This window comes from Bradyrhizobium sp. 160 (assembly GCF_023073735.1).
Lineage (GTDB): Bacteria > Pseudomonadota > Alphaproteobacteria > Rhizobiales > Xanthobacteraceae > Bradyrhizobium.
The window spans coordinates 1-55,836 of the sequence record NZ_JADPKD010000068.1 but is presented as its reverse complement, the minus strand read 5'-3'; the positions used below and the strand labels follow the sequence as shown (position 1 = coordinate 55,836).

Annotated in this window: 54 protein-coding genes and 12 pseudogenes (1 of these 66 only partly in view); 41 read left to right on the top strand and 25 right to left on the bottom strand. The window is 59.2% G+C overall.

Annotation, left to right across the window (positions count from 1 at the left end; all coding sequences use genetic code 11):
• Positions 1-256: pseudogene (locus tag IVA98_RS30710) on the bottom strand (IS256 family transposase); it reaches 932 nt to the left of the window's first position.
• 85 nt (positions 257-341) lie between these two features.
• Between IVA98_RS30710 and IVA98_RS30705 the strand changes: the two are divergent.
• A pseudogene (locus tag IVA98_RS30705) lies at positions 342-644 on the top strand (phosphoenolpyruvate phosphomutase); the annotation flags it as partial.
• Positions 645-923: 279 nt separating this feature from the next.
• Positions 924-1,061 carry a hypothetical protein gene (locus tag IVA98_RS30700; protein ID WP_247356138.1) on the top strand — a complete coding sequence of 46 codons (138 nt, stop codon included), beginning with the start codon at positions 924-926 and terminating at the stop codon, positions 1,059-1,061.
• Positions 1,062-1,201: 140 nt separating this feature from the next.
• On the opposite strand, the gene IVA98_RS30695 is transcribed toward IVA98_RS30700, so the two are convergent.
• The 10 genes and pseudogenes from IVA98_RS30695 to IVA98_RS30650 form a co-directional block, all read right to left on the bottom strand.
• Positions 1,202-3,319 carry a coiled-coil domain-containing protein gene (locus IVA98_RS30695; RefSeq protein ID WP_247356137.1) on the bottom strand — a complete coding sequence of 706 codons (2,118 nt, stop codon included), beginning with the start codon at positions 3,317-3,319 and terminating at the stop codon, positions 1,202-1,204.
• 608 nt (positions 3,320-3,927) lie between these two features.
• A complete protein-coding gene (locus IVA98_RS30690; RefSeq protein ID WP_247356136.1) occupies positions 3,928-4,986 on the bottom strand; it encodes an EscU/YscU/HrcU family type III secretion system export apparatus switch protein in 1,059 nt (352 codons plus the stop codon).
• 5 nt (positions 4,987-4,991) lie between these two features.
• The gene (sctT, locus tag IVA98_RS30685; protein WP_247356135.1) at positions 4,992-5,780 is read right to left on the bottom strand and encodes a type III secretion system export apparatus subunit SctT; all 789 of its coding nucleotides are present in this window, start codon (positions 5,778-5,780) and stop codon (positions 4,992-4,994) included.
• Positions 5,781-5,886: 106 nt separating this feature from the next.
• A complete protein-coding gene (gene sctS, locus IVA98_RS30680; protein WP_247356134.1) occupies positions 5,887-6,147 on the bottom strand; it encodes a type III secretion system export apparatus subunit SctS in 261 nt (86 codons plus the stop codon).
• Complete coding sequence (sctR, locus tag IVA98_RS30675; protein WP_247356133.1) at positions 6,144-6,806, bottom strand: type III secretion system export apparatus subunit SctR; 663 nt, start codon at positions 6,804-6,806, stop codon at positions 6,144-6,146. The genes sctS and sctR overlap by 4 nt, the downstream gene beginning before the upstream one ends.
• Positions 6,803-7,789 (bottom strand): FliM/FliN family flagellar motor switch protein, encoded by a 987-nt coding sequence (locus tag IVA98_RS37360; protein WP_247356132.1) that lies wholly within the window; start codon positions 7,787-7,789, stop codon positions 6,803-6,805. The genes sctR and IVA98_RS37360 overlap by 4 nt, the downstream gene beginning before the upstream one ends.
• A gap of 20 nt (positions 7,790-7,809) precedes the next feature.
• Positions 7,810-8,331: a hypothetical protein gene (locus IVA98_RS30665; RefSeq protein ID WP_247356131.1), complete on the bottom strand. Its 522-nt coding sequence runs from the start codon at positions 8,329-8,331 to the stop codon at positions 7,810-7,812.
• 850 nt (positions 8,332-9,181) lie between these two features.
• Positions 9,182-9,333: pseudogene (locus tag IVA98_RS30660) on the bottom strand (IS66 family transposase); the annotation flags it as partial.
• Positions 9,328-9,555 (bottom strand): annotated as a pseudogene (locus IVA98_RS30655) (transposase); the annotation flags it as partial. The pseudogenes IVA98_RS30660 and IVA98_RS30655, both read right to left, overlap by 6 nt.
• A gap of 221 nt (positions 9,556-9,776) precedes the next feature.
• Positions 9,777-10,619 (bottom strand): phosphatase domain-containing protein, encoded by an 843-nt coding sequence (locus IVA98_RS30650; protein WP_247356130.1) that lies wholly within the window; start codon positions 10,617-10,619, stop codon positions 9,777-9,779.
• A 589-nt stretch (positions 10,620-11,208) separates the two neighbouring features.
• Between IVA98_RS30650 and IVA98_RS30645 the strand changes: the two are divergent.
• A pseudogene (locus IVA98_RS30645) lies at positions 11,209-12,544 on the top strand (IS701 family transposase).
• A gap of 58 nt (positions 12,545-12,602) precedes the next feature.
• On the opposite strand, the pseudogene IVA98_RS30640 reads toward IVA98_RS30645, so the two are convergent.
• Positions 12,603-13,363, bottom strand: a pseudogene (locus IVA98_RS30640) (IS5 family transposase).
• A 225-nt stretch (positions 13,364-13,588) separates the two neighbouring features.
• Here IVA98_RS30640 and IVA98_RS30635 point away from each other — a divergent pair.
• The 7 genes and pseudogenes from IVA98_RS30635 to IVA98_RS37835 all read left to right on the top strand — a co-directional run.
• Positions 13,589-13,986: pseudogene (locus IVA98_RS30635) on the top strand (IS66 family transposase); the annotation flags it as partial.
• A gap of 70 nt (positions 13,987-14,056) precedes the next feature.
• Positions 14,057-14,518: an IS66-like element accessory protein TnpA gene (gene tnpA, locus IVA98_RS37840; RefSeq protein ID WP_524536437.1), complete on the top strand. Its 462-nt coding sequence runs from the start codon at positions 14,057-14,059 to the stop codon at positions 14,516-14,518.
• The gene (tnpB, locus tag IVA98_RS30625) at positions 14,515-14,868 is read left to right on the top strand and encodes an IS66 family insertion sequence element accessory protein TnpB (protein ID WP_247356129.1); all 354 of its coding nucleotides are present in this window, start codon (positions 14,515-14,517) and stop codon (positions 14,866-14,868) included. The genes tnpA and tnpB overlap by 4 nt, the downstream gene beginning before the upstream one ends.
• A 50-nt stretch (positions 14,869-14,918) precedes the next feature.
• Complete coding sequence (gene tnpC / locus IVA98_RS30620; protein ID WP_247356144.1) at positions 14,919-16,478, top strand: IS66 family transposase; 1,560 nt, start codon at positions 14,919-14,921, stop codon at positions 16,476-16,478.
• Between the two features lie 29 nt (positions 16,479-16,507).
• Positions 16,508-17,098, top strand: coding sequence for a UPF0149 family protein (locus tag IVA98_RS30615; RefSeq protein ID WP_247356128.1), 591 nt, complete (start codon positions 16,508-16,510; stop codon positions 17,096-17,098).
• A gap of 34 nt (positions 17,099-17,132) precedes the next feature.
• Positions 17,133-17,348 (top strand): annotated as a pseudogene (locus tag IVA98_RS30610) (IS66 family transposase); the annotation flags it as partial.
• Between the two features lie 315 nt (positions 17,349-17,663).
• Positions 17,664-17,871: pseudogene (locus IVA98_RS37835) on the top strand (transposase domain-containing protein); the annotation flags it as partial.
• On the opposite strand, the gene IVA98_RS30605 reads toward IVA98_RS37835, so the two are convergent.
• The 6 genes from IVA98_RS30605 to IVA98_RS30580 all read right to left on the bottom strand — a co-directional run bounded on the left by IVA98_RS30605 (position 17,838) and on the right by IVA98_RS30580 (position 23,573).
• Complete coding sequence (locus tag IVA98_RS30605; RefSeq protein WP_247356127.1) at positions 17,838-19,922, bottom strand: secretin GspD/PilQ domain-containing protein; 2,085 nt, start codon at positions 19,920-19,922, stop codon at positions 17,838-17,840. The pseudogene IVA98_RS37835 and the gene IVA98_RS30605 sit on opposite strands and share 34 nt — an antisense overlap.
• Positions 19,923-20,051: 129 nt before the next feature.
• The gene (locus tag IVA98_RS30600) at positions 20,052-20,594 is read right to left on the bottom strand and encodes a hypothetical protein (protein WP_247356126.1); all 543 of its coding nucleotides are present in this window, start codon (positions 20,592-20,594) and stop codon (positions 20,052-20,054) included.
• Between the two features lie 46 nt (positions 20,595-20,640).
• Positions 20,641-21,744, bottom strand: a complete 1,104-nt coding sequence (locus tag IVA98_RS30595) for a hypothetical protein (protein WP_247356125.1) — start codon at positions 21,742-21,744, stop codon at positions 20,641-20,643.
• Between the two features lie 42 nt (positions 21,745-21,786).
• A complete protein-coding gene (locus tag IVA98_RS30590) occupies positions 21,787-22,785 on the bottom strand; it encodes a hypothetical protein (protein ID WP_247356124.1) in 999 nt (332 codons plus the stop codon).
• Positions 22,778-23,299, bottom strand: coding sequence for a SycD/LcrH family type III secretion system chaperone (locus IVA98_RS30585; RefSeq protein ID WP_247356123.1), 522 nt, complete (start codon positions 23,297-23,299; stop codon positions 22,778-22,780). Before IVA98_RS30585 ends, IVA98_RS30590 begins: the two co-directional genes overlap by 8 nt.
• 1 nt (position 23,300) lies before the next feature.
• The gene (locus tag IVA98_RS30580; protein ID WP_247356122.1) at positions 23,301-23,573 is read right to left on the bottom strand and encodes a hypothetical protein; all 273 of its coding nucleotides are present in this window, start codon (positions 23,571-23,573) and stop codon (positions 23,301-23,303) included.
• Positions 23,574-24,347: 774 nt separating this feature from the next.
• Here IVA98_RS30580 and IVA98_RS30575 point away from each other — a divergent pair.
• The 15 genes and pseudogenes from IVA98_RS30575 (at position 24,348) to IVA98_RS30510 (ending at position 37,525) form a co-directional block, all read left to right on the top strand.
• The gene (locus IVA98_RS30575; protein ID WP_247356121.1) at positions 24,348-24,809 is read left to right on the top strand and encodes a hypothetical protein; all 462 of its coding nucleotides are present in this window, start codon (positions 24,348-24,350) and stop codon (positions 24,807-24,809) included.
• Positions 24,810-24,865: 56 nt separating this feature from the next.
• Positions 24,866-25,243 carry an EscF/YscF/HrpA family type III secretion system needle major subunit gene (locus tag IVA98_RS30570; RefSeq protein ID WP_247356120.1) on the top strand — a complete coding sequence of 126 codons (378 nt, stop codon included), beginning with the start codon at positions 24,866-24,868 and terminating at the stop codon, positions 25,241-25,243.
• A 17-nt stretch (positions 25,244-25,260) separates the two neighbouring features.
• Positions 25,261-26,022, top strand: a complete 762-nt coding sequence (sctJ, locus tag IVA98_RS30565; RefSeq protein ID WP_247356119.1) for a type III secretion system inner membrane ring lipoprotein SctJ — start codon at positions 25,261-25,263, stop codon at positions 26,020-26,022.
• On the top strand, positions 26,022-26,747 hold the full coding sequence (locus tag IVA98_RS30560) for a hypothetical protein (protein ID WP_247356118.1): 726 nt from the start codon (positions 26,022-26,024) through the stop codon (positions 26,745-26,747). The genes sctJ and IVA98_RS30560 overlap by 1 nt, the downstream gene beginning before the upstream one ends.
• Positions 26,726-27,352 carry a FliH/SctL family protein gene (locus IVA98_RS30555; protein ID WP_247356117.1) on the top strand — a complete coding sequence of 209 codons (627 nt, stop codon included), beginning with the start codon at positions 26,726-26,728 and terminating at the stop codon, positions 27,350-27,352. Before IVA98_RS30560 ends, IVA98_RS30555 begins: the two co-directional genes overlap by 22 nt.
• Entirely contained in the window at positions 27,349-28,728 is a 1,380-nt protein-coding gene (gene sctN, locus IVA98_RS30550; RefSeq protein ID WP_346657749.1) for a type III secretion system ATPase SctN, read from the top strand. The genes IVA98_RS30555 and sctN overlap by 4 nt, the downstream gene beginning before the upstream one ends.
• Positions 28,725-29,153, top strand: a complete 429-nt coding sequence (sctO, locus tag IVA98_RS30545) for a type III secretion system stalk subunit SctO (RefSeq protein WP_247356116.1) — start codon at positions 28,725-28,727, stop codon at positions 29,151-29,153. The genes sctN and sctO overlap by 4 nt, the downstream gene beginning before the upstream one ends.
• 1,166 nt (positions 29,154-30,319) lie before the next feature.
• Positions 30,320-32,410 carry a type III secretion system export apparatus subunit SctV gene (gene sctV, locus IVA98_RS30540; RefSeq protein ID WP_247356142.1) on the top strand — a complete coding sequence of 697 codons (2,091 nt, stop codon included), beginning with the start codon at positions 30,320-30,322 and terminating at the stop codon, positions 32,408-32,410.
• A pseudogene (locus IVA98_RS37830) lies at positions 32,407-32,727 on the top strand (FHA domain-containing protein); the annotation flags it as partial. The gene sctV and the pseudogene IVA98_RS37830, both read left to right, overlap by 4 nt.
• 210 nt (positions 32,728-32,937) lie before the next feature.
• A complete protein-coding gene (locus tag IVA98_RS30535; protein WP_247356115.1) occupies positions 32,938-33,789 on the top strand; it encodes an EscD/YscD/HrpQ family type III secretion system periplasmic domain-containing protein in 852 nt (283 codons plus the stop codon).
• Positions 33,786-34,040, top strand: a complete 255-nt coding sequence (locus tag IVA98_RS30530) for an EscE/YscE/SsaE family type III secretion system needle protein co-chaperone (RefSeq protein WP_247356114.1) — start codon at positions 33,786-33,788, stop codon at positions 34,038-34,040. Before IVA98_RS30535 ends, IVA98_RS30530 begins: the two co-directional genes overlap by 4 nt.
• Entirely contained in the window at positions 33,979-34,260 is a 282-nt protein-coding gene (locus IVA98_RS30525) for an EscF/YscF/HrpA family type III secretion system needle major subunit (RefSeq protein ID WP_247356113.1), read from the top strand. Before IVA98_RS30530 ends, IVA98_RS30525 begins: the two co-directional genes overlap by 62 nt.
• Before the next feature lie 23 nt (positions 34,261-34,283).
• Positions 34,284-35,255 carry a LysR substrate-binding domain-containing protein gene (locus tag IVA98_RS30520; RefSeq protein WP_247356112.1) on the top strand — a complete coding sequence of 324 codons (972 nt, stop codon included), beginning with the start codon at positions 34,284-34,286 and terminating at the stop codon, positions 35,253-35,255.
• 463 nt (positions 35,256-35,718) lie between these two features.
• Positions 35,719-36,261 (top strand): annotated as a pseudogene (locus tag IVA98_RS30515) (toprim domain-containing protein); the annotation flags it as partial.
• A 323-nt stretch (positions 36,262-36,584) separates the two neighbouring features.
• Positions 36,585-37,525: pseudogene (locus tag IVA98_RS30510) on the top strand (SLOG family protein).
• A 391-nt stretch (positions 37,526-37,916) separates the two neighbouring features.
• On the opposite strand, the gene IVA98_RS30505 reads toward IVA98_RS30510, so the two are convergent.
• Positions 37,917-39,653 carry an ABC transporter ATP-binding protein gene (locus tag IVA98_RS30505; protein WP_247356111.1) on the bottom strand — a complete coding sequence of 579 codons (1,737 nt, stop codon included), beginning with the start codon at positions 39,651-39,653 and terminating at the stop codon, positions 37,917-37,919.
• A 477-nt stretch (positions 39,654-40,130) separates the two neighbouring features.
• Between IVA98_RS30505 and IVA98_RS30500 the strand changes: the two genes are divergently transcribed.
• From IVA98_RS30500 to IVA98_RS30480, 5 genes are all read left to right on the top strand, one after another.
• Entirely contained in the window at positions 40,131-41,717 is a 1,587-nt protein-coding gene (locus tag IVA98_RS30500) for a hypothetical protein (protein WP_247356110.1), read from the top strand.
• A gap of 92 nt (positions 41,718-41,809) precedes the next feature.
• Positions 41,810-42,301 (top strand): GNAT family N-acetyltransferase, encoded by a 492-nt coding sequence (locus IVA98_RS30495; protein WP_247356109.1) that lies wholly within the window; start codon positions 41,810-41,812, stop codon positions 42,299-42,301.
• Positions 42,302-42,704: 403 nt separating this feature from the next.
• Positions 42,705-43,670, top strand: coding sequence for a phosphotransferase (locus IVA98_RS30490; protein WP_247356108.1), 966 nt, complete (start codon positions 42,705-42,707; stop codon positions 43,668-43,670).
• Positions 43,671-43,928: 258 nt separating this feature from the next.
• Positions 43,929-44,639 carry an MFS transporter gene (locus IVA98_RS30485; protein ID WP_247356107.1) on the top strand — a complete coding sequence of 237 codons (711 nt, stop codon included), beginning with the start codon at positions 43,929-43,931 and terminating at the stop codon, positions 44,637-44,639.
• A complete protein-coding gene (locus IVA98_RS30480; RefSeq protein WP_247356106.1) occupies positions 44,636-44,986 on the top strand; it encodes a hypothetical protein in 351 nt (116 codons plus the stop codon). Before IVA98_RS30485 ends, IVA98_RS30480 begins: the two co-directional genes overlap by 4 nt.
• A 129-nt stretch (positions 44,987-45,115) precedes the next feature.
• Here IVA98_RS30480 and IVA98_RS30475 read toward each other — a convergent pair whose 3' ends face one another.
• Together IVA98_RS30475 and IVA98_RS30470 are read right to left on the bottom strand one after the other, a co-directional pair.
• Positions 45,116-45,406 carry a hypothetical protein gene (locus tag IVA98_RS30475; RefSeq protein ID WP_247356105.1) on the bottom strand — a complete coding sequence of 97 codons (291 nt, stop codon included), beginning with the start codon at positions 45,404-45,406 and terminating at the stop codon, positions 45,116-45,118.
• Positions 45,406-46,065, bottom strand: coding sequence for an RNA polymerase sigma factor (locus tag IVA98_RS30470; protein WP_247356104.1), 660 nt, complete (start codon positions 46,063-46,065; stop codon positions 45,406-45,408). The genes IVA98_RS30475 and IVA98_RS30470 overlap by 1 nt, the downstream gene beginning before the upstream one ends.
• A 44-nt stretch (positions 46,066-46,109) precedes the next feature.
• Here IVA98_RS30470 and IVA98_RS30465 point away from each other — a divergent pair, with 44 nt between their 5' ends.
• Positions 46,110-46,985: a protein-L-isoaspartate O-methyltransferase family protein gene (locus IVA98_RS30465; RefSeq protein ID WP_247356103.1), complete on the top strand. Its 876-nt coding sequence runs from the start codon at positions 46,110-46,112 to the stop codon at positions 46,983-46,985.
• Between the two features lie 423 nt (positions 46,986-47,408).
• On the opposite strand, the gene IVA98_RS30460 is transcribed toward IVA98_RS30465, so the two are convergent.
• Positions 47,409-47,693 (bottom strand): DNA -binding domain-containing protein, encoded by a 285-nt coding sequence (locus IVA98_RS30460; protein WP_247356141.1) that lies wholly within the window; start codon positions 47,691-47,693, stop codon positions 47,409-47,411.
• 210 nt (positions 47,694-47,903) lie between these two features.
• Complete coding sequence (locus tag IVA98_RS30455; RefSeq protein ID WP_247356140.1) at positions 47,904-48,200, bottom strand: chorismate mutase; 297 nt, start codon at positions 48,198-48,200, stop codon at positions 47,904-47,906.
• A gap of 355 nt (positions 48,201-48,555) precedes the next feature.
• On the opposite strand from IVA98_RS30455, the gene IVA98_RS30450 reads away from it, so the two are divergent.
• Positions 48,556-48,891 (top strand): integration host factor subunit beta, encoded by a 336-nt coding sequence (locus tag IVA98_RS30450; protein WP_247356102.1) that lies wholly within the window; start codon positions 48,556-48,558, stop codon positions 48,889-48,891.
• Positions 48,892-49,113: 222 nt separating this feature from the next.
• Complete coding sequence (locus IVA98_RS30445) at positions 49,114-49,305, top strand: hypothetical protein (protein WP_247355708.1); 192 nt, start codon at positions 49,114-49,116, stop codon at positions 49,303-49,305.
• A gap of 161 nt (positions 49,306-49,466) precedes the next feature.
• Here IVA98_RS30445 and IVA98_RS30440 read toward each other — a convergent pair whose 3' ends face one another.
• On the bottom strand, positions 49,467-49,886 hold the full coding sequence (locus IVA98_RS30440; RefSeq protein WP_247356101.1) for a hypothetical protein: 420 nt from the start codon (positions 49,884-49,886) through the stop codon (positions 49,467-49,469).
• A gap of 415 nt (positions 49,887-50,301) precedes the next feature.
• Between IVA98_RS30440 and IVA98_RS30435 the strand changes: the two genes are divergently transcribed.
• Together IVA98_RS30435 and IVA98_RS30430 are read left to right on the top strand one after the other, a co-directional pair.
• The gene (locus IVA98_RS30435; protein ID WP_018457240.1) at positions 50,302-50,721 is read left to right on the top strand and encodes a hypothetical protein; all 420 of its coding nucleotides are present in this window, start codon (positions 50,302-50,304) and stop codon (positions 50,719-50,721) included.
• Positions 50,722-51,316: 595 nt separating this feature from the next.
• A complete protein-coding gene (locus IVA98_RS30430; RefSeq protein WP_247356100.1) occupies positions 51,317-51,643 on the top strand; it encodes a DUF736 domain-containing protein in 327 nt (108 codons plus the stop codon).
• A gap of 204 nt (positions 51,644-51,847) precedes the next feature.
• Here IVA98_RS30430 and relB read toward each other — a convergent pair whose 3' ends face one another.
• Entirely contained in the window at positions 51,848-52,090 is a 243-nt protein-coding gene (relB, locus tag IVA98_RS30425) for a type II toxin-antitoxin system RelB family anti-toxin (RefSeq protein ID WP_247356099.1), read from the bottom strand.
• 408 nt (positions 52,091-52,498) lie between these two features.
• Here relB and IVA98_RS30420 point away from each other — a divergent pair, with 408 nt between their 5' ends.
• From IVA98_RS30420 to parA, 6 genes are all read left to right on the top strand, one after another.
• Positions 52,499-52,762: a DUF2285 domain-containing protein gene (locus IVA98_RS30420; protein WP_026233330.1), complete on the top strand. Its 264-nt coding sequence runs from the start codon at positions 52,499-52,501 to the stop codon at positions 52,760-52,762.
• 130 nt (positions 52,763-52,892) lie between these two features.
• Positions 52,893-53,102, top strand: a complete 210-nt coding sequence (locus IVA98_RS30415; protein ID WP_247356098.1) for a transcriptional regulator domain-containing protein — start codon at positions 52,893-52,895, stop codon at positions 53,100-53,102.
• Positions 53,011-53,679, top strand: coding sequence for a DNA -binding domain-containing protein (locus IVA98_RS37825; RefSeq protein ID WP_524536436.1), 669 nt, complete (start codon positions 53,011-53,013; stop codon positions 53,677-53,679). The genes IVA98_RS30415 and IVA98_RS37825 overlap by 92 nt, the downstream gene beginning before the upstream one ends.
• Before the next feature lie 211 nt (positions 53,680-53,890).
• On the top strand, positions 53,891-54,142 hold the full coding sequence (locus tag IVA98_RS30405; protein ID WP_247356096.1) for a helix-turn-helix transcriptional regulator: 252 nt from the start codon (positions 53,891-53,893) through the stop codon (positions 54,140-54,142).
• Positions 54,143-54,157: 15 nt separating this feature from the next.
• On the top strand, positions 54,158-55,273 hold the full coding sequence (locus tag IVA98_RS30400) for a replication initiator protein A (protein WP_018457234.1): 1,116 nt from the start codon (positions 54,158-54,160) through the stop codon (positions 55,271-55,273).
• A partial coding sequence (gene parA / locus IVA98_RS30395; RefSeq protein WP_247356095.1) for a ParA family partition ATPase occupies positions 55,270-55,836 on the top strand: 567 nt, incomplete at its 3' end. The genes IVA98_RS30400 and parA, both read left to right, overlap by 4 nt.

Genomic DNA, 55,836 nt, shown 5'->3' with positions numbered 1-55,836 from the left:
CGCCGTCTCGAAGGTTTGCCGCCGTAGCTTCGGGACCTTCAGATTGACGTCGCCCGAACTTGGTGTGCAGCGTTCGCTCGTAGCTGCCTGCCCGCGTGTCCTGCCGGGCCGGGCTGCGCTCATACCGCCCAGCCCCGCACAGCTGATCCGCTTCGGCCTCCAGCATGGCGTTCAGGGTCTCTTCCACCGTCCCGCGGACCATCTCACCCAAGTGATCTCGAATCCGGGCCTCATCAATTTGGATCACCTGACCCATGGCATTCCCATCGTTCATTCAAAGCTCCTTCATTCTAGAAGAAGCCGTCAATCCTGAAAGTGCGAAAGACTCTGTACGTTATCCCGCGGACGAGATCTTTGCGTTCGTGCGCACCTGGCAGAACAGGTTGCCCGTCGTGATCGTTCCAACGAAATACTATCGAACGCCGGTCTCGGCGTATCGCGAGGCCCGTGTCTCTACGGTGATCTGGGCCAACCATGCTATGCGAGCTGCAATAGCGGCGATGCGGCAAGTCTGCCATCGTATCCTCACTGATGAGAGCACTGCGAGCATTGAGCCGAATATTGCAACGCTTGACGAGCTCTTCGAACTCTTGAGGTACGACGAACTCGCCCGTGCTGAAGCGCGCTATCTTCACCCCTCCTGACTGAGGGCAATAACGTCTCAGTCATGCTGCAACACAATCATTCTCGAAGGCAACTATTTACGGAGCCGATCTTGGCCGCAGCCATCGTGAACCAGCCTAGCTTTCTTTTCAGCCACGAGGCAAACGCTGGCATAGCCGCTGTCCGTCGATTGCACTGATGGCAAGATGGGTTGTTTTGCGAAAATCTGTCGGCTTAACGGCTCCGATTCGCGAACACCGCCATGGTAACCGGAAGTCCTGAGGTGGAAGCGGGGTCAGCTGGCAGGAGAGAAGTATGCCATGATCGAAATCTTCGATGGACACAATGACACCGTCCACCGTCTGCTGGAATATCGCCCGGACGGCATCGACTTCTTGACGTGCTCAAGCGAAATTTGGACGCCGGTGGACAAAACGGAAAAGCGCAGCGCGTCCTGAAGGCCTTGAGGCTTGCCATGGAAGAGGATAGGTAAGTCTGCCCTTCGTTCACGCCTTGCTCCGCGCCCGATGAAATCAATGCGTTGGCGTTCTGTTGCGACATCCAAGTTTGCGGAATACGCATCGGGTCGTCTCGCCTCCTACGGCCACAGTGCTGTCAGGGCTTGAGCCCTGTAGCTAGGCTGAGCAACGCCTTCGGCAAGGGCAGCTAGGCGCCGCTGGAGGTCGCGCGAGAGTCCTCCTACGCCTGCGCCGAGACCTTGCAGGGCCGAGACGCGATGCTCAGGATCGTTAAATCCCTCCGCCAGGGCAACAAGGCGCTCCTGAACTGCGGGCGCAACCCGTGCCAGGCTCCCCCCGAGGCTGCGCAAAGCTGAAACACGATGCGCAGGGTCGTCAAGCGCCTCGGCCAGGGCGACGAGGCGCTTCTGGAGCTCGGGCGCAAACTCCGCCAGGCGCTCTCCGAGGCCTTGCAAGGCCGCGACACGATGCCCAGGGCTAAACACCTCGGCAAGGCCAACGAGGCGCTCCTGGAGCGGGACGGCTAGCCGGCCTACACGCGCCCTTAGGGCCCATAGCGCCGAGATGCGATCCATGGGCTGAGTCAGCCGCTCAGCGAGGGCAACGAGGCGCAGCTGGAAGTCGGGCGGAAGCCCTCCTACATGCATTCCAAGGGCCCACAGGGCCGAGACGCGATGCTCGGGCTCGTTAAGCCGCTCGGCGAGGGTGAGCAGGCGCCCCTGGAGCTCGGGCGCAAGCCCTTCCACACCCACTCCGAGGCTTCGCAGGGCCGAGACACGATGCTCGGGCTCGTTAAGCTGCTCGGCGAGGGTAACGAGCCGCTCTTGCAGCGGAGGTGCAATCCCTCCTACGCGCACGCCAAGGCTCTCCAAGGCTTGAGCACGATGCTCGGACTCGTTCAGCCCTTCGGCGAGAGTGACGAGGCGCCTTTGGAGTGCAGGCGCAAGGTCTGCCACGCGCAGTCCGAGGCCCTCCACGGCAGAGGCCCGATGCGCGGAGTCGTGAAGTCCTTCGGCGAGAGTGATGAGGCGTTCCTGGAGCGCGGGCGTCAGCTCTCCGACGCCCGTGAGGCTCTCCAGGGCTTGGGCGCGATGCTCGGGGTCGTCAAGCCCCTCGGTGAGGACGACGAGGCGCTCCTGGAACCCGGGCGCAAACTCTCCCACATGCGCTCCGATACCCTCCATAGCTAGAGCGCGATCCTCGGGGTCGTTAAGCTGCTCGGTGAGGACGACGAGGCGCTCTTGGAGGGCGGACGAAAGCCTTGCCGCGCCTGATCCGAGGCTCCACACGGCCGAGACGCGATGCTCCGGATCGTTAAGTCCCTCGGCGAGGACAACGAGGCGCTCTTGCAGCGTGGACGAAAAGTCTCCGATGTATTCCCCGAGGCCCTCGATGACGGAGGCGCGATCCTCGGGGTCGTCAAGCCCCTCGGCGAGGATAACAAGGCGCTCCAGTTGCGCGTGCGTAAGCTGTCCTGCGCGCGCTCCGAGGCCCGCGATGACGGAGACGCGATGCTCCGGTTCCTCCAGCCCCTCGGCGAGGATGAAGAGGCGCGCTTGGAGCGCGGGCGAAAGCCTTGCCACGTGCGCTCCGAGGCCCAACAAGGCCGAGACGCGATGCTCGGGAGCGTTAAGCTGCTCGGCGAGGGCAACGAGGCGCCCTTGGAGCGTGGGCGCAAGCTCTCCCAAGAGTGCCCCGAGGTCCTCTATGACGGAGACGCGCTGCTCGGGGTCGTTAAGCCCTTCGGCGAGTGCGACGAGGTGTTCCTGCTGCTCCCTGGTCAGGCAATTGACGTTGGGCGCGAGCGTTCGGATCGCACCGGAATTTATCAGCGCACCAAAGCGATCCGTGATGCCCGGGGGAGGCGCCATCACCTTGTCCCAGACGGACTGAACCCGGATAGCTCTCTGGCGCGTTTCGTGAAGCTCCGGAGATAGCTGGGCGGCATCACGCAGTTGGCGACCTGCCCGCCACGTCATCAACAGATCGATCGGGCTGAGCTGCTCAGCAATCACACCGAGTACGTCCAGCGTCAGATGAGGGCCGCGTCCCTCAACAAGCAGTCCACCAGCACTTGATCCGTGAGGGTCAGAACGTGTCTGCTCCACGACAGAACGGGATGGGCCGGCTCCTTCGAGGTCAATCGCTGGCCAAGTGGGGGAATCGTCCGCGCTGTCAACTTCGTCAATGTCGTATGCCACGATCGGCGCCTTGCCGCGTTCGTCAATACCCTTCATGATCCACCTCCTGCAAAGCGACAAACTGGGTGAGTCCTTTGTATTGCCGCACGACGATCATCATCCGGCCTGCCGCCGACGACAAAGGCGCGCGAGCCGTTCTTCCCAACGATCGCCTTTCGGTCGCTGAAGCACCCAGTCGACAAACATCTCTCCGCGCGGCGTCACCTCGTCGATTGCTGTCTAGGCAAACTGAAGTAGTTTCGTCGCGTGACAACCCGCAACGCCAGGCTTCCGCAAGCATCTCGCTACCGTCACTGTCACAGCTACGCTGCTATGGCCAATAAATGTCCAAGTGACCGCGAAGAGCATCAATTATTCCGGCTTAAGTTGATATGTATGAGTCTAGGGGCTCTCCAACAGAGCCCACTCGCGTCGACGTGCATCTTGGCTGCAAGACGTCGAGGCCGATAGGACCGTCGCATTGGGCGGCGCCCATTTCCTCTCCGACGTACGTGAAGATAGACGCTCGCTATCTCCAGAACAAATAAATGTTCGTTATGAAGCAATATCTCATGCCTATGGCTGCTGGGAGAACCGCTGGTCCGTCAGACCGGCGGCATGTTTCCGGCCGTTGAAAACTGCGATCAACGATCAATATACTGACGTCAGGACCGGTAAGCGGTCTCAGTCGCCAGTTTTCCGAGCGCCCGCAGAACCGTCGCGAGAGGTACAATCAGGTGCGATGGAATATACTCATCGACCAGGCCATCCTCCAGGAGCGCGCGCGCCAGCGGAATGTTTCGCATCACCGGCACTCCCGCAGCGGCCGCGGCATCAATCATTTGCTGCGCCAAGAGATCGGTACCTATGGCATCGATCATGGGCAGGGCGGTGTGCAGCCGATCGTAGTAAATCGCCACTGCAATCTGTGTGGGATTGGTGATCAACACGGTCGCTCTACGCGACTGCTCAATCGCGTCCTTGGCTAACAATTGCGAATGGAGGCTCCTGCGTCGGTCCTTGATCAGAGGGTCACCCTCATTTTCTTTAGCTTCCCGTTTCACTTCGTCCAGCGACATCAAATTCTTGTTCGTGAACTGCCATCGCTGGAACGCAAAGTCCGCAATTGCCACCACAAGATAGCTCGCCCCCACATAAATGGCGATCCCCAGCAGCAGGTTACCCGTCACCGCACTTAGGCACGATATGCCACAGCTCGGCGTCCACACAAGCGCATGTACACCTTGGCGCAGTACGAGCATCATGACGAGGCCAAGTATCAGCACCTTCACGATCGCCTTACCCAGATCGACGAGATTCTGCAGCGAGACTATCCTTCTGACGTTCTCGCCGGGGTTCAGCTTCTTGAGCGACGGCGAGAGAGCCTGGGGCGAGAAAATCGCCCCATTCTGCAGCAGGTTGGCGCCCACGCCGATGACCAGGACCACGCCAAGGAAAGGTACGACCATACTTTGTACTTCACCGATATAAAACTCGAGGAGCTCTCGGCTGACAATCAGGAAGTCCTCTTCAAGAAATGATACGGGCAACAGGAGCGTTGCCTTAAGCCGGTCTATCAGGCCAGGCAGAGTGGCGAAGAACAGCGCGAAGAATCCAAGGGTCACCGCCGCCGACACGACTTCCTTACTGTGCGGGACCCATCCCTTTTTGCGCAAGTCCCGCAGCCTCGTGGGGGTCGGTTTTTCGGTCTTTCTACCGGTCACGGCGGTCACCTGGCGATGCGATTGAGAATCAGAACAGACGAGGGCATATGCTTGTCGGCGTTGGCCACAATGATCGTGAGCGAGAGAAGCAGCAGCAAAAGGCCGACTGCGCTCTTGACCGACATGGCGAGAAAGAAGACCTCCAGTTGCGGCGCGAACCGGCTGATCAGCGCCAAGCCCAATTCGCTGAGAAACATCGCAACGATGGCTGGACCAGCGAGAAGCAACGTCAGCAGCATCACGAGGTCTGCCAGATCTAACACACTGGTGACGAAGATCGGACCGAATGCAGGATGAAAACTCCATAGCGGCCAGACGTCATGAGAGCGATAGAGCGCTTCTAATAGTTTGGAAAAGCCGCCGCTGACGAACAGCCATGTAGCGTAAAGGTGAGCCAGGAAGGTCCCAAGCGGCGAGTCCAGATTGACGCTTGCCGGGCTCAAGAGGCTTGTCATCGTAGCCCCCCTCTGGTGGTCAATGAACGTGCCCGCGGTTTCCACACCCCACATGGTTGCGGCAACTGGCATGCCCAGGAGGCACCCGAGCAAGAGTTCCTTGAGCCCCAGGCCCAGGACTGGCACCAGACGTGTGATGTCGGGATCCGCAGGCCTCGTTGCCCAAGCAAACCCCATGACCGGGAGCGCCAATGCCATGATCACGCCGTTGCGCGCCGGTGCCGTAACCATACCGCGTCCCAGAAAGGGCATGACCAGTACCATCCCTGTCAGGCGTGCCATCGCAAGCGCAAGGACAACAAGGAAAGTATGCAGGTGATCTCGATCAAGTGGTGACATGGAATGGATTACTCTAGCGCTTCGACAGCCCGCAGGCGGCGGTCGCTCTTGTTGCGTGCCGCCCGGCGAAGAAAGACAAATTAAGCAGGTCCCCGGGGCACCAAACTTATATCCTGGCGATCTGCTCGAAGATGTTAACCGTATACCGGCTAAGTTCACCAAACCAATTCGCGGTGGCGACCAGTACCAGGCTCACGCATATCAGCTTCACGGCGAAAGAGAGTGTCTGCTCCTGAACTTGGGTTAGAGCTTGCATAAGACTGACGATCAGTCCGACGCCCGTGGCGACGATGACTGTGGGCATCGACAGGACAAGTGTCAGTTTGAGCGCGCCAATGGCAATGTCGGTGAGTGCGGCGGTATTCATGGTGCTGCTCCCCCATAGGAGAAGATGAGACCATGAATTAGGCGCTGCCACCCGTTCACGGCAACGAACAAGAAGAGCTTGAATGGCAGGGATATGGTCATTGGCGAAACCATCATCATGCCCATTGCCAGCAGGATGTTCGAAACGACGAGATCGATGACGATAAAAGGCAGAAACAGCAAGAAGCCGATCTTGAACGCGTCTTCCAGTTCGGATGTGATGAAAGCCGGAATCAAAATCATCAATTCGCTGCCAGTTATTGCCGCGGCGTCCTCCTTGCTCCACAATCCCCGAGCTGCATTGACGAAGAATTGCCGTTCCCGTTGCGACGTGTTCTTCAGGAGAAAGTTGCGAACTGGCTCAGCAACTAGCGTAATCGTTGCCTCTAATTCGCGGACATCTTGGGATGCGATTGGTTTGTCGCGCATGGCCTCGTACCCACCTTTTGCCACTGGCTGCATGATGTAGACCGACAGCAGGATGGCGATCGCATTCAGCGCCATGTTCGGCGGAATGTTCTGAACGCCGAGAGCATTGCGAATGAGCCCGAAGACGACGACGAGCTTCACGTAAGAGGTGACGGTAATCGCAACGAAGGGGGCGATCGCGACGCAGGCGATCAGGACGATCAGTGTCGCGGGATCAGGCAGCGCCGTCATCGTTCTGATCGTGCTAATCGCAAGTCGAGCACACGCACACCTGTTCGCTCGGCGATGCGCACCAGTTCACCGGTTGCGACGACCTGGCCATTGACGCGCAAGCTGATATTGGTCGTGGCATCAAAACCAAGATCGAGCACTTGGCCGATAGCCAATTCGCGAAGCTGCCTGAGCGGCATGGTCAGGCGTCCAGCATCCACATCAACAGGAACATCAATGCTGTCGAAGGTTTCCGGCGGGAGCGGATCCGGTCTATCTATCATACAGTCCACAGCTGAAAGGATGGCAAGGCGGCCATTGAAGATCGATGCGCGAAAGCGAGGACCGCCAGAGAGGCATAGAAGAACACTCATGGCGCCGTCATGACCGACGGGGGCGGTATCCAGCAGGACGACATCACCTGAAGCGAGTTGACGCAGATCCGTCAGGATAAGACTCAAGCGTGCGACCAGCAGATCCAGAGAAAGGGGCAGATCATCGAGGACGGCGCACACGACGGGAAGCGTAGAGCAGCAGTCGGCGATCCATTGCAGTCCACCGCCATCGAATTCGACCAGCCCGAGGCTGTCGCCGGGACGCTCCAAGCGAAGAATCTCAAATCCGTACGGAAACGCTTCGGCGCTCTCGGCTGAAGACCAGATCGGCCGATGCCCAGACCATTGTTCCACCTGGATCGCGAGATCCCGGAAGACAATGTCGAACAGGATTTCTCGCAAGCCGTCACCCGGAGGCAATGCGGTAATTTCTGGCCAACGTTGCACAGCCACCGCCGGAAGGAGCGTCGAGTCAACTGCGACGCGAATCCTGTGGCCGCGTGGGCGCATCACGGCCCGGCAGTAATCCGCCGGAAGGCGCGGAGGTGTCGAGCCTGGCATGACGGCTTCCACGTCGATGCCAGCGATGTTGAAGGGGACTGGCAGACGTTTAGCAAGACGCGAAACGGCGGCAGCCTCACGTCGGTCATAGCAGGGTAGATCGATCACGCGCCCTTCTCAATTCTGTATTAGAGTAGCGTCTCAAATCCGCGAGATCGCCGGCTGCTGCCTTGTTCGTCCAACATTGAGCTGCAGGCGAAGACGACCACCACCGTGCGCATTTCAAGCCGATCGGACAAATCGCGCGCGAATGCATGGCCATGTACCTGCAGGATAGGCCAAAGCCGCTCAGACGCTATGCAAACCCTCAGGGTATCAAGCTGGAAACTGACGATCACAAGCGCATTGCCGAACAATTCGCGGTTCAGCATGACGCGCAACTCGGTATTGCCGGCATAATCCCGGCTGACCCAAGTGTGTTCGGTAATCCTCCTGGTCAACTCGACGAGTTCAACCGATCGTGACTGCTCTTCGGGCGAGCGCCGACGCGGTATAGGGCCAGGCATGGCACCAATGATCGAACCGGCAATCAGCGGAGAAAACGTGGCGCTTTCGCTTTCCGCCAGATCATACGGATCATTGTCGGAATCCTTGCAATCGGGTGCACGATCGGATCCCTCGCAGGCGTCTAGATTCGCCTCCTCGATCATTTGCGAGAACCGAGCGATATCCCTGGTGCGCGCGCGCCTCGCCACCGGGGTCGCCACCGCAATTGAACGGTCAAGTGGCGTGATCCACGACCTTGGAGCGCTTCTCGCTAGTTGCATCTAACTCCCTCCGCTGAGGCTGACCGCTGTGGGAATCGGTTACCTGCTAAGCCGCTGAAGCGCCCGGCAGGACACTCCATTCACCGTCACGGCGACTTACCGATCCACAACGGTAGTGTTCACTGCGCCTACGTCTCCAGGACATTGTATTTGTCGTATTTGTCGGAACCTACATCCCGGCGGAAGAGCAGGCAGTCGCTCAACGGAGTAGGATCCACCTCTCCATCTACTCACGGTCGACCAAAAGCCAATACAATTTCGATATGGGGTCAGCTGATGACGTTATGCCTTTCAGGAACAACATGCTCAGCGGATGGCCGATTTGAATGAGCAGAGACCAGTGCGATTTTCGGAGGTCACTCACACATTCGGCTGATCGGCATGACGTCCCGTGACTGGCGAGGGTCTTCGCGGCGTGCTTGTCAGGTTGGAGACGCAGGCCATGTTATGTTTGGAGTGCTGGCCGACTAAGATGGACTCGATCTTCGAGTCAGAGGCTTGACTGGAAACAGTCGCGCCGTTTGACAGATGGGCCGGTTAGTGTCCCGGCGTCTCGTGTACGTGGAAAGCAATGATGCTTGCAAGCGAAGCGGATACCGGGTGGCTATGATCAGTTCACGATGGGATTGCAGTGCAACCGCTCGTGCGGAGTATCCGCGATCCCGGATGAGGCGTGGTCCTTCTTTTTGGTGGCTAGGCTTAATTGAAGAGAAGTGTCCGATCCGTACGGAGTCGAAAGGCGCGCTTCCGTCGGAATGCCTCCTTCAATGATATGGGCCGACGCCGGCGCCTGATGACGCCGTCCGCGTTCCTGAAGGCGTACTTCGGACGGCGCGTGACGATCATACTGAACTTCGCCGGCACCACATCCAGACGCTCCGCCAGACGACGCGCACCGCCTTCGATGAACTCCTTGGACCAGCCATAGTACATTGAGGCGGTAATGCCCTCGCGCCAGCACAGCTCGGGGATATTCTCCTCGCCCCGCAGCCCTTCCAACCCGATACGGACCTTCTCTTCAGCTGAATACCGCCCGCGCGTCTGGCGCCGAATGTCCTTTACCACTTGTTCTGCCGGCGCTTTGCGCGGTCCGGATTTCTGCTTCATCTTCGCTCTTGTCGGCTGCGATGAACCATAAGTCCTACCCCTCCGCAAAACCGTTCAATTCGTCTCACAGGCCCTGACGGCGAACACATCGCCGCTGCGATGCTCTGGATTAGAGCCGTCAACGCGACCTAGCTTTCCCAAGGTGAATGGCTTTCAACATAGAGCGGTCAGCTTCCAACTAAGAAAGCCGGTTCAAGCGGTCCCGCCACGCGGGGTCCATTTCACGGCATCCTATTGCCGGGAGGCGCGGTCGGCGGCATACCGGAACTGGATGTATCGAACATCTGATGCTCATGATGTGCTTTTAAAGCGAGCCATTCCGTCCAGGAAATGGCATCCGCTTTTTCAAGAGGTTGTTCTTTTGCATATTGAAAAAATGTGTCCATTAGCTCGCTTTTTTCGCTCCGCAACACCTTCTTTACCGCCTTGCTTGTTGTAGATTCGTCGTGCCTTCTTAATCTTATCTGGCGTTCTATGATATGTGCACATTGCACTTTGTCGGAATTGTGCAACATGTCTGCCAGGGTCATCAGCAGCGTTGTACGCCCCATGCCGCCCCGGCAATGAAAATGCAAATGAACATCACCCGTATGAGCGACGTTTCGCAACTCCGATACAAGTTTATCTATTTCAGCATCGGTAGGGCGCGCATGATCTGGTGTCGGAATGCGCAGATACGCCGCACCCTTTCTTTTAACTAATTCCTCTTCCGTTTCTATTTTCACTTCACCGAAGTCGAGAGCCTTTGGAGGCGCCGAAGAAGCCTTTCCCTTTACGACATTCCCGGATTCTATGGTCAGACCAAAAGGAAATTTAGTCGGTAGTTTTGCGAGCTTCTTTGTCTCCTTCGCGGGAATAATGTCAGCAGGCTTTTCCACGTTACCCCAATTGTAATTATCTGCAGCAAACCAGGATATTGGTTCTCCATTTGCGAAGCCGTGGAACTCTTGCCTAGTATCTATAATGAGGAGCCGTTTTGGATGTGTCAGTGTAATTAGTTCTTCTAGCTGCCGCTCAGAAAATTGTTCACTTCCAGACAAGCTTAAACCGTGAAGCCCGGTCAAGTCGCATCTCTCCAACCCAGATGTATCGGATGTGGCGCGAAATCTAGAGGGTTCAATCTTGTCATATACAAGTGTTGGCGGATTTTGGTCGGGTATTTTCTTCGGTATTGTTGTCGGTGGAATTCTAAATGGCTTGCGTGACTCAACGCTCGATGAGGCTGGAGCACGAGCGCCGAGGTCGGCATCTGGTGGCGGCATCTGATATGAAAGACCGACAGGCTTGCTGGGACCACACCGCATAAGTCTCTCCTTTGAACAGCAAAAAGATAGTCCCATCAAAATTACGCAGGCTAGGTACGATAGGTCGCCGCGCACTACACAGCTCCAGCACTGAACGGAGCGTGCACTCCGAGGCGCGGCAAAGCAGCGCTAGCGAGGGCGCTGCGTTCCGCATCCTGACACGGCAATACAAATCCTTCTCCTACCGGCTTGCGTAGGGAGCGGTGGCGCTGTTTAACGCTTCGCCACTACTCGGGCCGCCTCCATGCGCGCGGAAGCCATCCTGCGCGGGCTGATCCACAGCTACTAGCACTACTTTGGCAAATTATTAGCGGCGGCGAGTTTTTGGGATTCCCAAGAGAGGATTTGCGTGATTCATGAGAGGTCGGCTTATGGAGGGCCGATCTATGGACGTGGACTGGCGAGCCGATCTCGATCGCTGGCTTGCGCCGTTTGTCGCGGCGCTACGGCACAAGACGCGGGCCCGGATGTGCCCTCTCTATGTCGCGGGTTTGATTGGTCCAGGAGACCGCAAGAGCGTTCAACCGATGGCGGCACGCGCCAGCGGGGTCGGTTACGATCAGCTCCATCATTTTGTCGCTGCCGGAGTTTGGGATAGTGCTCCACTCGAGGCTGCCCTGCTGAAGGAGGCAGATAGATTGGTTGGCGATGATGCCGGTTTTCTTGTCATCGATGATACGGCGTTGCCCAAGAAGGGACGTCACTCGATCGGCGTCGCGCCACAATATGCCTCGTCGCTCGGAAAGACTGCCAACTGTCAGTCGCTAGTCTCGCTAACGTTGGCGTCGCGGGAGGTGCCGGTGATGGTGGGCCTGCGGCTGTTCCTGCCCGAGAGCTGGACAGATGATCCTGAGCGCATGGCGCGGGCCGGTGTGCCGAAGGATAGACAGACTGCTCTGACAAAGCCGGAGATTGCGATCGAGGAGATCGACCGCGTCATCGCCTCCGGTGCGCGTTTCGGCTGTGTGCTTGCCGATTCAGGGTATGGCTCCAGCGGGCCTTTCCGTCAGGCTTTGAGCGAGCGCGGTCTGCTGTGGGCGGTGGGTCTGTCGCGGCGCCAGAACGTCTATCCCGCCGACATTGCCCTGATCTTCCCCATCGCGAAGACCGGAAAGCCCCGCAAATACCACATCCCTGACCAGCCACCGGTCTCTGCTGAAGCGTTATTGGCCGAAGGCAAATGGCAAAGGGTCAGCTGGCGGCGGGGCACCAAAGGTCGGCTGACATGTCTCTTCACGGCCCGCCGTGTCCGCGTTGCGGATGGCCATAAGCACCGGATGCTCAATAACCGTATGCAGTGCATGCCTGGCGACGAGGTCTGGCTCGTCGGCGAGCGGCGGTCGACCGGGGAGCAAAAATACTATGTGTCGAACCTGCCGGCCGATGCCACCATCAAGACGCTCGCTGCCACGATCAAGGCCAGGTGGGTCTGTGAACAGGCCCACCAGCAGCTCAAAGAGGAGCTTGGGCTCGACCATTTCGAAGGTAGATCCTGGACGGGATTACATCGACACGCGTTGATGACGATGATCGCCTACGCCTTCCTCCAATCCCGCCGCCTCAAAGCAGCGGGACGGAAAAAAAAGAATCTCAGGACCGCCGCCACAACCAAGCATGCCGGCCATCAGGCAAGCGATCCTCGACCTCTTCGCACGACCTCCACCCCGACGATGTCCTCACTGTGACATGCTCCTTGCAGATATCGCGAAGCCTAGAGTACCAAAGTAGTACTAGGGTTCAGACTCAATTGATCCAATAAGCGACGAGAGCGGCGAGGTGGACGGCGGCCAAGAAGTTTCTGGCAAGTTTGTCGTAGCGAGTAGCAACACGCCTGAAATCCTTGAGCCGGCAGAAACAGCGCTCGATAACATTGCGCCCTTTATAGAGGCGCTTGCTGAAGCTGTGGAGGGTTACCCGGTTGGATTTGTTTGGAATGACGGGTTTCGCGCCGCGATTGACGATTTCGGCGCGAAAGCCGTCGCCATCGTAGCCTTTGTCCCCAATGAGGGAAGACATGGGCGACGCGAGCTTCAAAAGGGCCGGCCCTGCGGCAATGTCTGCGGCTTGTCCCGGAGTGAGATGAAATGCGCAAGGTTTGCAATCAGGGTCGCTCAGCGCGTGGATTTTCGTGGTCCGCCCACCGCGCGAGCGGCCGATCGCCTGTTCACACTCCCCCCTTTTCCGCCGCTCGCCGAGCGATGCGCTTTGATCGAGGTGGAGTCGATCGACAAAGCCACTCGGTCCTTGCCGCAGCGGGCGAGCGCTTCAAAGATCGCCTGCCAATGTCCGCGCTTAGCCCAGCGATTGAACCGATTGTAGATCGTCGTGTAAGGGCCATAGTCGGACGGGCAATCGCGCCAGCGTGCGCCGCACTGGAGCATGTGAATGATACCGCTGATAATGCGTCGATCGTCTTCGCGCGCCGGGCCGGTCTGGTTTGTTGGCAGATGCGGCTCTATCTGAGCCCACTGCTTGTCGTTGAGCCAGAACAGTCCTTTCCGCATCGAAGTCCCCCGTGCCGAATCAACTTGGCACCAGGGAATCAGAACTCGCTAATTAGGTACAGACCCTAGCTCGCCAAAATGATTCTGACTCTTTGGGTATGCCTGGATAGGCGCGCCAGTTTGGTGCGAGCTTTGTCCGGTGTGAACATCCAGTTGATACGGGTGCGAGTTTCGTTTCGCTGCCGCTCCCATGCTGCGATCTCCGAGCGTCCGCTGGTCTGCTTCGATGGCACGCCGCTCTACCGCCTGGCGCAGGCCTTCGAACGTGCAGATGTTCCTGTCAGCCGCGGCGCTCTGGGCCACTGGGTGATCGGCTCGAGCGAAAAACATCTCTCCCGCATCTATGACGCGCTGAAGCTGCGGCTCAGATCGCAGCCCCTCATTCATGGTGACGAGACCACGGTCCAGGTGCTGAAGGAAATGGACAGAGAGGCCGCCAGCACGTCATATATGTGGCAGTGACGAGCCGATCGTGCTGCTCGATTATCAGCCGGGCCGCGGCCAGATACACCCGCAGGCCTTGCTCGGCGATTACCGCGGGATATTGATGAGCGATGGCTACACCGCCTGGCGCACGCTGGCGAGGGGCAACCCATCTTGGATGCATCGTAACCGGCATGAGGCCCCCACCTCGCCATCGCGAGGTTCACCTGCGATACAGCTTGGCATGAGCTGATCTGTGGAGGTGGCGCGATGGCAAATGCCATGCTTGATGCCAGGCAGGAAGGTGACTCTTATCGCCGCGTCGAGGTGATCACCGGGGAGCGCCGACGGCGACGGTGGACGGGCGAGGAGAAGGCCCGGATCGTGGCGGAGAGCTTTGAGGAGGGTGCGAACATCTCCGAGGTGGCGCGGCGCAATGGCGTTTCCCGCGGGCTGCTCACGGTGTGGCGACGCCAAGTTGCGGCGGCGGTAGCGGGCAAGGCGCCAAACTTCGTGCCGATCCAAATTGGTGCCGAGAGCGGTGGCGGGACAGCAGGCGAGTCCGAGCGTATTTCGCCGGGACAAACGAAGCCTTTGGAGATCAGCGCACCGCGGGCCAAGGCCTGCGGGGTGATCGAGATCGAGGTGAGCGGGGCGCGCATCCGGGTCGAGCCGGGCGTGGAGCTGGCGACGCTGTCGACCGTGCTGGCAGCGCTTCGGGGCATCCGGTGATTGCGCTACGGTCCGACCTCAAGGTGGTGCTGGCGACACAGCCGGTCGATTTCCGCAAGTCGGTGCACACGCTGTCGGCGCTGGTGAGCGAAGCGCTGCGCGCGAATCCGTATTGCGGCGACGTCTTCGTGTTCCGCAGCAAGCGTATGGACAGAGTGAAGCTTCTGGCGTGGGACGGCAGCGGCATGGTGCTGGTGACGAAGTGGCTGCACCAAGGACGCTTTACCTGGCCGCCCGTCCGCGACGGCGTGGTGCATCTAAGTGCGACGCAGCTCGCGATGCTGCTCGACGGGCTTGAGTGGACGCGTGTCTCACCCAAGCCAGTGAAGCAACCGGCTCTCGTCGGGTGAGACGTGAGGATTTCACTGGAGCATGGGATGAGCACATGTATCGTTGGGTCATGGCGATTCGCCCCGACGCTCTCCCGACCGACACGGCTGCTCTGACCGAGATAGTGCTCGCGCTCGACGCCGAGAACGAGAAGCTGCGCGTGGCGATGCAGACGCTCAAGGAGATGATCTTCGGGAAGCGCTCGGAGCGGCTTGCCGTGCTCGTGGACGAGCAGCTTGCGCTTGAGCTGGGCGATCTTGAGACCGACGCCACGTTGCCTGTGCCCGCCAACGACGATGCGCCTGCGGCGAAGCCAGTCGGCAAGGCGCGCAAGAAGGCGCGCCGCAACATCGGCGCGCTCCCAAAGCACCTGCCGCGCTGTGAGCAAGTGCTGGCGCCGGAGGCGACCGCGTGCCCGTGCTGCCAGGGTCAGCTGCATAAGATCGGCGAGGACGTCAGCGAGGTGCTGGACGTGATCCCGGCGATCCTGCGGGTGCTGCGCACGATCCGGCCCAAATATGGCTGCCGCGGCTGCACCGATGGTGTGATCCAGGCGAAGGCGCTGCCGCGCCTGATTGAGAGCGGCATGGCCTCGACCGCACTCGTGAGCCACGTGGTGGTCTCGAAGTTCGCCTGGTATCTGCCGCTGTACCGACAGGTGCAAATTCTGGCCGGCCAGGGCGTCCATCTCGACCGGGCGACGCTCGCCGGCTGGGTCAAGCGTGCCGCCTGGTGGCTCAAGAGCCTCTATGAGCTCCAGCTGCGGACGATCCAGGCCTCGCCGCGCGTGTTCTGCGATGAGACGCCGATGCCGGTGCTCGATCCCGGACGACATCGCCCCCGCATTTGCCAGTTCTGGGCGCATGCCATGGATGACCGGCCATGGGGCGGGCCCTCGCCGCCGGCGGTTGCCTACGTGTTCGCCGACGGCCGCGGCACCGAGGAGATCGCCGGACAATTGACGGGCTTTTCCGGCATTCTGCAGGTGGATGGTTATGCTGCCTACAAGGCGCTCGCCCGCGATCATGGCGGCGCAATCCAGCTCGCTTTTTGTCTTGCCCATGCCCGACGCAAATTCGTCGAGGTGTACAAGACGACCCAGTCGCCGTTCGCGCGCGAGGTGATCGAACGCCTGCAGGCGGTCTATGCGATTGAGGCGGAGATCCGCGGCAGCAGTGCCGAGCAGCGGCTCGCCGCCCGCCGCAGCAGGACCGCTCCGTTGATGGAGGCGCTCAGGACGCGGCTGATGGCAACGGTCGGTCAGCTCTTCTCCCAGTCGAAGCTGACGGAGGCCATCAACTACGCGCTCAATCACTGGGACGGGTTGACGCTGTTTCTCCGCGACGGCCGCGTCGAGGTTGATTCCAATACGGTCGAGCGTTCCATGCGCCCGATTGCCATGGGAAGACGCAACTCGTTGTTCAGCGGCAGCGAAGGCGGCGCCGAGAGCTGGGCGATCCTGGCGTCGGTCGTGAACACAGCAAAGCTCCATGAGCTTGATCCGCAGGCCTATCTGACTGACGTGCTGGAGCGCATCGTCTCCGGGCGAACCAGGAGCCATCAGCTGCACGAGCTGCTCGCCTGGAACTGGAAGGCGGCCCGCGAGCGCACCGCACAGGCCGCCGCGTGAGCCCACGTCGCCATAAAGCATCGTCGTCGATGACCGCCGCCGCGATGCCGCTTGAGGAGCTCGAGCGATGGCTGCAGTCCCGCGCTGACCGGCACCCTATCGCCACCAGCATTCCCACGTTTGACGGCTACGTCGCCGCGATCGTGGCCGGACCGGTGTCGATGAGCCCGCTCGACTGGATCTGCCCGCTGCTCGCCATCGATGCCGATGCTTTCAACTACGGCGACACCCCTGAGTTCGCAGCGATCTCCGCCGTCGCGCTGCGCCATAACGAGATCAGCCAGACCCTTTCGACCGCGCCCGACCAGTTCGAGCCGATGCACCGGCGCAAATCCAATGGCGACATCGATCCGCGTCCCTGGTGTCAAGGTTTCTATGCCGCGATGCGCCTCAGGCTATCGGTGTGGGCGCCGTTGCTCGACGCCAGCAACGTCAATCACGGACTGCTTCTGCCCATTCTGCTGCACTGTCCCGACGACCAGGACCGTCCGCTGCTCGGACCGCCACGAAGCGGCCGCGAGACCGAGGACCCTCTGCGCAACGCCTACCTCGATATCTCAGTGGCCGTCGAGGCCTTGCGCCAATACTGGATGCCGATCCGCTACGCACGCGGCCGCTGATCACCGCAGACGTGGGAGCTCATACCGGTTACGATGCATCGCCCATTCCAGGCGGCGCTTCGTCGATGCACTCAAAGCGAGAAAGAAGGGTGGCGGGCCGCCGGAACAGGCGCTCCGGTTCTTCGAACAGCTCTACCGGGTTGAAAGGCAGGCGCGGGACGGAATACCGGAGAGGGGTGAAACACAGGCCGACTGCATTCGCCGCTTCCGCCAGCAACATAGTGTCCCCATCCTCACCGGGATCCACGCCCCTGTCGTGACCGCGCCGATGCCGACGCAACCGTTGCCGGGCAGCGTTGCCACGCCCTCGACGCTGGCGTTCGCGCTGGTTCACAAATATGTCGAAACCCGCCGGCGTGCGAAGAAAATCGCGCTTACATCGAGGCCAACAAGGGCTTCTGACGATTGAAGGCGCATAAGCAATTTGTCGGCTCTGCGTGAGGCCCCCAAGCTCACCACGATCGCATGACAATCAAGCCAGTTGCCCACGTGACGAGGGCCCCGTAACGCTCATTCCGGCAACGTCGGCCCGACGTAGTTCAACACCGATCGGGACATCCCCCACAAAAACGCGCCGCTTGCCGGATCCGGCGGTGGGACCGAACACTGGACTGTCGTCGCGTCCCTGGTCGAGACGTGCAAGCTTAACGATGTCGATCCGCTTGCCTAACTCTGACGTCCTGATTCAGGTCGCCAACGGACATCCCAACCGCGACATCGTACAGTTTCTGTCCTGCGCCTACCGCGCCCAAGCCCCCAAAGCCGTGGCCTGAGAACGACGCCTACGTTGGGGCGTCAGGTGGCGGCCGAGATCGGGGGCTAGCGATTCGAACTTCTCCCGCAGTTCCTCAGTCAAAGCCCGCGCATCGGCGCCACTCTCAACCACCCGAGGATTCAGTAACACCAAGAGCTCGGTTCGGTCCTTGGCGTGCTCCGTGCTGCCGAATAGAGGCCCCAACAACGGAATGTCCTTCAGCACGGGAGCCCCAGAATCCATCCGGTTGGTGCTATCCTGCATCAAACCGCCGATCGCGATCGTGTCACCGTTTCGTGTCGATACGGTGCTTTGGAGGCGACGTACCGAAATGACCGGGGATTGGACGTTTGTCAGTGTGTTCTTGTTCGCCGTACTGACCTCCTGAAAGGTATCGAGCGTCACGCTACCCCCGGCGCCGATGCGAGGTGTTACAGCCAAAATGACCCCCGTGTCGCGCAGTTCGACGTCGCTCACGATTGATGAACTCTGGCTTAGCGTGGATTGTGAGGATCGCGTGAGGACCGGAACCTGATCGCCCACTTCAATTGTCGCGGTTTGGTTGTCAACTGTGAGAATACGTGGCGCCGATACGACCTTAACGTCCCCGAGGCCACTTAGCGCGCGTAGCACAACGTTGACATCCCTATTTGGGAACACATAGGACAAACCACCTTGTGGAACGGCACCCAAATCCAGAGAGGAGAGAAGATAGTTGACCCCGTATCGCAAATGATCGCTCAACCGCACCTCCGCGACAATGACCTGGATCAGGACCTGCCGCGGCTTGACGTCAAGCCGATGAACTGCGGTTTCGATGATTTTGTAGTCGCTCGGCGTTGCTAAGATCACGAGTGCATTTTGGCTGGGATCCGCCTGGATCCGGACCGGCGCCGACAGGCCAAGGCTGACTGCGGAGACCACCGCATCGTCCTTTGCTTGCGTTGTTGACGCGACCGCATCTGATCTTTCGTCCGACAGGCCGGGAACGTTTAGGGGCAAACTCGATCGATCGGATGCGCTTCCGATTGACAACTTTCCAAACGCTCCCGCGGGCTGCGCGCGAAATACGGCACTGGGCGGCTGAGCGCCAAAGATTCGTGCTAGTACCTGCGCCACTTCCGTAGCCCTCCGGTACCGAAGTGGACGCACGTGAATGTTTGCCGCCGCCGACGACGTCTTATCCAGCTTGGCGATAACCCGACGAACTTGCTGAAGTACCGCAGGGTCGTCCGCTACCACAAGAATGCCGTTCAGCCGCTCGAGTGGCGCAAGCCGAACGTGCACTCTGCCCTGGTCATTCTGGTTGAATATGAAACTGAGTTCTCGCTCTACCGCGGCCGGACTCGCCTGAGCTAGCGTATATAGCGCAAAGGATTTGTGAGCCATAGCATCGGTGTCAAACAAACCGATAAGTTCGCGCACCGAACTCACCGAGCCGGGCGGCCCGCTGATGGCAATACCTTGTTCTCCCGGCGCGGGTGTCAGACGCACGCTCTCCTCGACGTGTGGTCGGATCACCTTGATGACGTCGGCTGGATCGACATAGCGAACGGGAATCACTTGAACATCGCTTCGTACTCCGCCGGCGAGGTCGACCAAGCGCCCCACCCGAACTCCGCGGTCGACCACGGCCAGTCCGTAGCCGTACGGTGCCAACGCCTCGTCGAGTAATCGCGGCACATCACTCACGGGGATTTTGCCCGAGGTCCGAAGTGTCATTTTTCCTCCAACGCCCGGATCGATCATGACGGGCATGCTCAGAATGTCGCCCACGACGTCATTCACAACTTGCCGAATATCGGCATTTGCGTAGTCGAGGCTCACGCGAGTGCTATCGGAGGTGACCGGCAGCCGCCGCTCCACCGAGGCGGTGACCGGCCGAGTCGGCGGCTGTGTGAGCAGTTCAAAGCTACCTGCTTGCGGTTTCCCCGCCGAGAGGGAGGGCTCCGACGCATGCCAGCTGACGCTTGGCGAAGACAGCAGAACACCGCGTTCAGCAATCGAGTCGGAGCCGGCACATCGGGTGAGTAGCAGACAAAGGAACGTCAGCAAGGTCTTGCTAGACATTGAGGATGCGGCGTTCCCGCGGAGAATGCGCATCCATTCAACTTTCCATTTCACCGCGGAGCTTAACACTCATTGCAGCTGTGAGCTGCAGACCTGGGATGACTGCCCCCACTCATTTTTTGCCGTCTCTTAACGAGAGTTGCCAATGATCACCTCCTTGATTTTTTGATCCTTCGAAAGAAGGTTAGACATCAGTTCAGCAACCTGATTGAGCTTATCAAGCAGCCCTTGCAGAAAAATCAACGCCGCCTGGCCTTCGCTATTGGCACTATCAATCGCCGCCTTAAGGTTGTTGATGGCAGCGTCGAACTGCGACTGCACACCTCTCTTGTCGCCCTTCTCCGTCTCGATGGAGATGCCGTTTGCCTGCATCCAGTCAAACACATCCTGGGTCTTGCCTTGCGAATCGACGAAGCTGCCGTAGTCCCAAACCTGCTTTTCATCGATAGGTCGATTGGTGCGCAAGGCAGCCAACGCCTTATTCATATCTTTCAGCAAATTGTTGCGCGCCTGCATCTCGTCCATTTGAGATCGAATTTGATTCTGGTAAATGTCATGCCGTTCCATCAGAATAAGCGTCATAATCGAGCCCAAAGACAGGCCGCCCGGGAGAATATTTCCAGCGCTGCTGGCCCACGCGTAGGGCTGGTATCCAGACATTGGATTGATCATCTTACGCCATTCTCAAACACAGATGGTTTTCGTCCGAACGATGTACTCAAGCCATATAGACGATCTTGCTTCTCGCCTCGGTATCGGCGCGACGAATTTCTGCAAGCTTCCCCAGAAAGTCCTGAATCGCCGCCTCATAACTTGCCATGAATTCACTCTCGTTCTCCATCTGCGCGCGCGCCTTGGTGCCGTCCGCCTCCAGCTTCGCCTTCTCCTCCTGGTAGTGCGTCGCGCCCATGTTCAGGCCGGCTCCGGGAAGCTTGAAGGCTTCTGTCGCGATTGTGCCCATGCCATTCCATCTCATCGCCGCCTGCTGGGCTGCTGTCTGCGCCTGGACAACGCGCGTAAACTCAAGGGGGTCCGTCGTGCTATTGGCCGAGTCCAGCCCAAGCGCGTCGCCAGGTGTATTGCCTCTGCTCGATGATGTGCTCCCATCCGGAAGTGTCATCTCGATATTGTCTTCCGAGGGCAGCGCCTCGCGCTCCGGCGCTTGGATAGATTGCGCTTTGCCGTGAGGCGTGTCGTAGAACTCCGGACCGCTTTCCGGTTTGTCTAGGCACTGCGCTCGACCTGAAGGGCTGTTCGGGGCCGGCGTCTCCACACTGGACTTCGGGGGCGGCGCATGGATCTTGGCCTTGTACAGCTCGTCGAAGCGCGCTTGAATCTGGCGAGCGCCCTTGAGGTTCACACCGGCGCCTAACATCGCGCCGCCAGAAATGGCTATTGCGCCAAACAACTGGCATAATCCTGAATTACGAAGCGCCTTCGCAGCAGCTTCCTGCGCAACGATCTCGACATTAAGTGCGGCCGACCGGTCCGAGCGCGCCGCGGTGCGGAACTCCGCATTAAGCCGAACGATAAGCGCGGCGACTGCTGATATGTCGTTTCCCGTAACAAAGTCCTTCAGCTTGCCCTGGATGTTGGAAAGCTTCTCGTGGATCACAACGTCCGTGAGATCCGGTACACCAACTGATCCCCAACCCCGCGCCCCATCAACGGGATCCGCAAGAGGGCGTGGGATCTCGTCTTCTGGCACGCTTCTGCCGCGGACCGCAACAGAGACCGGCACCGACGGAAGTTGTTGATGCACGGCAGCGTCCAACAGGTCGTACCCGCCAACGGTCGTTTCACGTTCGATCGCAAACACCATTGCTACATTCCTCAAGTTCGATAGGTGGCCCCACGCAGTCCGTCAGGCGAAGTGCCTTACGAGATTGGCGTTGGAGTCACTCTGCCTCTCAATCGCCTCGGCAACCCTCTGTGTGGCCATCGTCCTGTCGAGAAGCAACTGCTTGATGAAGTCCATTTCATCGATTTGCAGTGCTCTCAATCTTGCAATGCACTTGCTAACGTCCAACGTTTCCGCTTGGGCGTCAGTTGCCGCCTTCTGCTGGACGCCATTGGCGATGCCGGCGCCAGCCTCGCCCAGCGATGCTACTGCCTCGCCGACTCGAGCCGCCGTCGAAACTCTCTGGCCTATCTGAACAGCCTTGACAGAGTTAGACGGTATCACGGCGGTGATGCGCAATCCACTCGCAGCTCCATTAGCAAAGCCAGCGCCGACCGTTAGCACCGAGATAGCGAATATTATGCCAATCGTGATGACCGCGCCCGAGGTTTTGGCCTTGCCGCTCTCGATTCCATCTTTCTCGAGACTCTTCACAATTGCCGCGGTCATCTTATCGATGACCCCCGTCTCGGTGAGAGTCGCTACTCCAACGCTCACTGCCGCCGCCATGACTGCAAGAGTTCCGCCGGTGCCGAGGGCAGCCAGGACCGTCAATCCGACCGCCAGCCATCCGAAGAACTTCATGATGCCGGAGCTCTTCTTTGCTTCTGCCAATCTTTTTGCCGCTTCAAGGATGCTCTTAGAGGTCTTCTCGTGCAACTGCCTTTGCTGCTCGCCCCAGTGTCGCGCGTCCTCTATTCCGGTTGCGACCTGTCCATCAGTCATCTTGGTCTTCAGAGCCAGAAACGTGGTAAGGAGGTCAATCGCGTTGAACGCACGTGGCGCCGGTAAGTTTGGAATCGAACCTGACACCACAGCCTCTCCGGAAACTGATTGCGGCAACAGGTTGGCGCCAGTGTTGCGGCCATTGCCTGGAATACCGTAGACGGAGGCACTGAAGGGCAGCGTCCCGACTTCGGGGAGCGTCTTGCTCGTCAACGCCCACATGTTCACTCTATCCATGGTTGGAGCCCTGTTGGGATTTGAGTCGGGTAAGCATCATTAGCCCACGGTCGGCCAAAGCCTTGTGTTCTGGCCTTGTGACACTCAGCGCCAAGGCATTCTCGAGTGCGGCGATGGCTGCCGTGGGATGATTTAGTTTGATGAAGCATTCTGCAGCTCGAAGCGGGATCTGTGGGTCCTCACTATTCAGGAGCCCGGCCAGCCGATAGGCGTGCGTGGCGTTCTCTGGGTCCCCAAGCATCTGACTACTAGCAGCCAGACCAAACCAGAACCGTGCATCGATGTGCCGGTGTAGGCACAAGAAGCGAAAAAAATCCCGCGCCTCCTCATACTTGCCGCAAGAATAGTAGCGGTGGCCAAATATATATAAGGCCTCAAGCTCATGATCCGTGATCCCAATAACGCTAGCTAGGTCCGCGCGCCCTGCCACGAAGTCGATGGCGAGCTGTGCCAGCCGCTCGGTGTCTGTCGCATCGCCACCATTCAATAGATCACCATCCGCCATTCCCATCATGTCACGCTCTCCGTGGAGATGGCTTGGTGCCTCGGACCTTCGACATCGGTTCAGGCGCAGGCAGGATGTGATTGAGGGCCGCCAGCTCGCCCGCATACGCTCTTTGAAACGCTTCATCCTGATCGGCGACAAATGCAGAAATTGAAGCGGCGCTCACACTGCTGTCGCCCGAAGGGCAGGCACAACGGCCAAGTTGTTCGCGGGCGCGCGTCAAGAGACTATCCGTCTGTGCGATGGTCTGTCGCGCAGCCTCCATTGTGTCATCGAGGTTCATTGATCCTCCAGACGGTCTCTTTGCCAACGCACGGTAGCACCAGCAGGATTCGAAACCGCTTGCGCCACCAACCCCGCTAAAGGGGCAACGACCTGCTCTCGAGCCGGCCGCTCAAGGCCATCAACAGGCATCGTCTGCCGATGATAAGGTGTGCCGGTATCCCCTTCCTTCTCACGGCGAGAACGTTCCCGCGGCTGGCGTAGTGGTATTCCTCCGTGTCCCGGTTGGATCAACAGCTCCGCACGTCACTACTAGAGGCGGCGCATGGCGCAAAATACTTGATTGCTATGAAGTCATAGGCGGCCGCGATGGATCGGTGCGTCTCAGCGCGAGCGCGGCGGCGCTAACCAGGAAATCCGTGTCGTTGCGCTAAACGGGCCGTTCGGCAAGTGCTCGTCGCCAAGCCGCTCGCATTTTTGACCTTAAGCAGGTAACGAAGAGGATCGCATCGGCGGCAGGTGGGGTTCTGCAATCGCCTTGGACGAATTGCCCCAGAACAGCTCACACTTTGTGCCGGACCGAGCGGTTGATGGAGGGGACCCGTTATCCATACGCCACCGTTATGACTCCATCCTCGCATTGTATTGGCGCCGAGCGAGACGCCGAATTAAACCATTATGAGAATTGATCGTTAGCAGCGCGCCACGCTACTCGGCGGACGGTCGTATGATGTGGTGGCGAGATGGTGCTTGGTCACGGGACATGTTGCGAGCGTGCGCCCTTCCGGGGCCCGGGCGCGATGTTTTCCGGGCGGAGGTCGTGGCAGGATATGACATGGATGATCGGCAAGCGACACATGACTCGGTCAGGGACAGGGATTCGGTATGTGCGTCTCTGTTGTCGACCTGTGCGTCACCCGACAGTCGCTCCCTGCTGCGACGCCTCACCGAGACAGCATTCTTGGCTTGTGTCACGAACGACGTGGTGAGGGCAAGGCGGATTGCGAAGGGGCTTGACGTGATTGCGCCGGGCAGCCGGGAGTGTGTCATTGCTTATGCGGTCGCAGATCTGACGGCAGGCGATATTCCAGCGGCGCTGGAACGCCTCGATCCTCTTGCCAAGGCGAATGACGCATATGGGATGGCATTTCAGGCCCTGGCTCTTGCGCTTAGTGGACGCCTAAGCGAACACGATGCCGTGCTCAGACGTCTGCCAAGGGGCGAGTCCGGCCTCGATGAATTCCTCACAGCTTTGGGCCAGATGGTGCCGGCATATATTACAGGAAAGGACATCTAATGAGCAGCGTAGGTAGTATCCTCCCGCAAGCACCGCCAGCCTCTTTGGCGATAGAGATGCCAAGCACATCGAAAGTATCGGCTGAATCCGTCGAGGCGTTTCGAGCCGCGCTGGAGCCGTCGGTGCCATCGCAGCGAGCTGACGAACCGCTGATCGCGGCTGGGGGCGAGTTGACGGACGAGGCAGGGAGACCGCTCGTTCCTCGCCTATCCGATGATATCCTCGGTGGCGTAGAAAAACTGAGCGCAGGCTTTGCACAATCCATGCAAGGCGTCCGCAGGGCGGCCGAAGGCATGAACGCGGGGAACATCCGCTCAGCTGAGTGGCTCGATGTGCAGATCGAGCTATCAGCTATGAGCCTGCAGTACGACCTTGTGACCAAGGTGGTTGGGAAGGCGACCCATACGCTCGACACTTTCCTGCATAGCCAATAAGCCACGATACCGCTGGCATGGCGCGTGTATTGAAGCGGGCGGTGGCACTTCTGGTGCTGTTCACCCTGCTCGGCTGCGGATCGAAGATCGAGCTCTATCGCAACCTCTCAGCGCGCGAGGCTAACGAAATGCTTGCTTTGCTTATGCGACAAGGCATCCGCGCGGAACGGACGACAGACACCGGCGGCACGAGCTCGCTAGTGGTGCCAACAGAAGACGTGCCGCGTGCTATGAATGTGTTAGACAGCGCCGGCTGGCCTCGCGATCATTTCGCCGATATGGGCACTCTCTTCAAGAAGGACCGGATGATCTCATCGGACATAGAGGAGCGTGTGCGCTACATTTATGGGGTCACACAGGAGCTTTCGCAGACTTTGTCCATTATCGACGGCGTGCTTAATGCACGAGTCCACACGGTCTTACCTGAAACCGCGAGTGACGATCGCAATCCACCCGCCTCGTCAACTGCTGCTGTGCTCGTCCGTTACAAGCCCGGTGCTCCGATCGATCAGATCGTGCCTAAGATCAAGGAGCTCGTCGCAAATAGCTTAAGGGGCCTATCCTACGATCGGGTCTCAGTTGCCCTTGTAGAGGCAAATCAGGACAATACGACGCTTGGTCGAACGGATTTCACTGCCGGTGCGTCGGAACGTCCTTTCCCATTGTTCCTCTTGATCTGCCTCGTGGGCGCAATAGCGGCGTCGCTGATCGGCAATGCAGTGCTCGTCGTTCTCATATGGCGGTTGCGCTCTGGCCGTAGCGACGGTACTGCAGCGTAATGAGCTTCGCAGAAGCGAACAATCCGACTATGCTCCCAATGAGCTCCGCAACAATCCAGGATGAATGGCTTGATACGCCGTGGGCGGGAGCGATGATGCGCTGCATCGCCGATCCTGCGACTGATCTCGATGACGCGCTAGCGACTGGCTGGCCCGAGTGGATACCTATAAACTTCGCTCAGTCCGACCCATTCATCCGCATCAAGCTTGGACGTTGGCTGCTTCGCGGTCAACGCAGCGAAGCGTACGCGATTATTTCCGCTGGCAACTCACCACGAACTCGGCTCGCATTTCTGCCAGCGTCAGACGCGACACGCCTTATCGGCCTGGCCGGAGCTTGGACCGGCGCGTCCAGCCTCGTCGGTCTCGTTCGGACGGCCGATGTTGTGGCGGCGCGCGCCGTTCTCGGCGAAGAGGCCTTCGAATTCGCATCCCATGCTGCACTGCTGCCGAGACCGACCGTCGAGCTGATGTCCGCGATCAGCGCTTCCGAGATGCCGACTGCGCCTCGTGCATTTCTCTGCCGCGGTGCGGTGATGTTCGGCCTTGCGATAGGCGCGATCCCGCATGGGCTGCGCGCCCGACTGCGATTGCGCCGCCCCGCAGCGGTCTGGATGGTGGTGGCGGACGCCTGCCGTGACGACAGTGCTGGCGAGGACGCCTTTCGTGCGATGCGGCGCCTAGTCCGCAAAGAGATGCCGACATGGTCGCGCTGGTTCAACTGACGGCGGGTGGCGCCAGCATCCTCGGCCCAGGGCGAGTTTTGCCAGCGGCCACCGCACAGACGATCGTGGAGGCTGAGCAATTGCTTATTCAGGCGCGACGCGATGCGGACGCGCTCGTGGATGGGGCGCGCGAAACTGCAGAGATGATCGAGACGGCTGCCAGGGAAGCCGCGCTGACAGCGGCGCAGGCGACCATCGATCAACGATTAACCGCGATCGCCGTTGCGTCGCTACGGATCATGGAGGATAATCAAGAACGGATTGTCGACATGGGCCTGCAGATCGCACGTCGGGTAATTGATACCGTCGCGCCGGATGACGCTGCGGTGCAGATCGTTTTGCACAGCCTGAGATTCACGGGCCATAGCTCCCTCGTCCGCTTACGCCTGGCACCGGCGCATGTCGAAACGGTCCGCAGACGATTGAACGAACTGCTCTCGACGGCGACGTCGCGCGCCGTCGTCGAAATAGTTTCTGATCCGCGGGTCAAAGATGCCGGATGCATCCTTGAGACAGATGCTGGACTTGTTGACGCCACGATTGAAAGCCAATTGGCGGCGATCGGATCCGGCCTGCGTAGCAGCCTAAAGGCCTCTGCATCGTGATTTCCGAGCGACCCGAGTTGCCAACAGCGGTGGCTGCAATTCATTCTACGCACGACGACATCGATCGCTTGTTTCAGCTCGCTCGCACGGTGGTGGCGCAGACGACGACAATGCGCGTCTGCGGCCGAGTCCTTCAAATCGTCGGGACAATCATCCGTGCAACGGCGCCGGGCGCCCGTATAGGTGACCTGTGCATGCTCCGCAATCCCGAGAACAAGTGCGAATTGTCGGCGGAAGTTATCGGGTTTCAGCACGACATCGCCATTCTAACGCCGCTTGGCGAAATACAGGGGCTTTCTACCCTCACTGAGGTGATCCCGATGGGAGAGCCTCTGACAGTGCCCGCGGGCTGGAAATTGCTTGGCCGGGTGCTTGACGGTCTCGGCCGCCCCCTCGACACATCCACTCATGGGCCGCTGCTTCCAGACGCCCGCGTTCCAGTCCAAAGCGAGGCACCGGGTCCCTTGACTCGGCGCATCATTGATCGCGCTCTTCCAGTCGGCATACGCGCGATCGACGGCTTCTTGACGTGCGGCGAGGGGCAGCGCATGGGAATCTTTGCCGCGGCGGGCGGCGGCAAGAGCACACTGCTGTCGATGTTGGCGCGCAGCGCGGCGGTTGACGTAACAGTGATAGCTCTGATTGGAGAGCGAGGCCGAGAGGTGAAGGAGTTCATCGAATGCGATCTCGGCTCAGAGGTGCGACGAAGATCAGTTCTTATCGTTGCCACCTCCGATCGTTCCGCGATGGAACGGGTGAAGGCGGCCTATGTGGCGACGGCAATCGCAGAATGGTATCGAGATCGGGGACAGCGTGTCCTGCTTCTCATGGATTCGGTAACGCGCTTTGCGCGCGCACAGAGGCAGATTGGTCTGGCGGCCGGCGAACCGGCCACCCAGCGTGGTTTCCCGCCCTCGGTCTTTGCGACTTTGCCGCAGCTCGTGGAACGCGCCGGCAACAACGATCGTGGATCGATAACCGCGTTTTACACCGTGCTTGTCGAGGGCGATGACGTCACCGAACCTCTAGCCGATGAAACCCGTTCCATCCTGGATGGCCATATTGTGCTCTCACGCACCTTGGCGATGTCGAACCACTATCCCGCTATCGATATTCTGGCAAGCGTCAGCCGTGCTATGAGTGCTATCGTGTCGTCGCAACATTCGAAGTTGGCGGGTGAGTTGCGGTCGCTGATAGCTAAATACCAGGAGGTGGAACTCTTGATACGGGTCGGCGAGTACAAGAAAGGAACCGAGCCGCACGCCGATACGGCTATCGCCAAGATTGAGAACATACGGGCGTTCCTGCGACAGCCAAGATGTGAACAAATTGGCTTCGACGCAATGCTTCAGGAGCTCGCCACGTGCCTGGCATGACTCCCAAGGCCGTGCATCAATTGCTTGAGTTGAGGGAATTGCGGCGTCGCCGGGCCGAGGAGACTCTACGCGTGCGGCAGTCAGCCATCGACAAATCCGGTGCGACTGTCGAAGCGGCACTGGCAGTCCTTCGCACATGGCGGCAAGACCGACCTCGACTGGAGCGCGAGATGTATGATTTGCTGATCGGCAAACCCGTCGCTCTCAGCGATCTAGAGGAGGCGAAGGCGAAGACGGCGTCACTGCGCGATCACGAACGGCTGCTCGAACGGCGCCTTGAGGAGGCGCTGTCGGAAGCCGAACATGCGTGTCAGGCATGTCAGGAAGCCTCCGACGCCACACGCAAGGCATATCGGCAGCTCGAGAAATGCGACAATTTGGTGCGTGCGCTCACCGCCGGCCCGCTGAAGGAGACGGATCTCTAGATGTTTGAGCCCGGGTTTTGATAGGACATCCTTGTCTGCCGAATCAAAGGATGCACTATGGGCCAGGTTCCTCATGGGAGCGCCGCGACGACAGAGGCGATCCGTCGAGCGATACAGCATAGTCAAGCGAGCCTCAGAACGCTGGCAAACGGTTAGTCGCACGCGTGAAGTGATGAAGTTCCGCAGTTTGGGACGGGGGGCGCTGCCCGCGTCACAACAACTTCATACTTGGCCACGCCACCCCCGGGCCCCGCGCAGGCCGCTTCGTCGCATTTGCGCCCATCCTTAATCATCCACCACGCGCACAGTGGTGAATTGTCTTTGCACGGACATGGTTGATCGACGTCGGCGTAGTAACGTGACCCAAGTCGGATGACCGATGAACTGCACCTAAATTCCGCTGGTTAAACACCGGCCACGCGCGCATTCCCGCTGAAGAAAGGCCTCCTAGTTCGAGAACGGAGTCGGCACGATAGTTGCTCCTTAGGAACGCGGTCGAACTGATCTTGAAACGAGATTTCCAAACCGCCGCGGCGGTCTATCGAACCGCGACGGGATCAATCAAGACTAGGAGATGGCGGCATGTTTCGGCAAAACGATGATATCAGTTGGAGACTCCGTGCTTGCTCGGGGGTAGCGACGGGATCGACGGCGGCTGTCCCAAGGCAGCGTCCGCGGATCTCTAATCGTTCCGAGGGCGCGAACGCAATTGATCGCTTCCCACCACGACACTGTTTCGAAAGCGACCGTCGGGAGTTTGAAAGCGTCGATTCGGAGCGATGCTTAGCACCGCCACGAAGCCTAAGAAACTCACCTGCATACGTTGCACTACCATACTTCGTAGGCTCCGCAAATTTCTCAAGAACAAGCCCGCGTCGGGAATCGCTGCTTAGACGCATACCGAGGTTGGCAGCTGCGACCGACAATCGATCTCAACGCCACCGGGCGCGTCGCCCCGCCGAATGCTGGACATTGCGGGGAGGTCGCTGCCCATGCAAGGCGGTTTCCACCATTGTCATGGGACGGCGAAGGCCGATTTCGACGGTCCCGGGTATTAGTCAGTGCCTCTTGCAGGGATCAACGCCGAGGCAAGAACCTGTCTGCGGTTCGTTTCATTGATCATGCCTTGGACGCACCTACAGGATGCAGCGCAGGTGGCTAGTGTGATGTTTCTCGACAAAGTCCGAACGGTCGCAACCGGTCGCAATGATATTGTTCTCGTGGCGCTACTGATCACGATCATCTTCATGATGATCATTCCACTGCCGCCGGTCCTCATGGATGTACTACAGGCAGTCAACCTGGGACTCTCGGCACTCCTGCTGATGGTGGCGGTCTATATTAGATCCCCCCTTGCATTCGTCTCCTTTCCGTCGGTGCTTCTGGTGACGACGCTCTTTCGGTTGTCGCTTGGCATCGCCGCAACACGCACAATCTTGCTTCACGCAGACGCCGGCCAGATCATCAGGACCTTCGGGGACTTCGTGGTGGCCGGCAATCTCGTGGTGGGCGCGGTCACCTTTTTGATCATGACAATTGTTCAGTTTGTCGTCATCACCAAAGGATCTGAGCGTGTGGCCGAGGTTGCCGCACGATTTTCTCTGGATTCGATGCCAGGCAAGCAGATGAGCGTCGACGGCGACTTGCGTGCCGGCGGCATTGATATCCGAGAGGCAAGTCGGCGCCGCGTTGCGATTGAGCGCGAGAGCCAACTCTACGGTGCCCTCGACGGTGCCATGAAGTTCCTCAAGGGTGACGCAATCGCGGGATTGATCAGCATTGCCGTGAACATCATAGGCGGGATCGCGATTGGTTCGCTTCAAAAGGGAATGGGATTGTACGAGGCGCTCGAGGTTTATGCGATCCTGACCATCGGAGACGGGCTCGTCGGTCAGATACCGGCTCTCTTCACCGCGATTACTGCTGGAATTATCGTCACAAGGGTTAGTGACGAGAATACCGGTGCAGATCTCGGCAATGAGATCGGCGACGAGATCAGCGCTCAACCGCGTGCGCTTATGGTCGGATCATTCATTCTCCTCCTCTTTTCGTTCATCCCTGGCTTTCCAATGGGGATCTTCATGATCTTGGCACTCGTGGTTGGAGGCGGTGGCTGGCAACTGCAGCGCAATCGGCAGCTGGCCGCGCCGCCAATGCGTCGCTACGCGATGACAGGGGGAGCGCGCTTAGCGGCATCGCATGAGCCGACCGACGGTGACGGAGCGGCCGACAACGGCATCACGTTCACCGTGCCCCTGATGATCGACGTCGGTCACGACGTTCAGGCGGTCGTCCCTCCCGATCTGCTCAAGAAAGCATTGGATGCAGAACGGCAAGCCCTCCTTCTTGAACTCGGTGTTCCTCTTCCAGCGATCAATGTGCGGGTCAACGACAGCTGCAAGGATGGAGCGTATGTCATCATGGTGAATGAAATACCATGCGGTCAGGGACGACTGCGCTCGCAACATCTTTTGGCACGTACAACTCCCGAGCGCCTTGATATCGTGGGCATTCCGTATGTTCTGGATCAACAATTCCTTCCTCAGATCGAGACGGTCTGGGTGAATGTTATACACCGCGAATCGTTGCGCGCTGCCGACGTCCCGTTCCTGGAATCGATTCAGATCCTTGGCTATCACACCGCTCAAATCCTGCGGAGGCATTCTGCTGAGTTTGTGGGAATCCAGGAGACGAAAGCTCTTTTGAACCACATTGAGGTGCGACTCCCAGAACTCGTAAAGGAGGTACTGCGCTCGACGCCCTTGCAGAAGATTTCAGAGGTTTTTCAGCGACTGATCTCGGAAGAGGTTTCGTTGCGTAACATGCGCACCATCCTCGCCGCACTGGTCGAACGGGCACCGAACGAAAAAGACATTGTCCTGCTGACCGAGCATGTGCGCTGTGCGCTGAAGAGGCAACTCTGCATGCCGCATTGTATTAGCATGAACCTGTTGCCAGCCTACCTTCTCACGCCACACGTGGAAGAAACAGTGCGCAATGCGATTCGGCAGACTTCCGCCGGCAGCTATCTCGCCCTCGACCCTCAAACCACAGGTCAGATCATTGACGCGATACGAGAGGCTATCGGCGACCTCAATCAGCAGCCGCACAAGCCGGTGCTGCTGACTTCGATGGATATACGTCGATACGTACGCAAGATCATCGAAACCGACCTCTACGCGCTTCCAGTACTGTCTTATCAGGAGCTTCCCCCCGATATCTCCATACAGCCATTGGGACGGATATCGCTGCGATGAGAAATGCGAACATAGAACAAGAAGTTCTCACGGGTGATCAGACCCAGCTGTCCTTGCGTGTGCTATCTGGCCCCAACAGGGGGGCCGAGACATCGCTCGGCGATGGAGTGTGGCTAGTCGGTAGTCATGACGCTGACGACCTTACCTTCGCAGACCCGGAACTGGTTGACTCGCATCTTCGCATTGTCATCGAGGCCGGCCAAATCCAGATCACCGCACTCGCACCGGGTGTGCTCATCGGCGGTAGTGATTGTCTAGCAGAGTGTCCGACGAGCCTCGATCTCCTCACTCCGATTCAGGTTGGGCGGACGATTTTCAGTATCGGTCCGACCGATGGCAGCTTCCCCGAGATCGACTCCGTGGTCGAATATAGAAGGCGGCATGCAGAGCATGCGGCCTCAGCTCCCGAGGGACCGTCGACCCGGGGTCGAGAAGCTAGTCTTGGGAGGGACTCGATACCTCGGCCATTTCGGCTTGGCGCGGCCGCTTGCGGTCTTCTGATCATTGTCTATGGAACTTGCGCCGGGATGGCGGGGGTTATTTCCTCTTTCACCTCGGCTCCCGCTCCGGGTACCGATCCGATCAAAATTGCCAGGAACGTGCTTCGCGATTTGAACTTCGGAAGCGGGCTCAGTATCGCGTTCTCCGATGATAAGCTGATCATCGACGGCGACTTGGGACCTGGAGAGGCGACTAAGATCAAAGCAGCCCTACGTGGTGCCGGGCTAACCGCAGAGATAACAGCGAAATCGGCGACCGCCACCGTTCTATCTGATGCAAAGGTCATCGACCTGTCAGCGACTGTCATGCGGGGATTCGGCATTGAGGGGAGCATTCGCGTGGAGAGCCCCGGAGGGATATCAGTAGCGGGATATGGCCCAAGCGATGCGATCGTCAAAGCGGCCCTTCGCCACCTGCAGCAGGATATTCCCGGGGTCAGCATAATTGATGACACGGTCGCAACGCCAGACCGCGCGCGAACCTTTCTAGAGACAGCGACGACAGCCGAACTTCGTCGCATGATTCGTATCGTGGTGAAGCCAGATGTCGTCCTCGTTTCGGGGACGCTTACCCCAACCGCCTATAGCGAATGGCAGACCGTTGCTTCCCGCTTCGAGGAGAAGTTCGCGCCCTACATTCGGCTTGAGGCGCATTGTTCGCTGGGGGTATTGCCGCTAGCGAGAGGCGTACACCTCGGCCGGTCTCCATTTATCGTCGTTCAGAACGGAGCGCGCTTAAAAGTCGGCGACAATATCGATCATTTCGGCAAGATCGTTGTCATTGAACGCGACGGAATGCTTGTGCGTATCGGAGAGGCCGACGTGCACGTTCCCTATCCGAGCAAGCCAGAATGGATAGCAGAGGAGGGTCAACTGTGAGCGAGCATCTGGTCGTGCTTGAGCTGCAGAAACGGTTGGTAGACGACATCGATGGCACAGAGTTAGCTGCTCTGGAGAGAGAGCTCGAGAGTTGGCAACAATGGTTGAAACGTGACATGGATCGCGGCGTCACGAGGCGTCATTTCGACGCATTGGACACATTGCTCGACGCAATAGGTGCCGCAGCAGATGTTGTCAGTACAACATGGATGCGCCACCACAGCGGACTATCCTCCGGCTTGGAGAGGTGAGGTGGATATTAGGAACATAAGTGGCTCACTTGGCAGATCTGTTGAGGCATCGGAACGCAGCTTGAGAAATCACATGGCGACGATGAATCCGGACGACAGCATGGATCAGCTTAAGCTTCAGATTTCAATGAACACACACACGACACTCTTGAGCCTGAATTCGACCGTTATCAAAGCGGTTCACGAAGCGCTTAATGGTATTATCCGGAACATTGCCTGAACTACGGACGATTCTGGGGTGCTATGTCTTCCAGTTTTATGCAACTACGTCATCTCCGATATTTCACGGCCATCGTGGATGCTGGTAGTTTTTGCCAAGCAGCGGCGACAATCCACGTGGCGCAGCCGGCCCTGAGTCAGCAGATGACTGCCTTGGAAGCCGAGCTTGGGGTCGCGCTGCTGCACCGTAGCGTACGCGGCGTTCGTCCGACTCGCGAGGGCAAGGTCTTTTATCGTGAGGCCACGTCCATTCTTCAACAGGTTGACCAACTGCGCAGCATCATCCGCTCTACGGCAGGAGAACCGGAAGGTGCCGTAAGGCTGGGCATGTCCTCAGCGCTCGCCGCTTCGTTCGCCTGCACCTTGATGGAAGCCAGCCGGACAGTGCTCCCAAAAGTACGCCTCCATCTTGTTACGGGTGACTCTCTTCAGATGAAGCTGCTCATCGCATCACGAGCGCTCGATATCTGCGCTGTAATTGAGGATGAGCCCACCTCCGGTGTTACTCGCCAGCCGCTATTTCAACAGCGACTTCACCTGGTACGTCCCCCCGATACAGGAGAAGTCGCTCCCGCCGTTTCGATTGAGGAATTGGCCGAGCTCCCTCTTGTATTGCCGACGCGCCCAAACACAATTCGCGACGCATTAGATCGGACGTTTGAAGTGGCCGGCGTGATGCCGAACTGCATCGCAGAAGTCGACACGTTCGTCAGTGCGCTCTCCTTTGTCAGGGCCGGTCTCGCAAATGCGATTCTGCCCAAGGGCGACATTCCCGATATTCCAGGCCACGAAGGTCTGAGACCGCTCGTGATAGATCCACCGATCCATATGACAGCCAGCCTCATCTCTTCGGGCGACCTTGCCTCCGCCGCCGAAGCTGTGAGCGCCTTGCTGATTGCGCAGGTGGGAGAAGTGCTTCAAATAAGACCTCTTGCCGGATGCGAGCTGATTGCGGCATCTGATCTCGACTCAAGCCGAGGCCCTAACGGCTGCTGAGTGACAACTCAGCGGCAGCCAGTTCACACGGAAGGCGCAGATCCGTCTGACTGCTCGCTATCGAAAACTCGTTTCGCGCGGCAAGCGAACGCGCCCTGCAATCGCCCGTGAACCGGCGGCTTCATGTGGACGGTCGCCAGGCAAGTGCAATTGGCCTGATCAGGCCCTCTCATCATCGCGCATTGTAAGGACTCATCGTCCAGGGCGGAAGCGCTTCATACGACAAGGACGACCGAACCCCGCATCTGTCCCGCGAAAGCGCTTATCAATTGCTGGCCGACGGCTTGGCCACGTATCGGCGGGAGCATCGGACGATGCCCGCTCGGCTCGTGATGCACAAGACGTCGGGGTTCAATGTCGACGAAAAGGCGGGCTTCGCACAAGCGCGGAAGGCGAAAAGCTTGAAGTGCTCGACCTGGTAACGGTCCGCCGGTCCGGAACGCGCATCCTCCGCGCTGGCGGGTCTCCGACCGAGACCTGGCCGGCGATGATTGCTGCCGTCACCGATCTCTCGGGCCACCTGACCGGCGCGCATCGCACCTGGCTCGATCCCGGCGGCTTCAGCGAAACCAATCTCGGCAAGGCGCCGATCGACACGCCGAGACGGGCCATGGGCGACCTGCTCGGACACGCGGTTCGCTTCGGTGCGGCGGGCGAGGTGATGGTAGCCGGCGAGGGCATCGAGACGATGTTGTCGCTTCGGTGCGTTCTGCCCAGCATGCCAATGGCGGCGGCGCTCTCGGCAACACACCTCTCCTCCATCCTGCTCCCGGAGGCGTTGCGCCGACTCTACATCGCGCGCGACGATGATCCTGCAGGTGATGGCGCCATGGCGACCTTGATCGATCGGACGCAGGCGGCCGGGATCGAGGCGATCGTGATCTCGCCACGGCTTGGCGACTTCAACGAGGATCTTCGGCTGCTCGGGATCGAGGCGCTTCGGGCTGCAAGCCGGGTGCAAATCGCGGCCCAGGACGTCGCCCGCTTCATGGAGCTCACAACATGACCGGAAGGGGATGAGGGCGGCGCGGCCCTTCGTCACCGCCGGCCTGGTCGTCCTGCTTCCCCTTAGCATCGGAGAGGGCCGCACCCGCGGCCTTCAAGAGGGCGATCGGGCGGCAAACGGCCCGGACCGGCAACCTCGTGGGCCGACTATTTTCCGTCGGCGGCAAAGCCGCCTGTACAGCGCGAGGCAAAATAGTCGGCCCCCTCGGCCCTCCGCTCCGCTTCGGCCCTTCGCTTCGCTGCGGGTGCAAGTCCGTTCCGCCAGCCGCTTTCGTCGCCATGAAGGCCGCGATGGGCGCGGTCAATCCGACGAGGAAAGCCGTAATGACCACCGACCACGACGACGATTTCGAGCCGCAGCACAACTCGTCCCCAACTGACCAGGTTCTCCAGGAACTCCAACTCCATGGCCACCGGCCCTTCCACGATGAGCCCGATCCCCGGCCGCTTCCCGAAGCACAAATCCTTGCCGGCAGCATCTCCGATATCTTCGACGCCTTCGTGGTGGCACTCTCGGACACCCGCCTCGAACCCGACCTCGGGGACCTGCTCTGATCGACGGTGACGTCTTCCACCGTGCCATCGACCGGATCGAGCGCGAGCTCGACGACAACGAGCTAGCGCAGCAGCGGTCGCAGCGGGAGCAGGACGGCAGCGAGATCAAATCCGTCGAGTTGGAGCGACTGACGGCCGAACGGCAGACGTTGATCGAGCGACGCAACGCCTTCGAGCTGATGCGCGATCAGGCCGCCGACGAGTTCGAACGCCACACTCATTCCGCACGCCGCCCGCGCATCGGGTCGAAGGTCAACCACCGCAATCTGACCTCCGCGATGATCGACAGCCGCGATTTTCTGGCCGCGAAGAAGCGCGCCGACAACCAGGTGCTCGTGCCCCGGGCCCGAAAGTCGCGCTGACCGGCGGTCTGGACTTCAATGATCACGGGTTAATCTGGTCCAAGCTCGACCAGGTGCACGCCAAGCATCCGGACATGGTGCTGCTCCACGGCGGATCGCCCAAAGGCGCCGAGCTGATCGCCGCCAAGTGGGCCGACAACCGCAAGGTCCCGCCGATCGCTTTCAAGCCCGACTGGACGAAGCACGCCAAGGCCGCGCCATTCAAGCGCAACGATGCGATGCTCAACGAGCTACCAATTGGGGTGATGCACTGCCGGTACGGGCATCCAGGCCAATCTCGCCGACAAGGTGAAGAAACTTGGTATCCCGGTTTGGAAGTTCGGACGAAGGGCGCAGGGGTCAAGTTGAGCGCTCCGCGGCATATTGCGCCATTCAAACCTGCTCATCTGACCAGAGTTCCGTGCCATCGCATATCTGCTCTGCTCGTCGCACGTTGGCCGTCGCGGGACGAGGCGTTGCGTTCGTGATATCCGAGCGGCGCCTCGGCGATGGGACGGGTGGACATGGAACAGAAATTACGAGCGGATATCGAGCGCGATTTCCGCCTACGCTGCCGATACCCATGGCCTTACCGACGGAGGCGGCGCGATTCGCCGAACTGCCGACCAACATCTGCTCAGCGCGGTTAACTTACACAACGACGCTCGTCTTAAGAATAAGCCGAAACCCTCCAATCGTTTCATTCCGTTCCTCCACAAACGGGATCAGCGGACGTCAACGCCCCGGATTGGCCCTTCCTCTATGCCGTCGACAAGCTGCACGCGGTCAGATCGATTACGTCGTCGGTTGCAGAGATAACGCCTCTTCGATGTGTGATCGCCAGAACGGTGACACCGTTCGACAAGGCACGAATATGGTTCATAATGTCTCGCTCGGTTCGTTCGTCAAGCGCAGAGCTGGCTTCGTCGAGAAGAAGGATCGCTGGGTCGCCATATAGCGCGCGGGCGACAGCGATGCGTTGGCGCTCCCCGCCGGAAAGTTTCAAGCCTCGTTCGCCAACGACCGTGTCAAATCCTTGGGGTAACGCCTCGATAAAAGAGAGAATGGCCGCTTTTTTGGAGGAACCGCGAAGGCGCGCCTCGTCGCGGGGCCGTCCTAGCAGGATGTTGTCGGCCAGCGACTCGTTGAGCAATATTATGTCCTGAGGAACGACGGCAACAGCGGCATACCAGTCCGTGCGATCGATGCCGGCGAGATCGATTCCATCGACCGTAATGCGGCCCGCGTCTGGATCAATCGATTTCATTGCGAGCTTAAACACTGTGGATTTGCCAGATCCAGTGTCGCCGACAAGGAACGTAATGCCGCCGCGCGCAGCCGTAAATGAGATGTTCGTAACGCCGCGACCGCTGTCGTAGGTATAACCGACGGCCTCGAAAGACAGCCGACCAGCGGAGGGCACGAAATCACGAGCATGAGATAACCACCGCTCTTCCGGTGCCGCCCACAAATGGACTAGAGGCATGAGGTCAGCGCGCGAGCGCGCCACGTCGTCGATCGCGCGGGCAACCATCTCGAAAGGCATGTTTAGCTGCAGTAGGAGCGTGTTGAACAGCACTATATCACCGATCGTGACCACGCCGGCCTCGTACTCTGGGAGAAGGAAGAGAAGCGTGACCGCAAATTGTAATGCCACGCCGAGGCCGAGCACAGCGATATAGGTGACTCGCTCCAGCACATAGGATCGCCAGTTGTCGCGTACTTCGCGCGCCTTGATTGAAAATCGCTGGCTAATCCACGAATGACTCCCGAAATGGCGCAACGTCTCCATAGCGTTTATGACGTTGCCGACGAAACGAGCATTCTTCTGCCCCGCTTCAATCGCTTGGTCGAGAAACGTCCGGGCTCGCCGAGTGGAAATCCAGGTCAATGTGATCGCAGCCGCACCATAAATGACGACGATTGCAGCGATCGTAATGTTGACGAGCACTCCCAGAGTTGCGAGCGTAAGCAGAAGCTGCGTCGCAGCGGGGATAAAGACGATAGTCCCAAGTTGGAGCAGCGTCGTTAACGCGCTGCGCCCGCGAGCGCCCGCATTCTGTATCTCTACGGGATTGTGCTCAACGAAAAAGGCGGCCGTCTTTCTCAGGATGCGCTCGAAGAAACGAGTTGCGGCGATGAAGCCCAGGTTTTCTGCGGTCATGAAGGAGAGATATTGTACCATCCGCTGCAATGCGGAGGCTGCGCCGAGCAGGAGGGCATAACCGACAAAACCCCAGGCGAGTTCCGACATGCCTCCTTCCTGCAGGAGGTGGTCGATCAGACGGGAAAAGAGATAGGGGGCTGCGACGCTGCTCGCGCTAGAAAGCAGCACGACTGCGGCAACGACCAGCAGAGCGCATCGATCGGACCGCCAATAAGCAAGAAAAATTTCGGAAATCGGAGAGAGTGCGGTGTGCTTTAACATGATTTGCGGCAGTTCTGAGAGATCGATGTTTCTTATTTCGGCGGAGAGAGGCGATATCTTCCTGTTCATACGGCTAAAGGTCCTCCGTCTGGGCCATAAAACTGATCGATGCAGGCAGCTTACTCTCGAATTGTTCGACGACATCCGCCATTGCTACGCTTCAGCGCACTTTCGTCCAGCGCCTTCATTCGACTCTACCAATGTTGATAGGTTGTCGTGGGCATTTACATGAGAGACTTTGTATGTGGCTCAGCAAAGCTGTCGGCTACCGGTTTCTGCCGACGTCAAAATGCGATGCGAGAGAAGCCAGCGTCCTAAGACCACGGAGCCTCATATGAAGCAAGCAAGTGCCTCCACGCAGGATCGGAGTTTGCGGTCTGATACAGCTAACCTTCCGCTACCTGTAATGCCGCCTCCTACCATTAAGGGGCCAAAGACCAGCCTGCCAAACGACAGCGCTACTCTGGGCTATCTTAAAGACTGATCGCATCAGTCTATATGCTTCGTTGCCGCCCCTCACACGAGGGGCGGTGGAGTGCAAAAACAATGCTCAAGGCTTTCCTGAGGGTAAGCGATCTCGAGAGCGTCGATCCTGTTGTTAAAGACTCCTCGATATCAGTTGGAGACAGCTATATCCGTCCATTTCGTCATAAGTGCCTCGAGAGCGTTCTAGTGAAGAACTCTGATCAATGGTTCTTCGTAATACGTGAACGTCAGCGAGTTTCAGGCGAGCTTGGCGCCCATTTGGCCTTAACAGCTAACGTGTCCACGGATCGGCTTCGTCAGCAATATCAAGAATGCATGGAGTGGCCTCTCGACTTTATTATGATTGAGGCTGCCCGCCGGGGCGGTCGGTTGCGTATACGAGCAGGTCAACTAGGCAGCCTCCCGATCTATTTCCACGTGGAGGAGCGCGCTCGTTCCATTTCTCTATCCTGGGACCTTGTCGATTTCGCTCATAAATCACGGACGCTTGATTCAGAATTGATCGCGCATCATCTGGCGATGAAAACGTTCTACTCTGCGCGACAGGCCTGCCTCGGGGTTAACTTATTAACCGCCGGCGCAACTTTATACGTCGATGCGTCTGATACATCATTTGATTACGGTTCAGTAGCTTCAGCCCCTCCTAACACCGCCGATCCCGAGAAGAGCAGTGCTCTTCTAGAATTTGCAGACACATTGCGTGACGTCGTTATTTCGCGACCAACGGACTTTTGCGTAAGTGCCGTGGAACTGAGCGGAGGAATGGATTCCGCTTCCGTCGCGATTGCCGTCGGGGAGAGCGTGGGGTCACTAACATGCGGTGGCATACTACTGGGTGATGAGAGCAGTCCCACGCAGATTGATCGGCGAAGTAGCATTTTAAGCGCATTGAATTGCCGCGATCACGCCATTGAAATGCAGAACCACATGCCGGCAATCGATCTGGATTTAGAGCCAAAATCCCACCTGCCGCTTATTTCGGAATATTACCTGGAGGCCTTCGAGGCACTATGGGGTCGATTTCGTGACGAAGGCTGCGAGATAATCTGGTCCGGAATAGGAGGAGATGAGCTTTGCGCTTGCTTTTCCGATGAGGAGAGTGAAGCACGATCTCCGTCTGCACGTTGTTACGATATGGCGGTGGAATTTGCGGAAACCCTATTAACGAGGCGCGGGCTCGATGCCGCTCGCTCATCCTTCCTATTTAGCGCGCCAATTGGCCTCACTTCGTCAACGACGCTGCTCGCTAGTCTGTGTCATGCCCGTCCGCTCGCGAAGAAAGGGCTTTGGCCCGTGCGCCCCTTAGGCGATCCGAGATTGATCAACTTATCAGCGAAACTTCCGGTCGAATTTCGTGCAGACAAGCAAATGCTCCGTGTTTACCTGCGAAGCCGCTTGGGAACCGAGGTGTTCCCGCAAGCTTATAAGAAAGAAACCTTCGAACTCGTATTATCAAGAGCGATTGCGGCCCGGGCGGATACCCTTAGATCGCAGCTAGAGGTCTGCGCCTTGGCCGAGTTAGGCTTAGTATCGCGCGCGTCAGTTATGACGCTTTTGAACAGGGTTATAGCGACACACGAGTTTTCTGCGACGAGTGCCTTGGCGCGTTTCCTATGGGCAGAACGTTTCGCGCGGCAACTCTGTTGAGGGCCCATCACAAGCGACTATGTTGAACGGCGGGCTAAATGATGACTCACATTAAACAACATCAAGGACGCATAAGCTAGGACTAGGATCAGATGATGATCCAGATTCGTCATGCGTCCGATTCGGATGCTGTATGGTTGACTCGGCTTTTGTCGGATCCTCGCTTCTACCTTCGAATGGGTTACGATCCCGAAGCAAAGGACGTTTTGAGGCTTGCAGTGGCGAAGAAGTTCGAACTCTATAAAGATGGGCTTGGATGCATTCTGATTGCTCAGCATGGTCTTGTATCGCTCGGGTACGGTGCTTACTTTCATTCGCGCTCTCCCGGCTATGCATATATCGAATATGGAGTTACCCCAACACATTTCGGCCGGGGCATCGGGGGACGGATGCTGGATGCGCTGATTGCATCGGCCAAGGCGAACGACGCGCAAGGACTCCAGACCGTTTGCCATCCAAGGAATGTGGCGTCTGTCGCGCTGCTAGAATCGAGGCACTTTATCCGGTGCAAGAAACTTTCGCGCGCTAGCTGGGTATTTGATAGATACAAATTGTCGTTCCCCATCAGAGCCTGGTTAGGTTAGGCCAATGAAGAGCGATGTTTTGCGCAATTGCCCAGTGAATTTACCGACGTGCCATGGGCTATCGATTGAGCCTGAGCTCGAAGTGGAGAGCCGCACATTTTCCGGCCCTTATGATGACGCGCGACCGGCCCGCTCAATCGTCAGGCCAAGTCGGGCGCGCTCTCGGCCTTCGAGTCCTCCAAGCAGCACTCTTGCCTACGAAGCGAAGCAACTTGGCATTCCGGGTTTGAAAGTTCTGACGAAGTGGAACAGGGCTCAAGTTGAGCGCACCCTAGCATTGCGCCATTCAAACCTGCTCGTCCGACCAGAGTTCCGTGGCCATCGCCTATCTGCTCTGCTCGTCGCACGTTGGCTGTCGCAGGACGAGGCGTTGTGTTCGTGATATCCGAGCGGAGCCTCGGCGATGGGACGGGTGGACATGGAACAAGAAGTACGAGCGGCTGTCGAGCGAGCGATTTCCGCCTACGTTGCCGATACCTATGGCCTTACCGGCAGCGTCTCAACAGTTGTGAAGGGTGCGAACTGGACGTTTGTGGTTCGTGACGGCGCGCAAGATCGGGCTTTCATTCGTCTGTACCGAGCATGGGGTCGCCCCGCTGCCGACGTCGCGAGCGAAATGGCCATGCTCCGAGCCGTTGAAAGCACGCCTGCGCTTGAGGTCTCTCGGCCCCTAATTGACCATGAGGAGCGCTCGTTCTCCGCATTCCAATTGCCTGATGGCACCAAGCGCCTTCTTGGCGTCTTCGCTCCGGCTGCCGGGCGTGAACTGGCCGCAACTCCGGCCGATTGGTATCGCGCCGGCGTTGCCCTGTCCCATTTGCACCGACAGACCGGGCTCACGAAACTGGCGCCCAACAGGGAGCTTCTGAGCGGGACGAGAGACAAGGAGACGCTCGCGATGATCGCCGAGAGATCTCCAAATGTTGCCAAGGACATCAGCAAATCACTGGATGTGCTCGTGGGCGCAGGGGCAAACGAGCCGATTGGCCCGACAGGGCTTTGTCATGGCGATGTTAGGCCAATGAACATGCGGGTTCAGGACGAGCGCGTCACATTTTTCGATTTCGATGATTGTGGCCGCGGCCCTCAGTGGCTCGATGTGGCTGCCATGGCACTGTGGCTGGAAACCATAACCAGTGGCGATGTGGGCGCGCTGTGGAAGGCTTTCCTGGCCGGATACGGCGTGGATGTAAGTGACTCTTTTGTCCGTTTTGTGGGCCGTATGGTGGCTGCACACCAGCTGCGCATCCTGCGGTTCTTGTTTGACTATTGCGAGCTTGACGCCGCGCTATGGGCTGATGTTCTGAATCGGGCCGAGATGGTCGTGAGCAGGGCCGCCCAGGGCCGGCTACGCGCATTCGCCACCTGATGCGACGACGTATTCACGTCAGCTGGCAGCAGCTGCTGGATACGCAGGCTAAACCGTCCAGCACCAACGCGGCGGCAAATCTTCCAACATCGGTTTTGCACTGAGCTAAGCGCGAGAATGCACGGGTTCCATTCGCAAGCAATGCAGCGGTGTTGCTTCGTTGGCTTTTCTTCCTTGTCCTTCTTCGTCGTCGGAGTCGGGATCGTTTTGCCGGCATGGGTTGCGTTCGCCGCGGGCTGATCGAACTTGGTGGGCTTGGTGTTGCTGGCCTCCAGCCTCGCTGGCCTTGTTCTGGCGCCGCTCAGCGGATATCTCGTCGATCGCTACAGCCGCCTCGGAGTGACCACATCGGGACAACTCGCCAGAGCTGTTGGCTTGCTGAAGTTGGCTCCGGTGCAAGTTTTGCCCGACGCGCTCTCGCGTCCTATCCTTCTTCTATCAGCAGTTCTCGGTGCTTTCGGCTACGGCCTTCTGGCAGGCGGCATGAGCGGAATCTTGCAGTCCATGGTTCCTGAGGCCGAGCGTATGCGCTTTAACATGCACATGTCGTTCTTCAATCAAGGCGGGCTAGCCTTGGGGACGGGTGCGGGCGGGTACGCCATCGCCCATCTCGGCAGCACGACCGCGGCCGCGCTGTTTGCCTTTGTGGCGATGTCCGTTCTGCCTTTGTTGGGCATGCTGACGGGAGATACCGACCCTAAACAGCCAGCGAAGCGCCTCAATCTGTTTTCCGCTTCGCGTGAAGCGATCACGTATCTGCTGAACGCCCCGCAAACCCTGGCCGCGTCGGTTGCCGTGAGGCTGGCTTTTGCCGTCATTCAGGTCACGAACCTGTTGTTACCCGGGTTCGTCATCCATTCGCTCGGCGGAGGCAGTCGCCTCTTCGGCACGCTCGAAATGACGGCCGCAGTTGCGGGCATGGCCGCACTTGCCGTTGCCGGGATTCGCGCGGTGGCAAGGCCCGCATGACGACACCGGTTATCGCCGGAGCGGCGGGTTCGTTGATCGTCCTGTCTTTGCAGACCGACCCACTTGTTGCAATTGTGCTCTACACGGTGGCTGGAATGCTTTGGAATCTGTCGCGAGCGGCGGCCAATGGACATCTCCTGACCGTGGTCGATACGGCTCTCATTGGACGCGTCCAGGCCTTTACCACTCTCCTAACCGGAGCGGTTGGTGCGTTGATCTTCCTGCTTCCCACCTTGCTTCCGAATGCGAGCGAAGCTCAGCTCTACATGGCGTGCGGAGTGATGATTCTCCTCTCAACCGCGCTCCTCGGTCTCTGGACTAACTGCGGCGGACCCGCGCACAGCTGACAGGTCGGCGTTGACCATCTGCGATGCCGTCGTCTTCTGCCACACCGGAGGAGTTATCGCTGGTCGATCGCGAGGGCAATGCCCTGCACCATACAAAGCCAATTACCGCTGGTTGTGCTCTCCGCTCGCTCAGTGCCGCCAATTCTGCGGTGAGCAACGGGGCTCTCGCGTCTGCCGCAGCCCTGCTTCAAGTTCGTCCAAATCATCGTTCAGGCTGCCATCAACGTTCGGGTCAAGATTCCCATTAATATCCGCGCCCGCGACCCTAATGAGCTCTCGGACCTCTTGGGCAGTGTTCGCGATCTTCCATCCTTGAAGATCGGACATCTGCCGCACCTCCCCGTCGGTTGCTGCAAGGGTTTCATCGCTCAGCGCTTCCAACAGTCGCGCCAAATCGAGACTTGGGTGCCAACGTGTCATCACTTGCTCCAGTTCTGGTGTTGGCGCAGCAAGGTGCGCCGCATCCGCCGTCGCGTCGTGTCGTAATCGAGCTCGGACATCTCGTGGATACTGCAGATCTCTGTGGCTGTCAGACCTTCGGCCATCCCTGCGATGATCTTCAGCGCTAGCGGATCGGCCTCAAACAGCCGATAGATGGTGGCGAGCGTCTGTGCAGCAGCCAGGATCCGCTCCGGATCAGGAACGTCGTCGACCTCCTCGCTGGGCCCGCTCCGCTGGTCCGGGTCGTCGCGGCTCACAAGCAGCCTTTGCTCGAGCCGAGCACGGCGCCAAAGGTCGTTGCAGATGCTGCGCATCACCCCCGAGAGGAACGCCAGTATGGGGACATCGGGCGGCCAGGGGCGCGAGCCGTCGAGGGCGCGTGCAATCGCTTCGTGCAAGATGTCGTTCCAGCCGAGTCCTCCCGGCAAGTCGCGGCTCCACAGCCGCGCCAGAGCTTTTAGTCGCACGAGTTCGACATCGGAGAGGGCGTCTTTGGCGGACGCGACATCAGCCGCATGGGCAACCCGCTCATCAGCCTTGGGAGTTAGCGTCAATCGTTCCATGGTCACACGATGTATGCGCTTCACCGAGCCCAGTGCGGACATCGGATGAAAATATTTTTTGACTTGTCTGCGCAACGGGACCTCAGCCGTATCGTCTGTATCCCAATAGGAGAGCCTCCATGGACGACACGATGGCAGCCGCGCGCCGCTGGTACGCAGAAGACCTACGATATAAAGTCCAGATCCTGCGTAACCCGCAGCTGATCGAGGCATTTGCGTCCGTTCCGCGCGAGCAATTCGTCGGCCCTGCGCCGTGGCGCATCATCTCGGACCCGTACAGCGACGCATTTCTGACCTCCGATAACGACCCGCGCTGGCTTTATCATGACGTTCTCGTGACGATCGATGCGAGCCGTAACCTCAACAACGGGATGCCCAGTTTCTGGGCGCGCAACTTTGAACACCTCAACATCGCGCGTGGTGAGCGGGTGCTTCAGGTCGGTGCGGGCACTGGATACTATTCGGCGGTGCTGGCCGAGATTGTAGGACCCGCTGGTCGTGTGACGGCGATCGAAGCCGACGCCGAGCTGGCGTTGCGGGCCCGAGTGAATCTCGCGAGCTGGCCGCAGGTCGATGTCGTCTCGGGCGACGGCCGGACGGTAGATGTCGGCGAGCTTGATGTCGTCGTCGTATTTGCCGGATCTACCCATCCATCGCGTTTCTGGCTCGATCGCCTTGTCGAAGGGGGTCGGCTTCTGATGCCGCTGACCGATATTTCCTGGAGGGGCTTTCTTCTCCGTGTCATCCGGCGTGGAGAGCGGTTCGAGGCCTCCTCGATCGGCGGCGTGCCTATCTATCCTTGTTTGGGAGGACGCGACGAGGAGGCAGGAGAGCGACTGCATGCCGCACTCGAAGGCCTGCCGCCAGGCAAGGTTCCGATTCGGGTGCTGCACGTCGGCGAACCCCGCTCTGGCGATGCAAAGGTGTGGTTTCAGGGGCCGGGCTTTTGGCTCGGGCGCGATCCTTCCGGTGCGGATCCCGGCGCTCAGAACTGATCAAATAGACGGGCCGATTGTACGAGGCTCTCGTCCCTACCTTTACGGTTTGTCTGGAAGTGCGCAACCACGTCTTATTTTGCACCGAAGATCAACGGGGGCGGCGTTCAAGCTTCAGAGTTTTCAGACCTTTAGAAACGAAAAACCCCGGCATGAAAGCCGGGGCTCGCGATCCCCACGGCGTACATCCGGCCGCGACGATCGCGTGACAGTTAGCATGAGGTTCTTGAATAAAATGTGACCTTCGCGGCGTCCGCAGCCGACTATCGATGGCAAACGGTTAATATCGCGACGCAGGCAAAGATTTCTACGGTTCGGCCTAGTCGCGCAACCGTGCTGTCGCTTGCTGCACGCGAGGCACCACTTTTTGTCTCTCGAAGTTGAAGCCTCCGTAAAAAGTAAACGAAGGGGCCGCCAAGCCGTCTAATCAGGAGCTTGAATATCGCCTCGCAGAAGGTGCCTATAGCCCTGCTCACCCATCCATTTGGCGCGAGCAAGATGACTGTCATAGGCCCGCTGCGCGCGCTGAGGTTCGCGCCCAGGATCGATGCGTAGGACAATCCGACTGACTTCGCGCCAATCCGCCCCCTCCGCATGGGCATCCATAAGACGCCAATAATTGACAAGATGCGCAAGGTCATAGGGCGTCATGATCGGATCGGCAGGAGCCAGATCAGCTACCTCGGATTCGAGTGGTGGTTTCTGCATAGCCGTCTCCGGCGCCGAAACTGCATCATCAGCAGGTTCGGATGAATCTATCACTTGGGCAAGAAGATGTGTCATGTCTAGTGCCGGATTTGGCATCACGTAATGCTCTATCAGCATCGCCGAATGGCGATCGGGCATCGCCCGAGCCGCAGTGACCTCTGTCTGCTCAACCAAGCTTCAGCATCAGGATGCGTTTCCGGCTCAGGAGTTCTACACGTCGACGTTTGCTTGACGAGTAAAGTCGTGATGCCGTATCACTTCTTTGATAATGAATGCTAGGAACTTCTCTGCGAAATCTGGGTCAAGACTAGCGGCCTTTGCGAGCGAGCGCAGTCTTTCTATCTGGCGTTCCTCACGAGCTGGATCTGCCGCGGGCAGTTGAAGTCGCGCTTTTAGTTTTCCGACCTGCCGAGTGCACCTAAAACGTTCCGCGAGAATGTGGACAAGGGCTGCGTCAAGATTGTCGATGCTGCTCCGCAGTCCGTTCAGTTCGGATGGAGTTTCCAATAGACGTTTCCTTCTACGCAAAATATCCGCGCCTTCGTTCACGACGTCAACAGCATCAGCTGTCCTGAGGGGGATATCCAGCAAGATGACGCGGTAATCGCTGAATTGCCATCCAAAGTGCAGGCATCAGCGCGACGCCGCACCCAAAACCAAGCACGTAGCACTGTTCTGCCGAAGCAGTTGTAGGCGACCGCCAGGCATGAATGGTAGCGCTACCGACTGCGACAAAACTTGAAACGCTCGGTCATCCTTAGTCGACTGCGTCGGCGGGTCTGGTTGTGACCCCTACTGCGGCTTGACAGGCGCTAGCGCTTCCGAGAAATGATTTCCGCAAATTCCGTGGACGCCAGTGCCAATGATCAGGTCCGAACTCGTTGAGCGTATCGCCGGTCGAAGTCCGCGCCTTTATCAGCGTGACGTCGAGAACATTGTAAGTGCAATCCTGGGCGAGATCGCCGCTGCGCTCGCGCGCGGTGATCGGGTTGAGCTTCGGGGATTCGGAGTGTTTTCTGCCAAGCAACGGCGGGCGCGCATCAGCAGAAATCCGCGAACGGGCGCGCTCGTGCAAGTCGACGAGAAGCGCTTTCCGCTCTTCAAGGCCAGCAAGGAAATGCACGAACGACTAAACAGTGAAGCCAGACCGAAAGACAGCAACTTTGCCGTCCAAGGCGGTCTGAGAGCGTCCGGGTAGTCTAAGTGGCCGGGCTGAGCTGGTGTGGTGAATAAGCAACGTTAATATTGCTTTCGCAACCGCAAGCGTCGTTGATGCTCCACAAATCTCAATAAAGGAGGCAATCTGGCGTCGGTACCGGGGCTGGGACTACATTGGGTCTTATTAAGTTATTTCCCGGGGGAGCCGCGGATCAGATCTGCGGCTCCATTTTATTTCATGAATGTCTTTGAGAAGATATCGATGGCCATCCAGGATTTAAGTGACGCGAGCGTCCTTAAACTCTACGAAAATATTCGGCAGCAAGTTGCGGCCGATCTGCGCCTAGGCAGCAAACATCGTCTGTTGGGCGAGACTGCGAAACGAGAAGCGCTGCGCCTTGAGGAAGAACTGAAGCGCCGTCGAGTTCCGTATACCCCCATCAGTTGGGGCTGACGCTCGATCCAAATGAAGCCGGCGCGACCCGCCACGCGTGATCAATCTGATGAGGATTGAAGCCGTCCTGCCTGGTCCTCGATGGTGGGAATACCTTCGCGCCGCCAGGTATCGAACTCAGCCCAGATTCTCCGCCCACTCAGCGCTCTCGCGGCTCCGTTTCATCGCCTGCGCCGCGCAATCTCGTCAGCGACTGCGCTCGTGGCGCGCATCAACCGCTCATGCAGAGTCTCGAACATGTCGAGAATCTCATCATTGGGTTCATTCCTGCCTTCTTCAATAGCCTCGGTAACCAGTTCGTCGAGAGGCGTTTCCTTCAATTGACCTTTCTCGAGCAGGTGTTCAAACAGCCCGTCGCAATCGGGCTGCGGCTGGATGCGGCCATCGGAGTTGCACCAAACGCCGAATGTCTGGTGCCTCATAACGGCTTGCTCAACCATCTCCGCCTCCAGTGGGATCAGCGTACCCCACGCCTCGTCCTCCTCATCGACGAATCCCGCCACATACATCTGTTGCTCCTCAGCGTCCTCATCGCGAGGGCGGAAGAACGGCGTGAGGACGATTTGAGGGGGTTTTGCCATAACAAGCTCTCCAGGAGGTTCAAGCACTAGTTGCATTGGTACATGGCGGCATCAGGGCCTGCGCTGACACGCTGGATCATCCAAAAACCGCAAACTGTGGGAGCTGTGGTCGGCGAGCCACGAACAATTCGTTCTCTCATTCATCGCTCTGGCAGATAAAGTATTCCGGCGCGCAACGTGATCGAAGCAGACGACTTCTGTCATCTCCCGTGGTCGTGGTTATGCGCCACCTGCGCATAGGTAAGAATTCGACCCGTTCCAATGATGAAGGACCCGAGCATCGTGGAGGTCGGGCGGCGGAAATCCCACAGGATTTCCGCTCGCGATCACAGTCGTCTCCGCTATACTCGGGCATGCGCCGTGGTGGTGGTGGAAGGCGCGACCGTCAGACCTCTATCTCACGGAGCCCACCGCTATGATCATCTTCGGACCGCTGCTCGTCATCACCGGCATTGGCTTCTTTTGCTGGCTGCTGTTCACCCTTGCTGTCTTTGCGCTCCCGTTTTTCGTCGGCCTCACGACCGTCGTCTGGGCCTTTCATACCGGCGCCGGGGTGGTCGGCTGCATTGTCTTAGGCCTCGTCGCAGGCGGCGCGACTTTCGGCATCGGCCAGCTTGCGCTCGCCTATGTGCCGTGGACCTGGCTCCGGCTGCTGATCGTCGTCCTCTACGTCGCGCCCGCCACTGTCGCCGGTTACAGCGCCACCCACGGAATTGCGCTGATGGCGGTGCCTGCACCGATCTGGCAGGCGATCTTTCCAGTCGTGGGCGCCATTGCCGTCAGCATCACGGCGTTCATCCGGATCACTGGAATGACCGCCGGACCTGCCGGGTAATGGCAGGGGGCATTGTAGCTTCACGTCGGCGGACGGGATTGGATCAGATGTACGGAACGCTCTCGGTTTTCATCGCCGAGTCAAATGCGCGCGTCGAAGCTCGAGCAATCTCCACAAGGCCAGCTTCGTCACGCCCTCATGGCGGTATGGACCAAGCCGTCACCTCTCAAATATCGGCCGACAACGGATGTGAACGGGCCGTCCCCGCCGAGGCGCGATCTCGAACGCCAAATCCGTCCATTGCTGACAGGAGAGGGCGCCTGTCACCATCGAACTCATTCGCCGGGCTCTCGGTGCGACCGAAATCGCCACGTTCTCCTCGATATCAGCTCTGTCCGGCCGAGCGCACCGAACGGCCTCTTTGATGGATTGATCTGGCCGAAGGCCGGCTGAAGCCTCGATCGCCTAAGGCGCAACAGCGGCGTCACAACTTTCTTCCCCTGCCGGCTGCGCCGTCATTCCTCGCGCGAGACAAGAAAGGTCCTCCTTTGCTGTCGAGCCCCTTCGGGGTGCGCCGTCGATCGCCTCCGGCCCTTCGATCACCATCGAGGCCGCAAGGTGCGGGCTCGGAAAACAGAGATCAAGGAGAACTTCCATGGCGACCATCGGCACCTTCAAGAAGACCGGCAACAACGAGTTCACCGGTGAAATCGTGACCCTCTCGCTCCAGACCAAAAACGTCCGGATTGTCCCCGAGACCAATCGGTCCGGCGAGAACAGCCCCAGCCACCGCGTCTATGCGGGCCGGGTTGAGATCGGCGCCGCCTGGGCCAAGCGCTCCAACGAGGGCCGCGATTATCTCGGCCTCAAGCTCGACGATCCGAGCTTCACCGCTCCGATCTTCGCCAACCTCTTTGACGACGAGGAGGGCGAGGGCTTCAGTCTGATCTGGTCTCGCCCCAGCCGTCGCAACGGCGACTGAGCCGATCCACAATGCCTCGCCCGGCTGGTCCGGGCGGGGCATCACCATCCGCCAGGTGTGCCGGGCGGGCTTGCAATGAACGGCAAGGGAGCAGTTGGGTACGGCGGAATAGATCCCGGTCAGCAGCGCGAGGCGGTCACGGTTTGACTGGACGCGTTTCGTTGGCCTCCAATGCGCTCAACAATGTCCGGCCAGCTCAAGTCGTCAAGTGGCCCGCTTTCCGCGTAGCGTGCCGCCCGCTTTCTTCTGCAAGAGATCCGCTGCTTCGACCCCTAATTCACGGGCAAGTCGATCGAGAACGTCAATGCTGGCTGCATACCGGCAGCGTTCGAGTGAACTGATGTAACCGCGATCAATTTCGGCGCGATGGGCAAGCTCCTCCTGAGACAGGCCTGCGGCCTGCCGATGCTTTCTCAAATTGCGCGCCAGAATCTCCCGTATCTCCATGGAGATGAGAGAGGTCTATTGAAGAGTATTTAACCACGGAGTATTCTCTACAATCGGCACGGCAGTCCCCAATGAACGAAGCTGCTGATGTGCCTCAAGCCCGAACCGAATGCATGATGAAACGTTGGCGATCAGCGCGGGGGGGCAGACGGTACGGACTACGTACCACCGAGGGCGTCAGCAGGATGCCGAATCGGGTTGCGATTTCGTGCCAGGCGCGCTCAGCGAGCGCCGGTTCACGATTTAGAGAGCGCCGGTGCCTCGCGAGCCATCGTTCGCCGCTTGCGGGCACACCGTGATGCGGCCTATGCATCACGGTGGAGGTCGCGCGACATTTCGCGACGTTGCGAAGTTCCCGCCGTCAAATGAATGTCCGGCATTGCTTTGAGGCTGACGGAGATGATTGCAATGAACGAACTGCCATTTCAGGACCGGCCGCCACAAACCGATCGCGTGAACGCCTACGATGAGAAACATCTTGCAATCTACGTCCGGTTGTTAATGGCCGAAGAAGAGGGCGCCGACTGGCGTGAGGTCGTCGAAGTGCTCTTTGGCCTTGATCCATCCCGAGAACCCGATCGCGCCAAGATCGTCCATGACAGCCATCTGGCCCGCGCGCGATGGATGACGGACGCCGGATATCAGCATTTATTGGAGCCGCGGATGCAGTGAGCTGCCCTGTCACGCAAGTTGCGATCACGCGTGATGCAACTTCGAGGTCTAGCTTGCCTGCCCCTCTTTTCTGATCCTGCCGTGGCCTTCGCTGGGGAGCGCGGAACGTGAAGAAGCAAGAGGACACACTATGCCCACGCAGTATTGGCGCTCGCCGGAGACGATTGAACGCCTGAATCGTCTCGAACGCCCGGGCTTTGCCCTCGAGTTCCTTCGCCGCAACGCTGACTATCGCCGCGACTTCGCTCGTGCACAGCGCCAGATCACGCGTGAGGGGACTGATCCCAAGACTGTCCGTTCCGAGCTTGCACGTCGTTGGAGGTTACGGTGTCGCCCATGACCCCGCCTCTCCCGTTGGACTTGAACCCACCATTTGGCTGCCGCAGGTATCGCCGGGAACGCTGATCCTGGAGCCGGCGCCTTCCGGATTCGATATCGCCACGTCGGTCGGTCGTAACGTCCTCGGGGAGCCGCTTATCGAGCGGATCGATGCCGACGGACGTGAGCTGGTGATCACAGACGGATCAGGCGAGCTCCACTTGCTCATGCGAGACGAGCAGGCTGCGCGACGTCCTGCTGTGCTCGTGCCGCTCGACAGCATGGGCGAACTGCGGCTCGAGGTGGCGCTAAACTTCGTTCGTCGCCTTGGGGGCCAGCGCATCGGTCTTCTGCCGGCGGCTCTACGGCTGACGTCCTTTCAGAAACGGCGATTGATCCAGCTCCTTCACGCCTTCGACGTCCACGACCTGGGCGGCGGCCCGCGCGAGGTGGCCGCAAAGGTGCTAGCTTCCGATCACGCGCGGCGTCGTTCGGTCGAGTGGAAGGATTCGCACGCCCGCCGCAAAGCAAACCGCCTCATTCACGATTCGATCGCCCTGGTCGAGCGAGGTTACCTGAAACTCCTGCGCGGCTTCTGACGCGCGCGTCAATCCTCCACGCAATCGCTACAATCACCCCCGTTTGCGCCGCGCCCCGCCGGCCATGTTGCAGCTCGCGTTGTCGCGGCCGAAAGGGGGACACGCACCTGCAAGTATTTTCGTCCACCCCCAACGCCTGAACTCTCCGCCACTTTGGCCCCGACATGCCGCGACTTGGCCGCGGCGCTTTGAGGCAAGACGGAGATCTCCCATGCTCGATCGGACCGCGCAGCTTACCACGCGCTACGTGCGCACCCCCGAGGCCGCGCGCCTCCTTGGCCTGTCGCCGCGCACGCTTGAGAAGTACCGCTGCCATGGCAACGGCCCGACCTTCCGCAAGCTGGGCGGCCGCGTCGTCTACGCCATCGGCGATCTCGAAGCATGGGCCGATCAGGCCGCCTGCACCTCAACGTCGGACCCTCGCTACGTCGAGGCCCGCGCCGCCAGCAATGCGCATCGCTGAAGGCAGCGTTCACCCATGTCGTCGCGCCGCCTCCTTGTGCCGAGCGAGCGAAGCAAGCTCGATCCGTTCGTTATCGCCACGGGCGATGCCAGCCCGCGCGATCAGCGTGACTTGATGGAGCGGCCATTCTTCTCGCTCGCGAAGGCCAAGCGCACGAGGCCGATCCTCTACCAGGCCGGCGACGTCAGCGTCGAAGTCTATGCGGTTCCCGAGCACGGCATGGCAACGATCTGGGACGCCGACGTTCTGATTTGGGCCGCCAGCCAAATTGTCGAGGCTGAGAACCTCGGTCTGAAGACCTCGCGTTTCCTGCGCTTCACGCCCTATCAGCTTCTGATCGCAGTCGGCCGGCAGACCGGGGCGCGCGACTACAAGCTCCTGAAGGGGGCACTGGCCCGCCTCCAGGCGACCGTTATCCGTACCACCATCCGGCAGGGCGAACATTGGCGGCGCCACCAATTCTCGTGGATCAACGAATGGGAGGAGTGCGCGAGGGCCGACGGTCGCGTTGAAGGCATGGAGTTCGTCCTCCCCGACTGGTTCTATCGCGGCGTCATCGATCGCTCCCTCGTTCTCACCATCGATCCGGCGTACTTCAGCCTGACCGGCGGGATCGAGCGTTGGCTGTACCGCGTCGCGCGCAAGCATGCCGGCCGCCAGCCGAGAGGCTGGCTGTTCGAGGTCGCGCATCTTCACGAGAAATCCGGCAGTCTCGCCAAGCTCGCTGACTTCGCCTTTGATCTCCGCCGGATCGCTGCGCGTCAACCGTTGCCAGGCTACTGCCTGAGCATCGAGCGCAAGGATCGGCGCGAGCTATTGCGTATCCTGCCGAGCAAGCCATCCACAGCTCCTGTGGATGGCGCTGTGAATCAGCTCGGGACTTCGGGCGTTCGCACGATCGGGACTTCGGGCGTGCCCGTATCGGGATTCCGGGAGTGCAAACCACAGCTAACGCTTTGGCAAGACGCGACGATCCCGGAACGTAACTTAGAGTCTAACTTAGAATCTAACTGTTGTAGTGGGCCGGTGCGTGTTGCGGATAACGCCGCCGCGAGCGCTGAGCCGCGAACCAAGCATTCTAGAGAACAATCTCCACCGCTTTCCGGCCGTAAGACGGGAGGCCAGCGATGATTGTCGCGTTGCTCAACCAGAAGGGCGGTGTCGGCAAGACCACGCTCGCCCTGCACCTCGCCGGCGAATGGGCGCTGCACGGAAAGCGCGTGACGCTAATCGATGCCGACCCGCAGGGCTCGGCATTGGACTGGTCGCAGCAACGGGCGCGGGAGAACGTCGTGCGGCTGTTCGGGGTCGTTGGCCTTGCTCGTGACACGCTCCATCGCGAGGCGCCGGAGATCGCGCGCGCCGCCGATCACGTCGTCATTGACGGACCTCCGCGCGTCGCCGGACTGATGCGCTCGGCGCTATTGGCGGCCGACCTCTTGCTGATCCCCGTGCAGCCATCGCCGTTCGACGGTTGGGCATCCGCCGAGATGCTGGACCTGCTGCGGGAGGCCCGCATCTATCGTCCGCAACTCGCCGCCCGCTTTGTGCTCAACCGCTGCGGCGCACGCACGATCATCGCCCGTGAGACAGCTGAAACACTCGCCGATCACGATCCGCCGGTGCTTACCAGCACCATCGGTCAGCGCGTCGTCTTCGCGGATGCCGCGCAGTCCGGCCGGCTCGTCTTCGAA

What these genes read in the sequence shown, in the direction of transcription:
- IVA98_RS30700 (WP_247356138.1), top strand. Translation starts at nt 924, where the DNA reads ATGATCGAAATCTTCGATGGACACAATGACACCGTCCACCGTCTGCTG.
- IVA98_RS30695 (WP_247356137.1), bottom strand. Translation starts at nt 3,319, where the DNA reads ATGAAGGGTATTGACGAACGCGGCAAGGCGCCGATCGTGGCATACGAC.
- sctT (WP_247356135.1), bottom strand. Translation starts at nt 5,780, where the DNA reads ATGTCACCACTTGATCGAGATCACCTGCATACTTTCCTTGTTGTCCTT.
- sctS (WP_247356134.1), bottom strand. Translation starts at nt 6,147, where the DNA reads ATGAATACCGCCGCACTCACCGACATTGCCATTGGCGCGCTCAAACTG.
- sctR (WP_247356133.1), bottom strand. Translation starts at nt 6,806, where the DNA reads ATGACGGCGCTGCCTGATCCCGCGACACTGATCGTCCTGATCGCCTGC.
- IVA98_RS30665 (WP_247356131.1), bottom strand. Translation starts at nt 8,331, where the DNA reads ATGATCGAGGAGGCGAATCTAGACGCCTGCGAGGGATCCGATCGTGCA.
- tnpA (WP_524536437.1), top strand. Translation starts at nt 14,057, where the DNA reads ATGGCAAATGCCATGCTTGATGCCAGGCAGGAAGGTGACTCTTATCGC.
- tnpC (WP_247356144.1), top strand. Translation starts at nt 14,919, where the DNA reads ATGGCGATTCGCCCCGACGCTCTCCCGACCGACACGGCTGCTCTGACC.
- IVA98_RS30615 (WP_247356128.1), top strand. Translation starts at nt 16,508, where the DNA reads ATGACCGCCGCCGCGATGCCGCTTGAGGAGCTCGAGCGATGGCTGCAG.
- IVA98_RS30605 (WP_247356127.1), bottom strand. Translation starts at nt 19,922, where the DNA reads ATGTCTAGCAAGACCTTGCTGACGTTCCTTTGTCTGCTACTCACCCGA.
- IVA98_RS30600 (WP_247356126.1), bottom strand. Translation starts at nt 20,594, where the DNA reads ATGATCAATCCAATGTCTGGATACCAGCCCTACGCGTGGGCCAGCAGC.
- IVA98_RS30595 (WP_247356125.1), bottom strand. Translation starts at nt 21,744, where the DNA reads ATGGTGTTTGCGATCGAACGTGAAACGACCGTTGGCGGGTACGACCTG.
- IVA98_RS30590 (WP_247356124.1), bottom strand. Translation starts at nt 22,785, where the DNA reads ATGGATAGAGTGAACATGTGGGCGTTGACGAGCAAGACGCTCCCCGAA.
- IVA98_RS30585 (WP_247356123.1), bottom strand. Translation starts at nt 23,299, where the DNA reads ATGATGGGAATGGCGGATGGTGATCTATTGAATGGTGGCGATGCGACA.
- IVA98_RS30580 (WP_247356122.1), bottom strand. Translation starts at nt 23,573, where the DNA reads ATGAACCTCGATGACACAATGGAGGCTGCGCGACAGACCATCGCACAG.
- IVA98_RS30575 (WP_247356121.1), top strand. Translation starts at nt 24,348, where the DNA reads ATGGATGATCGGCAAGCGACACATGACTCGGTCAGGGACAGGGATTCG.
- IVA98_RS30570 (WP_247356120.1), top strand. Translation starts at nt 24,866, where the DNA reads ATGCCAAGCACATCGAAAGTATCGGCTGAATCCGTCGAGGCGTTTCGA.
- sctJ (WP_247356119.1), top strand. Translation starts at nt 25,261, where the DNA reads ATGGCGCGTGTATTGAAGCGGGCGGTGGCACTTCTGGTGCTGTTCACC.
- IVA98_RS30560 (WP_247356118.1), top strand. Translation starts at nt 26,022, where the DNA reads ATGAGCTTCGCAGAAGCGAACAATCCGACTATGCTCCCAATGAGCTCC.
- IVA98_RS30555 (WP_247356117.1), top strand. Translation starts at nt 26,726, where the DNA reads ATGGTCGCGCTGGTTCAACTGACGGCGGGTGGCGCCAGCATCCTCGGC.
- sctO (WP_247356116.1), top strand. Translation starts at nt 28,725, where the DNA reads ATGACTCCCAAGGCCGTGCATCAATTGCTTGAGTTGAGGGAATTGCGG.
- sctV (WP_247356142.1), top strand. Translation starts at nt 30,320, where the DNA reads ATGTTTCTCGACAAAGTCCGAACGGTCGCAACCGGTCGCAATGATATT.
- IVA98_RS30535 (WP_247356115.1), top strand. Translation starts at nt 32,938, where the DNA reads ATGGCGGGGGTTATTTCCTCTTTCACCTCGGCTCCCGCTCCGGGTACC.
- IVA98_RS30525 (WP_247356113.1), top strand. Translation starts at nt 33,979, where the DNA reads ATGTTGTCAGTACAACATGGATGCGCCACCACAGCGGACTATCCTCCG.
- IVA98_RS30520 (WP_247356112.1), top strand. Translation starts at nt 34,284, where the DNA reads ATGTCTTCCAGTTTTATGCAACTACGTCATCTCCGATATTTCACGGCC.
- IVA98_RS30505 (WP_247356111.1), bottom strand. Translation starts at nt 39,653, where the DNA reads ATGAACAGGAAGATATCGCCTCTCTCCGCCGAAATAAGAAACATCGAT.
- IVA98_RS30500 (WP_247356110.1), top strand. Translation starts at nt 40,131, where the DNA reads ATGCTCAAGGCTTTCCTGAGGGTAAGCGATCTCGAGAGCGTCGATCCT.
- IVA98_RS30495 (WP_247356109.1), top strand. Translation starts at nt 41,810, where the DNA reads ATGATGATCCAGATTCGTCATGCGTCCGATTCGGATGCTGTATGGTTG.
- IVA98_RS30490 (WP_247356108.1), top strand. Translation starts at nt 42,705, where the DNA reads ATGGGACGGGTGGACATGGAACAAGAAGTACGAGCGGCTGTCGAGCGA.
- IVA98_RS30480 (WP_247356106.1), top strand. Translation starts at nt 44,636, where the DNA reads ATGACGACACCGGTTATCGCCGGAGCGGCGGGTTCGTTGATCGTCCTG.
- IVA98_RS30475 (WP_247356105.1), bottom strand. Translation starts at nt 45,406, where the DNA reads ATGACACGTTGGCACCCAAGTCTCGATTTGGCGCGACTGTTGGAAGCG.
- IVA98_RS30465 (WP_247356103.1), top strand. Translation starts at nt 46,110, where the DNA reads ATGGACGACACGATGGCAGCCGCGCGCCGCTGGTACGCAGAAGACCTA.
- IVA98_RS30460 (WP_247356141.1), bottom strand. Translation starts at nt 47,693, where the DNA reads ATGCAGAAACCACCACTCGAATCCGAGGTAGCTGATCTGGCTCCTGCC.
- IVA98_RS30450 (WP_247356102.1), top strand. Translation starts at nt 48,556, where the DNA reads ATGATCAGGTCCGAACTCGTTGAGCGTATCGCCGGTCGAAGTCCGCGC.
- IVA98_RS30445 (WP_247355708.1), top strand. Translation starts at nt 49,114, where the DNA reads ATGGCCATCCAGGATTTAAGTGACGCGAGCGTCCTTAAACTCTACGAA.
- IVA98_RS30440 (WP_247356101.1), bottom strand. Translation starts at nt 49,886, where the DNA reads ATGGCAAAACCCCCTCAAATCGTCCTCACGCCGTTCTTCCGCCCTCGC.
- IVA98_RS30435 (WP_018457240.1), top strand. Translation starts at nt 50,302, where the DNA reads ATGATCATCTTCGGACCGCTGCTCGTCATCACCGGCATTGGCTTCTTT.
- IVA98_RS30430 (WP_247356100.1), top strand. Translation starts at nt 51,317, where the DNA reads ATGGCGACCATCGGCACCTTCAAGAAGACCGGCAACAACGAGTTCACC.
- relB (WP_247356099.1), bottom strand. Translation starts at nt 52,090, where the DNA reads ATGGAGATACGGGAGATTCTGGCGCGCAATTTGAGAAAGCATCGGCAG.
- IVA98_RS30420 (WP_026233330.1), top strand. Translation starts at nt 52,499, where the DNA reads ATGAACGAACTGCCATTTCAGGACCGGCCGCCACAAACCGATCGCGTG.
- IVA98_RS30415 (WP_247356098.1), top strand. Translation starts at nt 52,893, where the DNA reads ATGCCCACGCAGTATTGGCGCTCGCCGGAGACGATTGAACGCCTGAAT.
- IVA98_RS30405 (WP_247356096.1), top strand. Translation starts at nt 53,891, where the DNA reads ATGCTCGATCGGACCGCGCAGCTTACCACGCGCTACGTGCGCACCCCC.
- IVA98_RS30400 (WP_018457234.1), top strand. Translation starts at nt 54,158, where the DNA reads ATGTCGTCGCGCCGCCTCCTTGTGCCGAGCGAGCGAAGCAAGCTCGAT.